Raw genomic sequence first — 56108 nt, 5'->3', positions numbered from 1 at the left:
ACCGCTTACCGGGTTAGCTGACGGGTTCGGGCGTGGAAGCTGCCCTACGGCATGGCATGCCGATTCACCCCAAGGGATGTGGGTCCCCGGTTCCGCGCAAGGCGGATTCAGCGGTCACAGGTCCGTCCTGTGATGCGTCTGGCGATGGTCGGGTAACGAACCGATAAGTCGGATGTATACCCCAAATACCCTGTCTGGGTACATATCTGACATTCAGGCTACAAACGGATAGATTCCTAGTCAAGGGCTGGAAACGGCGCTCTCCAACGTCCTCCACCTGCCTACAGCCAGCCGCGTTCCCTGGCCACCGCCGCGGCCTCGCTCCTGCTGCGGGTGCCGGTCTTTCCGATCGCCGCCGAAAGGTGGTTGCGCACGGTGCCCTCGGAGAGTCGCAGCAGCTTGGCGACCTCGGCGATGGCGTGGCCGGCGCCGACCGCGACCAGCACTTCCCGCTCGCGCGCCGTCAGCGGGTTGATCCCGTGGATCAACGACTCGGTGGCAAGGACCGGGTCGACGACCCGGATGCCTCGATAGACCTTGCGCACCGCGTCGGCGAGGTCTTCGGGGGGCGCGTCCTTGACGATGAAACCTGAGGCGCCCGCCGCCATGGCACGCGCGAGGTAGCCGGGGCAGCGCCACATCGGGCGAGGTCTCGCGGGCCGCGGCGACGGCCTCGTCGCCGGAGCCGACCTGCGCGACCACGGTGATAGACGCCACACCGGCCGCGGCCGATCGCGTTCGAGGCGGCGGGCAGCTTTGGTGGTGACGACGGCTGCCGCCTGCGGAAGGCTGAACGTATGCGTGTACCCCGCCTTGACCTGGAGCGCACTCCAGATGGCAGCGTGCTCCTCGAACCGTCTACGGCATGTCAGAAGGAGAGCCCGACATGACCCTTCCGTTCCGGCATCTAGGGCGCAGCGGCATCCAGGTGAGTGCGATCGGGTTCGGCGCCTGGGCCATCGGGGGTCCGTTCACGGCCCGCGGCAAGCCCGCGGGATGGGGGGAGGTGGACGACGACGTGTCGGTGGCGGCCGTGCATCGGGCGCTCGACCTCGGGATCACGTTCTTCGACACGGCCGACGTCTACGGCACTGGGCACAGCGAGGAAGTGCTCCGGCGGGCGCTGGCGGGACGGCGCGACGAGGTGGTCATCGCCACCAAGTTCGGCAACACCTTCGACGCCGCGAGCAGGAACGTCACTGGCCACGACGTCTCCCCCGCCTACATCCGGCAGGCGTGCCGGGCGTCGCTGGAACGGCTGGGCACCGATCACATCGACCTTTACCAGTTGCACGTCGGCGACGCTCCCCTGGAGCGGGCGGACGACATGATCGCCACACTCGAGGAACTCGTCGACGACGGGCTGATCCGCGCCTACGGGTGGAGCACCGACGACCCGGAACGGGCGGCGGCGTTCGCCAAGGGCCCCCACTGCGCCGCCGTACAGCACGAGCTCAGCGTCCTGCGCGACGCCCCGGCGATGCTGGCCGTGTGCGACACGCACGACCTCGCCTCGGTCAACCGGGGACCGCTGGCGATGGGGCTGTTGTCCGGCAAGTACGCTCCGCACTCCCGGCTGCCGATGAACGACGTCCGCGGCGACTCGCCAGCGTGGATGACCTTCTTCCGTGATGGCAGCCCTGCACCGGAGTTTCTCGCCATGCTGGAGGCGATCCGCGACATCCTGACCTCCGGCGGCCGCACCCTCGTCCAGGGCGCCCTGGGCTGGCTGCTGGCCCGCGGCGGTCGGACAGTGCCGATCCCCGGCATCAGGACGGCCGCCCAGACCGGGGAGAACGCCGGCGCGCTACGCCACGGGCCGCTGACCGCAGCGGAAATGGCCCAGATCGGCGAGCTGCTGGCGTCGGTCTCCGGCCCTGTGGCACCCGGATCTTAGCCCGGCTCCCTGATCCGTTTCATGAGCTGTCACAGGTTCCTGACGAAGGACTCCATGGCCGCCGTCACACGGGCGAGCACCTCCGCCGAGCCGACCGGGTTTCGCGTCTCCAGGCCGTGGTCGGCGCCCGGGACTTCCAGGTGCTCGACCGGGAGGGCACGGGCCACCTCAGACTTCCAAGCAGTGTCCGCGGTGCCGCCGACGAGCAGGGTGCGCGCCTTTGCGCGGCGCAATGCGCCGGTCACCTGAGGGTGGTGCAGGAGCGGCGTGAGCCAGATCGCCGGCAGGTCGCGGTCGGCCGCGACCGAGGCGGCGAAGCTGGCCAGGGACTTACCCACCAGGAGCACGCGCCGGGCGTCGACCTCCTGTTCGACGTACCGGGTGACCTGGTCGATCACCCACGTGGGATAGTCGTCGGGCGGGAGGTCCGGCGGCTGCTGCCACCAGACTTCCTGGGTGGTCCAGCCGTGTGCGGTCAAGACCGTCTTGGCATAGTGCAGCAGGGGCCGGGCCGGGACGTAGGCACGGCCGGGCAGCAGGAGGGCGACGCGGGCGGGGTCGTTGTCGGTCCTGGTCGGCCAGCCGAACATGGTTTCCGGATGCATACCCTCGAAGCTTAGGCTTCGGCCCACTCGGCCGTGTGCACGTCCGGAGCTCCGATGGCTCGATCGTCACGCCTGCCGCGCGGTAGGTCGCGACGGCCGCCGTCAGCCCGAGCACCCGCGTGCCACGCCGGATGCGGGGCATCAGCTCGACGCCGGTCAGGCGGAAAACACGCTCACCTGGCATCGGCGATGTTCCCCGGCTGGTGTGTGGGTAGGCGGGGCGGGAGGGCGAGACGGCAAGGTGACCGTGATGATGCAACTGGTCGAGGAGCGGCCGTACCGGTGGCGGATCGAGCCCGAGGGCGGCATGCGGGTGCCCGGCGTGGTCTTCGCGACCCGGGAGCTGCTGCCTGACCCGTCGGAGGATCAGGCGCTGGCCCAGGTCGCGGCGGTGGCGACCCTGCCCGGGATCGTGGAGGCCGCCTACGCGATGCCCGACATGCACTGGGGGTACGGGTTCCCGATCGGCGGCGTGGCGGCCACCGACGTGGCCGCGGGCGGGGTGGTCTCGCCGGGCGGGGTGGGGTTCGACATCTCCTGCGGCGTCCGGCTGCTGCTCGCCGACCTGCACGTGGACGACCTGCGGCCACGCCTGGACAAGCTGATGGACGCCCTCGACGTGTCGGTTCCGCGCGGCATGAGCAAGGGCGCGGTGTGGCGGCTGCACAGCCAGGCCGAGCTGGAGAACATCCTGGCCGGCGGCGCCCGGTACGCTGTCGAGCGCGGCCACGGCGAGCCCGGCGACCTGGAGCGCTGCGAGGACCGGGGCGCGGTGGCCGACGCCGATCCGGCCGGAGTCGGCCACCGGGCGCGGGAGCGCGGGCTGCAGCAGGTCGGCAGCCTCGGCTCGGGCAACCATTTCCTGGAGGTCGAGGCCGTCACCGACGTCTACGACGAGGAGGTCGCCGAGGCGTACGGGCTGTGGCAGGGCCGGGTGTGCGTGATGATCCACACGGGGTCGCGCGGGCTGGGCCACCAGATCTGCACCGACGCCGTGAAGACCATGCAGGCGGCGATGACCAGGTACGGCATCCGCGTGCCTGACCGGCAGCTGGCGTGCGCGCCGGTCGAGTCGCACGAGGGACGGGCCTACCTCGCGGCAATGGCGGCGGCCGCCAATTACGGCCGGGCCAACCGGCAACTGCTCGGCCAGGCCGCCCGCCGGGCCTTCGACCGCGTCACGGGCCACGGCGACCTGAGCCTGCTGTACGACGTGTCGCACAACCTCGCCAAGCTGGAGGCCCACCAGGTGGACGGCGGGACGCGGCAGCTGTGCGTGCACCGCAAGGGCGCGACGCTGGCGCTGCCACCCGACCACGCGGACCTGCCGCCCGATCTCCGGCCGTTGGGGCAGCCGGTGCTGGTGCCTGGGTCCATGGGGGTGGGCTCGTACGTGCTGGCCGGAGTGCCGGGCGGGCCGGCGTTCGCTTCGGCCTGCCATGGGGCCGGTCGCCGGCTGAGCCGCCACCAGGCGGTCAAGACCACCAGGGCGGCCACCTTGCGGGCCGAGCTGGAGCGTGCCGGGATCGCCGTACGCGGGGCGTCGCCGCGCGGGCTGACCGAGGAGACGCCGCAGGCGTACAAGGATCTGGACGCGGTGGTCGAGGTCTGCGTACAGGCTGGCCTGGCGCGCAAGGTGGCCAAGCTGGCGCCCGTCGGCGTCGTGAAGGGCTAGCTCACCGCGCAAGTCCCGTGGGGCTAGACGTCGACCACGACGTGTGCCCGCCATGTCCCGTCTGTCTCCCCGAAGCGCACGTCGTGCGCGGTCACCGCCTTCGGCATGGCGCCGACCTGCTCCACCGACTCCGCCGGGACGGTGGACAGCCGCAGCCCGGCCGCGCCGGGCGACACGTCCACGACCAGCCGGCCGTGCACCTCGATCTGGTAGATCACCTCTTGCAGCACCTCGACGAGCAGGTCCTCGTCAGTCTGTGCCGTCACCGTGAGGTCCACGCCGTGGCCCGGCGGCGCGTCCCGGATGTCGGCGAAGCTCTCGACCAGGCCCCGCACGGCCTCGGCGAGGCATTCCTCGCGGCTGTCCCCCCACGCCTCCACCGCGATGTCCGCGGTGTGCGGCATCGCGCGATGACCTCCGCTCATATCGCCACTCCAGCAGCATGCCGCTTTGTCGGGAATACTCTCGCCGTCAAGGATTCCCCTCTTTTCGGCCCGTAGGCGGCACGGGCGTTTGCCGGATCGGCGGCGGGTAGGCGGCAGGGCATGATGGACGTCGATGAGAAGCGCCGCCTGGTCCGGGGGCTGTTGCGCGAGGTGGGACGCGGTTTCGCCGAGCCGCATGGGTTCCCGGTGACCAACAATCCGGGACGGCTGTTCCAGCTGCTCTACCTGTCGATATTGCTGCGCCGCAGCAACGACTACCACGTGGCGGTGGAGGCGGCCCAGCGTCTGCGCGACCGGTGGGACACTGCGCAGAAGCTGGCGGCCTCGCCGTACGAGAAGCGGGTCGAGCTCCTCGGCAAGGGCGTGCGGCGGGGCACCGCCGAGGTTCTCGGCGAGCTGGCCCAGACCGTGGCCGGCCGCTATCGGGGCGACCTGCGCCGACTGCGTACCGAGGCGCGGCGGGACCCCGCCCGGGAGCGGGCGCTGCTGGAGGAGCTCCCAGGTGTGGACGGCAAGGTCGTGGACCTGTTCTTCCGCGAGGCCCAGATCCTGTGGAAGGAGGTGTCGCCGTTCGCCGATCCGCAGGCGTTGTCCGCGGCGCGCAAGCTCGGGCTGGGCCGCACCCCCGAAGACCTGGCCGAGCTGGCGGAGTATGAGGAGTCCGAGCAGTTCGGGTGGCTGGTCGGCGCGCTGGCCCAGATCGATCTGGACCACCGCCACGAGGAGATCCGCGCCCTCGCCGGTCGGTGAGTTACGCCGGGCTCCTGCCGTACGCGCATGACCACGCGCGGATTCACGATCGCCGCCGAGGGCCTGTTCGGTAACAGAAACGTGAGGATTTGCTCGCGTTCTGGGGCCGCCGCCCGGCGCTCTCCACCAGGCCGTGAACCGCGGGTGGATCCCGCTCGTGGTGCTGGTCGGCTACACCTTCGGGCCGATCGTGTGCCCGCCGCTCTTCACGGCCGGCCTGGGCTGGCTCACCCGCATCACCCTCGATCGGATGCTTCGGGCGCGGGCTTGATCCGCGCCGCACGGCCCGATATCAACAAACGGCTCATGATCGTGCCGGGGTGGGTCAGGAGGGCATCAAGGCCGCGCAAGGGGTCAAGGCCAACAGGAGCCCGGAAGCAGCGATGAGCTGGCCGGCTGAGGGCGCGATCGGTGGTAAGCCGCGCCCGAAGGGCCGCGAAGCGCGCACTGGGGCCAGCACTTGCCATATCGGGACACAATCCCGCATCATGCCTGGTGGGCTCGACGCCGTACCGAGACGGGCGGGCCCGAGGGGACCGGGGCTCCAGTGCCGAGAGGAAGGGAGCGGACCGCTACCCGGTGGCACTCCTCGAGGAGACAGCGATGTCGCATCGCCCCGAGTCCCGAGAAGCCGGTGTCGGTTCGGAGTCCCCGAACCTCGACTTCGCGGGCACAACCCCTTATGAGGACTACGTCCGCGCGGACGTCCTCACCCACCTCCAGCACCCCCTCTCCGACGACCCCGGAGAGATGGTGTTCCTGGTCACCACCCAGGTCATGGAGTTGTGGTTCACCGTGATCGTCCATGAATGGGAGACCGCCGGCCAAGCGCTGCGCGAGGACCAGCTGCCGGTCGCGATGGACGCGCTCAAGCGCAGCGTGCGCGAGCTCGAGGCGCTGAACGCCTCCTGGCGGCCGCTGTCACAGCTGACCCCTACCGAGTTCAACGCCTACCGAGCCGCGCTCGGCGAAGGCTCGGGCTTCCAGTCGGCGATGTACCGGCGGATGGAGTTCCTGCTCGGCGAGAAGTCGTCGTCCATGCTGGTGCCGCACCGGGGCGCGCCGCGCGTCCATGCGGAGCTGGAGAAAGCGCTGCACCAGCCGAGCCTGTACGACGAGGTGCTGGGATTCCTCGCGCGGCGCGGCCACGCCGTACCGCGGGCCGTACTCGAACGTGATCTCTCGCAGCGGTACGAACCCTCGGCGGAGGTCGAGGAGGTGTGGGCGGAGATCTACTCCGGCGATCGGGACGCCGACCTGGCACGGCTCGGCGAGGCGTTGACGGACGTCGGCGAGCTGGTGTGGCGGTGGCGCAACGACCACCTTGTGGCGACCCGGCGCGCGATGGGCGCCAAGACCGGAACCGGAGGCTCGGCGGGCGTGGCCTGGCTGGAGAAGCGGGCCGTGAAGTACGTGTTCCCCGAGCTGTGGACGGCGCGCAGCCGCGTCTGATCCCACGCATCCGCCGAACTCTCAGGAGCCGATGCGCTACACGTTCTTCGCCACTGCGAAGGCCGCTGAGGCGACGATGAGCAGGATGCCGATGAGGATGACAGCGCGCGTGGTGTAGACGTGACGCATCGGCGTTCTCCCGATCAGACGAAGACGAATCGTTCGGTGTGGATGTGCGCCGCCGGTACGCCGAGTTCGGCAAGGGTGGATTCCATGGCATCGAGCATGGGTGGCGGCCCACAGATGAAGAACTGCATCCGCGCGTAGCGTTCGGGGAGGTGCCGGTGGAGCAAGGCCTGGTCGATGCGACCCCGTTCACCCGTCCAGCCCTGCGGCGGGTCTTCCAGAACGTGCACCAGGGTGAGGTTGAGCCGTTGTCGCAGCTGCTGGATCTCTTCGAGAAATGGGGTGTCCTCGAGTGTGCGACCGGCATAGAACAGCTGGCAGGGCCGCTGGTCATCGCGGTCGGCAAAGGTGCGGAGCATGCTCATCATCGGGCCGATGCCGATCCCGCCGGCAATCAGTACGAAGCCTGGCCCCTCGTTACGGTCGGGAGTGAAGACGCCGTGGGGGCCATCTACATAGGCCCGGGTGCCGGGTCGCAGTCCCGCCACGCTGTTGGTGAAGTCGCCGATTGCCTTGATGCTCATCTGCACCCTGCCGTCGGCCTCCGCGCTTGAGGAGAACGAGAAGGGATGCTGGGTGAGGGCGAAGGGAGAGCGTCCCACCGTGATCCACCCGAACTGTCCAGGCTCGAATCTGAAGCCCTCGTGCCCGATGGGACGCAAGGTGATCGTCGTGGTCGCGCCTCGCCCGGCGGTGACACTCTCGACTTCCCATGGCCGCCGGAGGCGACGAAGCGGGCGGACGAGGCGCACCCAAACGATCAGGCTGACGAAGGCAGCCGTCATGACCACCCACAGCACCTGCTTCCACGGCGTATCGACGTAGTAGCCGACCAGTTCGATGTGCGTGAGAGCGAACAGCACGGACGCGATGGACAACAGCAGGTGCAGGCCATGCCACACCTCGTAGCGCAGGCGGAACTGCCGCCTCCAGACGGAGGTGAGCATGATGGCCAGCACGCACACGGTGGAGATGACCGCGAAGCGGGCCCGCCAGGGCGCCGTCACCGGATTGAACAGTGCGATCAGGCCGATGTCCTGGACCAGCAGCAGCGCCGGATGAGCCAGAATGAAGAGGGTCGCGACGTAGGATATTTGCCGGTGGAATTGCACCACCGCGTCTTCGCCGAATGGCGCGTTAGCGGATTGGAAACGCGCGACGAGGGCGAACTGCAGTCCCATCATCGACAGCCCGACAAAGCCCAGGGCCACCGAGAAGTCGATGAGGAATCCGCGCCCGGGCGGGCTGTCGCCAAGCAGCGCGAAGACCAGAGGGGCGACGGCCACGGCCACGTACGTTCCGGTCCAGAAAACTCCCCGGACAGCCAGCGACATCGCAACGGACTCCCCCCTGCCCGGCACGACCGTATGGCCAGGGGCCTACCCTTTGCTCACATGGCCAACGCTCCGTAAGCCTTAAAGGCGATACAAATCCTCACGAACCCCGGGATCCACCGATTCCCCAGCGGACGGCTGGAGGGGCGCCGCTCCCCTATCGCGCGGACTCCAGAACTGCCCCGACATCCGAACTCCCACGGAGACCTGTCTACATGGACCTCGCCACGCGCCGGCGCCGGCAAGCGCTGTTCCTGTTCTTCCTCCTCCCAGGAATCGCGATGTCGTCGTGGGTGACCCGCACCCCGGACATCCGCGACCGGCTGGAGGCGTCCACCGGCCAGATGGGCTGGGTGCTGTTCGGTCTGTCGCTCGGCTCCATGATCGGGATTCTGTGCTCCGGACGTCTCGTCTCCCGTTACGGGACCAGGCCTGTCATCGGCGTGGGAACCGCGCTGGTCATCGTGAGCATGGCCGTCATCAGTGTCGGCACTCTCCTCTCGTCCGCGCCGCTGGTCATGGCGGGGCTCTGCGGGTTCGGCGCGGGCATGGGGGCAGGTGACGTCGCCGTCAACGTCGACGGCGCCGACGTCGAACGGATCAGTGACACGACGACGCTGCCCACCCTGCACGGATGCTGGAGCCTGGGCACCGTCATCGGCGCCTGCGCGGGCATCGCCGCCACGGCCGCCCGCCTCCCGGTGCACTGGCATCTGGCAGCGGTCACCCTGATCGCGGCCGCGATCTTCTGCTACGCCATCCGCTCCATCCCCGCAGGCACCGGAGTCCTCGCACCAGACCATGCCGGCGCCGGCGCCGGCCACCCACGGCCGAAAGTCTGGAAGGACCGCAAACTCCTCCTGATCGGTGTGATCGTGCTGGCGATGGCCCTGGCGGAGGGTTCCGCCAACGATTGGCTGCCGCTGCTCATGGTGGACGGACACGGCCTGGACGCCGCGTCCGGATCTCTGGTCTTCACCGGGTTCGCCGCCGCCATGACCATCGGCCGCTTCGGCGGCACGTTCTTTCTCGACCGCTTCGGCCGGACCACTGTCGTGCGGGCCAGTGCCGTCTCGGGGGCGCTGGGCCTGATCCTGGTGATCTTCTCGGACAACGCCGTGCTGGCCGGAGCGGCCGTTCTGTTCTGGGGACTCGGCGCGTCACTGGGCTTCCCCGTCGCGCTGTCGGCCGCGGGAGAATCGGGCCCGGATCAGACGGCCCGTGTCAGCCTGGTGGCCGTGATCGGCTATATCGCCTTCCTCGTGGGCCCGCCCGGGCTCGGCTTCCTCGGCGAGCAGTGGGGCCTGCGCTCAGCCATGCTGGTGGTGCTCGCCTTCGTCGCCTCCGTCGCCTTCCTGGCACCTGCGGTCGACACACGCCGCCGTTCCGCTGCGGCAGCAGCCGTACACGCTGACGACATTCCCTGAACCACGCGTGGGCAGGTGAGCCATGCCCGGAAGCCGCCGTGAAGACAAGGGCTTGTCTGGGTCCGCCGCGCTGGTTACGCTCAAAACCTCTCAGCGGATCATATGGTCCACCTGGCGGACCTGGCCTCGAGGTGCACATGCGCAGCAAACTGTCGATCGCCGCCCAGACCGGTGCGTTATTCCTCGCGCTGATCACTACACCCGCCCTTCCCGCGAATGCCCACGTCGGCGAACCTGCCGCCATCCCCACCGTGACCGGCCCGATCCCGTCCACCGGCCAGCCCCGCGACCACCCCTTCTTCGCCACCGACCAGGATCTCGGCAAGGCCGGGTATATCGAGGAGGAGTACTTCATCGACGGCACGGCCAGCCGCTACACCACACCCGACCAGGCCACCGGCACGGTGGTCGACAGCGGCCACTCCTACAGGACCCGCATCGTGGTCCGCCGGTCGATCTCACCGGCGAAGTTCAACGGCACGGCCATCGTCGAGTGGTACAACGTGACCAACAACTTCGACTACGAGGTCATGTGGTCCCGTTCGTTCCGCCACATCCTGGACGAGGGGTATGCGTGGGTGGGCGTGAGCGCCCAGCGCAACGGCGTCCACTCCCCCACAGGCCTGAAGGCGTGGAACCCGGCCCGCTACGGCAGCCTCGACCTGACCGCCGGCGGCGCCGTCACCGACGACGGCCTCGCCTACGACGTCTTCAGCCAGGCCGCCAAGGCCTTGACCGAGCCACAGGGCGCGCGTCCCCTCGGCAACCTGAAGGTCAGGACGCTGATCGCGACGGGCCAGTCCCAATCGGCCTCGAGGCTGGCGGTCTACGCCAACTCGGTGCACCCGCTCGCGCCCGTCTACGACGTGATCACCGTCGTGGACGGCGGCACCCAGATCCGCACCGACCTGACCACGAAGGTCTTCAAAACGGCCAGTGAGTACGACGTCCTCGCCAACCAGGCCGCACGCCGCCAGACCGACAGAGACCGCTACACGTACTGGGAGATCGCCGGCGCCTCGCATTCCGACCGGCACGCCTACCTGGTCAACAACCCGATCCGGCGCCGGGACGCCGGCGTGTCCGGCCTGCTGGCCGGGCCCACCGCACCATGCGTGTCCCCGGCGCGCAGCAACGTCCCGTACGAGTACGTGCTGAACGCGATGTTCGACCACTCCGTACGCTGGGCGCGGGAGAACCGGCGGCCGCCCGCGGCCCCCAAGCTGGAAATCACCGACGTCACCACCAGCCCGGCCACCGTGAGCAGGGACGCCTACCAGATCGTCCGCGGCGGCATCAGGCTCGCGGCCGTCGACGCGCCGACCGAACGCAACACCGGCTGGAACCTCGGCCTGACCGACGCCACCGCCAGTGCCTGCCGCCAGGGCGGAACCTGGATCCCCTTCGACGAGACCACCCTCGGCGAGCTGTATCCGAGCCACCGCGACTACGTGGCCAAGGTGCGCCAGGTCACCGAGCGGAACCTCCGCGACGGCTTCATCACCAGGCGGGACGCCGACCGCACCATCCGCGACGCCGAACGCTCCCGCGTGGGGCGGTGACCACGTACCGAAAGGACGACCATGACCGGGAGCGCATCGGCCGCCGGCTCTCCCTTGACGATCGGGCGCCTGCGCCTGCGCAACCGGTTCGTCGCGGCACCGATGGAACGCAACTATTGCCAGATCGACGGCACCGTCACCGACCGCTACGTCGAGTACCTGGTCCGGCGGGCCCGTGGCGGCGCGGCCCTGGTATTCACCGAGGCGAGCTACGTCCGGGCGGACGGCAGGGGCAGGCTGCGGCAGATGGGGGTCGACGACGACGCTCGCATCCCCGGCATCGCCCGGCTGGCCGTCGCCGTGCGCGCCGCCGGCGCCCTGCTCGGTGTGGAGCTGAACCACGGCGGCCGCACCGCCCAGGCCGCCGTCAACGGCTATCAGCCGGTCGCCCCGTCCCCTGTCCCGTGTGGTCCGGCCGGCGGCGAGATGCCTCGGGAACTGGCCGCCGAGGAGGTGTACGACCTCGTCGAGGCGTATGGCCAGGCGGCCCGGCGGTGCCGTGAGGCGGGCGTGGACGTGATCTCCCTCCACGGGGCGCACGGCTACCTGGTGCACCAGTTTCTGTCCCCCGCCTTCAACCTGCGTACCGACGAGTTCGCCGACCCCGTCCGCTTCCTCAACCTGGTCGTCGAGACGGTCCGCAAGCAGGCGGGTCATGACCTGGCGGTCGGCCTGCGGCTGTCCGCCCATGAGGGGTTCGACGGCGGCCTGACCGCCGAGCGCACCTTCGAGCTGATCTCCCGCGCCCGCCTGGACCTGCTGGACTTCCTCGACGTCTCGGCGGGCTGCTACGAAGCCGGGCAGTGGATCGTCCAGCCCGGCGAGTGGGAGCGCGGCCTGCTCGCTCCCCACGCCGAGCGCTACCGCACGCTGGGACTCCCGGTCGGCGTCGCCGGCCGGATCAGCACCCCCGAGACCGCCGAGGCCATCGTGGCCGGCGGCAAGGCCGACTTCGTCTCCCTCGCCCGCACGCTCCACGCCGACCCCGACTTCCCGCGCCGGGCCCTCGCGAACGAGCCCTACCGGCCGTGCATCGCCTGCAACTCCTGCATCGACCAGCTCGGCACCGGCGAGCCCATCCCTTGCTCGGTCAACCCCGAAGCCGGCCTGGAGTATCTCGGGATGCCGAGCGCCCCCGCCGTCAAGGCGTCGTTGCTGGTGATCGGCGCCGGCCCGGCCGGTCTGGAGACGGCGCGACGCCTGGCCGAGCACGGCCACCGCGTGCAGGTGCTGGAGCGCGGGCACCAGGTCGGCGGGCAGTTCGCTCTCGCCTCCCGCCTCCACGCATTCCCGGAATACCACGGCATCCTGCAGTGGTGCGCCGCCGAGCTGACCCGGCTCGGCGTCCCGGTCCGCACCGGCATCCTCGTCACCGAGGAGGAGCTCGCGCGGTATGACCCGGACGCCATCGTGCTGGCCACCGGAGGCACCGGCCACCGGCCCGAGATCCCCGGCATACGGCTGCCCCACGTGATCGACATCCGGGACTGGCTCGCCCTCGGTCAGGACACACCCGGCAGGTGCGTCGTCTGGGGCGCCGACCGCGAAGGCGTGGCCGTCGCCGACCATCTCGCCGCCGATGGATCACACGTGCTGTTGGTCGGCCCGCAGCCGTCTCTCGCGCCCGGCGTGGGTCGTCGCGCCAAGATGCTCACGGTGTCGCGGCTGACCGGCAACGCGAGCGTACGCATCCTGCTCGAGTCCACGATCCTGGCGATCGAACCGGACCGGCTGCTGATCCGTACCCATGGGCGCGAGACATGGCTGGCGGCATCCGGTCCGCTGCTGGTCTCCCACGGCGTCACCCCGCGAACCGACCTGCTCGCCGCCTGCCAGGCCCGGCGGCCCCCGCTCGGCGTGTACGCCGTCGGAGACGCCGACGGCAGCGGCGGCTCGATCCATCGGTGCTTCCTGTCGGCGGAGGAGGCGGCCCGCTCCATCGCCGAGGCCCTCAGCTCGTGATCCGTTCACGGCTCTCGAGCTGAACCGCGTCCCTATGCGTGCGTTATCCGGCAGCAGCAGTTCCCGCCCTCCAGGCAGGCGGTGCCGCGGGCGTGCCATCGTGAGGCGGCTCTGGTGGACGCGGCGGCGGAGGCCTTGCGCCGGTACACCACCTCCCCACCCAGCACGGTCGCGTCGATGGGCAGGTTGATCAGCTCGTGCGGGTCGACGCCCAGGATGTCACCGCCGACCACGCAGATGTCGGCGGCCTTGCCGACGTCGAGCGTGCCCTTCCAGCGGTCCGCATGGTCCTGCCAGGCGGGCGTGCGCGTGTACGTCGCCAGCGCCTCGCGGACCGTGATGCGCTCCGCCTCGCCCGCCACGCCGCCGAAGCGCCCCTCGCGCAGCACCGCGCTCTGGACGCCCTGCAGCCAGGTCGGGAACGTCACAGGCGCGTCCGAGGCGCTGGTCACGTTGACGCCGAGGTCGAGCGCGGTGCGGTAGGGCCACTGGTAGTCGGTGCGGGCGGTGCCGAGGACGGGATCGAGCGTGCGGCCCAGCAGATACTTGATCGTCGCGTTCATGTTCACGCCGATGCCGCGCCCGGCCATCGTCCGCAGCGTCGCCTCGGGGGTGAGGTCACCGTGGATGACGTAGTGGCGCGGGTCCCCGCCACGCCGTCCCATCGCCTTCAGGTATCCCGCGACGACCGCGTCGATGGTGGCGTCCCCGGTGGCGTGCGTACCGATCTGGAGCCCCTTGGCGTGGGCGATGGCGATGAGCTCATGCAGGTTCGCCACCTGTTCCTGCACAGTGGAGCCGGCGATGACCAGGCTCCCGTTGCTGCCGTCGAGGTAGGGCTCGTGCAACCAGGCGGTCTTGGCCGCGGTCGGGATGCCGTCGGCGAAGATCTTGACGCCCGCGACCCGTAGCCGGCGCGGGTCCACGCCTTGCAGCGGCCGGTAGGCGGCGAGCGTCTCGCGGAGCAGCCGCGGCTCCACACCGGCCGAGAGCAGGGCCGTGAGGCGGACGCCGAGGGCTCCTTCGCGGGCTTTCTTCTCGTACAGCGCCAGCCTGTCGAGTCCGATGCCGGGCTCGGTGATACTGGTGATGCCCAGGCTGTGCAGGATGCGGATTCCGGTGTCGATGCCCTGCGAGATCTCCTCGTCGGTGAACGGCGGGATCAGCCGGCTCACCAGGCCCTGCGCGGTCTCACGGAGCACACCCGTGGGCTCGCCGTCCGCGTCCTTCTCGATGACGCCGCCGGCGGGCGGCACCGTGTCCCGCGTGATCCCGGCCAGTCTCAGGACGACCGAGTTGACCGCCATCGCGTGCCCGGAGAAATCGGTCAGGACCACCGGGTGGTTCCCGGACACCGGGTCGAGGTCGGCTCGGCGCGGTGGACGGGGCAGGCGGTTGTCGTTCCAGCCTTGCCCCCGGATCCACGAGTCGGGGGTGGTCGCCGCCTGGGCGGCGACGCGCACCACCTCGACGAGCTCCTCGACGGTCGCGGTGTCGACCTCGTAGGTGAAGGGCGGGAAGTCCAGGCCGAAGCCGCCGAGGTGCAGGTGGGAGTCGTTGATGCCGGGCAGCACCGTCCCTCCGCCCGCGTCGATCACCTCGGTACGCCTGTCGGCGAGCCGGAGCACCTCCCTGCCTTGCCCGAGCGCCTGCACGACGCCGTTCTTCACGGCGACCGCCTGGGCGATGCGGAATCGCTTGTCCAGGACGAGGACGCGCGCGTTGTGGATCACCAGGTCGGCGCCCCCTCGGGAGGCGTTCGCCTGCGCCGCCGGGGCGGGCAGCAGCCCCGCGGCGGCGAGGGCGGCTCCACCTTGCAAGAACCGCCGGCGGTCGAATCGGTTGTGCATGTCCATCACCCTTTGGGGAGTTCGAGGCAGGGAGGGGCCAGCGTCGGGATGTCGTGCGCGTCCATCGCGAGCCGGCCGCGTTCGTCGATCAAGGTGGCCGTCCAGGACGCAGGGGCCGCCTGCCGTCGTCACCGACCTGGACCACGACGCCGCCCTTGATCGCGATGGCCTGGGCGACGGCGCCGTCCGCGGTCATGGTCGTGATCCGGCCGCCGCCACCCGCATCACTTGCCGCCGACTGAGTGCATTGCTTGCCATGCGGACTCCTCACGAGCGGACGGCCGAAGCAGCAGGGCTCGTTTCGCCCACGTCGTCCGCTATGGGAACCATAGAATGTTCGGGTCCAAACGATAAGTCAAGACTTGCGCATCACCGATCGGCGGCATATCGTACGGACCCAAACGACGCCTCAATGCCCGGCATGAGGCCCTTCAGCCTGCCGTTCGCGATTTAGTCTCTCGACGGGGATCTCGCACGTATACTTTGGATCCGAACGACTTTCGTTTTCATGGCGTAGGGAGGGCCGCGTGCCCGGGCAACGGTCCATCACCGAGGCGGAGAAGCTGGTCGAGGCGAAGCTCGGCGGCACGCCGATCAGCCACGAGCGCATGGCGGTGGTGGCCAACATCTACCGAGCCGCCGCCGCGGTCCGCCAGCATCTGGAGAACGCGGTCCTGAGGAGTAGCGACCTGACCTGGACCGCGTTCGTCGTGCTCTGGGTGATCTGGATCTGGGGCGAGTCGGAGAGCCGTCACGTGGCCGAGGAGGCCGGCATCTCCAAGGGCACGCTGACCGGGGTCATCCGCACGCTGGAGTCGCGGGGCCTGGTCAAGCGCGCCGAGCATCCCTCCGACGGCAGGCTGCTGCTGCTCAGCCTCACCGACGCGGGCGAGGAGCTCATGCGGCGCGTCTTCCCCGACTTCAACGCCGAGGAGAGCTTCGTCACCGCCCGGCTCGACGACGACGCCTGCCGGGCCCTGGCCAATGGGCTGCGCCAGGTCGTGCTGCAGGTGGAGGAGCAGGGTGAGGAGCGCAGGATCGCGCTGCTCGACGGCGCCGAGCCGGCTCCCCGGCGCAGCGGACGCCGCCGCCAGCAGCCCGAGAAGAGATGACGGTCAGGATCGGGCCGCACCGACGAAGGCGTCGAAGATCGACTGCTGGGCGCTCTCCTCGTGCGCGTTGTCCTCGGGATGCCACTGCACGGCGACGAACCAGGAGGCCAGGCCAGGGGCTTCGAGCGCTTCGATCGTCCCGTCGGCCGCCTCGGCCGTGACGACCAGCCCTTCGCCGACCTGCGACACGCGCTGGTGGTGGTAGCAGGACGCGTTCACCTTCTGCGCTCCGGTCGTCCCCTCCAGGAGCGATCCCGGCAGCACCGCGACGGGGTGCACCACATGGCGGTGCTCCAGGTCCGTACCGCCCATGTCCTGCTCCAAGGTCCCGCCCAGCACCGTGTTGACCACTTGGAGGCCGCGGCAGACGGCCAGGACCGGCACACCGGCGGCCAGGGCCTGGCGGGCCACCTCCAGGTCGAAGCCGTCCTGCTCGTCGTCCACGTCGTAGACGCTCTCGTGCGCGGTACGGTCGCCGTACCGGTGCGGGGCGAGGTCGCCGCCGCCGGGCAGCAGGACGGCGTCGAAGCGGGCCAGGCGGCCGGCGACCTCCACCGGATCGGCGACGCCTGCGGGGGCGTACGGGTGCAGTGAGACGGGTTCGCCTCCTGCGCGCCATACGGCCTCGACCAGCGCACGGGCGCTCACCTCCGCGCGGTGGCGCAGCGCCGAGGCCGATGCGGAGAAGCGGGCGGGAATGGCGATCAGCGGTCTCACAGCTGGATCCAGGTGGTCTTCAGCTCGGTGTACTTCTCCAAGGCGTGGGCTGATTTGTCCCGGCCGTTGCCCGACTGCTTCATGCCGCCGAACGGCACGGTCAGGTCGCCCTCCTCGTAGCAGTTCACCCAGACCGTTCCGGCGCGCAGGGCGCGGGACACCTTGTGGGCGGTGGACAGGTCGGCGGTCCACAGACCCGCCGCCAAGCCGTAGTCGGTGGCGTTGGCGAGCTCGACCGCCTCCTCCACATCGTCAAAGGTCAGCACGGACAGGACAGGCCCGAAGATCTCCTCGCGGGCCAGTCGCATGCCGGGGGTGACCCGGTCGAACACGGTGGGCTCCAGGTAGCTGCCGCCGGTGCCGGTCAGGGTGCGTGATCCGCCGGTCAGCAGCCTTGCGCCCGCCGCGACTCCGGACTGTACGTGGTCAAGCACCCGTTCCACATGGGCCTCGCGGACGAGGGGGCCCATCTCGGTCACGGGGTCGAGCGGGTCGCCGATGCGCAGGTCGCGGGCCCGGGCGACGATGGCCTCGGTCACGCGTTCGGCGACGGAGGAGTGGACGAGCAGGCGGGAGGGCGCGGTGCACATCTCGCCCTGGTTGAAGAAGATCCCCCAGGCGGCGGTGGCCGCGGCCCGGTCGAGGTCGGGGGCGTCGGGCAGGATGATGTTCGGCGATTTCCCGCCGAGCTCCAGCCAGACCCGCTTGAGGTTGGAGTCGGCGGAGTAGCGCAGGAAGTGGCGGCCGACGGCGGTGGAGCCGGTGAAGGCGAGGACGTCCACGTCCGGATGCAGCCCGAGAGCCCGTCCGGCGGCCGGGCCGTCGCCGGTGACGACGTTGAGCACGCCGGGCGGAAGGCCGGCCTCGGTGGTCAGCCGCGCCAGCGCGAGCGCTGACAGCGGCGAGTGCTCCGAGGGTTTGAGCACGACCGTGCAGCCGGCCGCCAGGGCGGGGGCGAGCTTCCATGAGGCGATGGTGAGGGGGAAGTTCCACGGCACGACCGCGCCCACCACACCGGCGGGCTCGCGGGTGACCAGCGCCAGGGCGTCGGGCGCGGTGTGCGGGGATTCGTCGGTGAGCTTGCCTGCGAGCTGGCCGTACCAGCGGAAGGTGGAGATGGCGGCACGCAACTCGATCTCGTACGCGTCCTTGATGGGTTTGCCCATCTCCAGGCTGATGGTCAGCGCCAGGTCCGCGCGGTGCTCCTCGATCAGGTCGGCGAACCGGAGCAGCGCGCGGCCGCGTTCGGCCGGCGCCAGGCGGGGCCACGGGCCGTGGTCGAAGGCGTGGCGCGCGGCGGCGACGGCGCGGTCCACCTCGGCCTGCCCGGCGTCGGCGACCTCGCCCAGGATCCGCCCGTCCCGGGGGGACACGACCTTGAAGGTCGCGCCCCCGCCGGGCTCGCCGGCGCCGTCGATGTGGTGGTGGGAGGGCAGGGTCAATCGCTCGGCGCGAGCGGCCCAGTCCTCGCGCCCGGCATCGGGGATCAATGAGCTTCCTTTCGTACGCGTCCGGCGGCAAGCAACCCGAGGAGGAAGACGACCGGTACGGCACCGGCCAGCCACACCGCCGTGGTCGTCGAGCCGCCGATGAGGGTGGGGAAGTTGGCGAGGATGAGCCAGATGGCGGCCGCGATGCCGAGCGCCCCGAGGACCGGTGCGACCAGCGTGTTCCACGGCCGCGGGTCCAGCCGTTCCCGGCGGAAGAACGCCACCACCGAGACGGAGGTGAGCAGGTACATCAGCATCATGGCCAGCACCGCCACGCCGCTGAACCAGGAGAAGAGGGTGAGCACCGGATCCTGCCCGGCGGAGGCGAACGGCAGGACGAGGAGCACCGCGATCGTGGTCTGCACCCAGCCCGCCACGGACGGCGAGTGGCGCCGGTTGAGAGATCCGAGCCTGCGCGGGAGCACCGCTTCGCGGCCGAGCGAGTACAGGTAGCGGTTGGCGGAGTTGTGGAAGGCGAGCAGGCCCGCGAACAACGACGTGGCCAGGAGAATCGGCAACACCTCGCCGGCCCAGCCGCCGAATGCCGCCACCACGGGAGCGAAGACGAAACCGGCCGAGTCGCCGGACTCCAGGGCCTTGCCCGCCGCTTCGACCGCCTTCGAGGGGCCGTACGAACTGATCAGCATCCAGGAGGTGAGCACGAAGAAGGCGCTGACCACGGCCACCGCCAGGTAGGTGGCCCTCGGGACGGTGCGCTTGGCGTCGCGCGCCTCCTCGCCGTAGATGGCGGTGGCCTCGAAGCCGAACAGCGACGCCACGGCGAACATCAGCGCCACGCCCGGCGCGCCCGCGAGGACGGCGGCCGGCGAGAACGTCTCGACGACGCCGAGCCCTTCGGCACCGCCTCCCTTGACCAAGCTGACCAGGGCGAAGGCGAGCAGGATGCTGAACTCCGCGAGCACCAGCACCGCCAGCACCCTGGCGCCGATCTCGATGCCGGCCTGCCCGAGCGCCTGCACCACGGCGATCGTGACCAGGGACCAGACCCACCAGGGGGCGTTCAGGCCGGTGTACTGGGCGACGAGGCCGGAGACGATGGCGCCGTACAGGCCGTACATGGCGGCCTGAATGGTGCAGTAGGCGAACAGCGCGACCGCGGCGCTGGCGGTGCCCGCCGTCCGGCCGAGTCCCTTGCCGATGTAGACGTAGAAGGCCCCGGCGCCGACGACGTGCCGGCCCATGGCCACGAAGCCGACCGAGAACAGCAGGATGATCAGTCCCGCTCCGAGGTACGCGGCGGGAGCGGCGGGGCCGTTGCCCAGCGCCACCGCGATGGGCAACGCACCGGCGATGCCGGTCAGCGGGGCCTGCGCGGAGAGGACGAAGAACAAGATGCCGAGCACGCCGAGCGCGTTGGGCTTGAGCCTGCCCGCTGCGGGTGGGTCCTGGGCCACGCTGCTCGCGGCCGTCGTTGAAGAGTCCACTGAAGTCACCTGCCGGTGCAGAGAGAAAAAGGGGGGTTTCGTTTGTACTCAAACGAGTTGCGCCTCATCATGAAGCGTGAGTCGTCGTCTGGCAAGAGGGTCAGCGTCGCGGTGGGCGGATGCCGCGGAACTCCCAGTCGCCGCCGAGGGCGGTGGAGAGGACCTCCTCCGACTCGCTGGGCTGCGCGCCGACGTCGGTGCGGATCGGAGCCGGGCCGGTGACGACGCGGTTGGCGAGCCGTCCCAGGCCCTCCACCTCGACCTCCACCAGGTCGCCCGGCTGGACGGGACGGGAGTTGGCGGGGGTGCCGGACAGCAGCACGTCGCCGGGGCAGAGGGTGATGGTGCGGGCGATGTCGGCGACGAGGTAGTGCATGTCCCACGTCATCTCGTCGGTGGAGCCGTCCTGGGCGAGTGCGCCGTTGACGTACGTGCGCAGGTGCTTGCCGTGGAAGTCCCAGTCGGTGACCAGGCCCGGGCCGAGCGGGCAGAGGGTGTCGGAGCCCTTGACCCGCAGCATGGAGCCGGCGTCGGTGTCGCGGAAGTCGTGCAGGCCGAAGTCGTTGGCGATGGTGTAGCCGGCGATGTACTCCCCCGCGTCGGCGGGAGCGATGTTGCGGCAGGTCCGGCCGATGACGATGGCCACCTCGCCCTCGTAGTTGAGCCACTTGCAGCCCTCGGGCCGCACGACCTCGCCCCGGTGGGCGTTGAGCGATGAGGTCGGCTTGTGGAAGTACGTCGGCGTGGCCGAGAGCTTGATCTGGAACTCCTCGACCCGGCTGCGGTGGTTGAGGTGCACCGCGATGATCTTCGAGGGGACGACCGGCGGCAGATGGACCGCGTCGTCGATCTTCACACGGCGGCCGTCGCCGGCCATGAGCTCGTCCCCCTCGCGAACGGTCTCGACGACGGCGCCGTTGAGCAGGATCCGGCGGTACTCAGGCATGGGCGTGCTCCTGTCGGGGGACGGTCCAGCCGCCGGCGGGGCGATCGAACCAGAGGTGGACCTGGCCGGTGCCGACGGAGTTCTCGTACTCCCCGTACTGGCGGGCGGGCGCGGTGCAGGCCGCCTCCCCGAGAGCGCCGGACATCATGAGGTAGTGGGAGAAGCGAGCTTCGGGCTTGAACCGCCAGAACTCCGGCATCGTCTCCAGGACCCGGTCGTGGCGGCCCTGCTTGAACCAGGCGATGCGCTGCTCATCGGCCGCACGCGCTTCGGGGGTGAAGATGTGGCGCGGGTCGCTGGCCTCGTGGTCGCGTAGCTCGCGCAGCGGCCAGAACGTGTGCGACAGCGCGCCGGAGGCGATGAGCAGCACCTTGCGGCCGGGGGTAGCCGCGATGCCATCCGCCAGGGCGCGGCCCAGGCGCAGGTGGTCCTCCATGTCGCCGGTCTGGCACACCCCGATCGTGACCCACCGCTTGTCCGGCAGGCCCTCGCCGAGGAACTTCCACAGGTTGATGGTGGCGTAGTAGATCGGCAGGTACGTGTCGTCGATCGGGGTGATCCAGGTGCCGTGCTTGTCGGCGAAGGAGGCTACGTTGTGAGCCAGCTCGGGGTCGCCCGGGAAGTCGTACGGCATCCGGCACATGCCGCGCGGCAGCTCTTCGGAGGTGAACAGCCCCGCGCGGCGGTCGTGCGCGGTGACCACGAACTCCACGGTGGTGGCCCAGTGCGAGTCCAGCACCACGACGGTGTCGTAGTCGAGGGTCTCGAAGACCTCCCGGCGCAGCTCGCGCAGGCCGGTGACGAGGGTGATCTCCTTGCCCTCGTTCAGCTCCCTGCGTTCCTCCTCGGGCAGCACGATGGTGGGGACGTGCGCCAGCAGGCCCGCCCCGACGATCTCACCCATGGCCGTTCCATCCTTTCGGAGCGGTGACGGTGTTCTTCAGGTCGCAGTAGAAGTCGAAGCTCCAGGTGCCGCCCTCGCGGCCGACGCCGGATTCGCGGGAGCCGCCGAAGGGCGCCTGCAGGTCGCGGACGAAGAAGCAGTTCACCCAGACCGTCCCGGCGACGAGCCGGGCGGTGACCCGGTCGGCGCGGGCGCGGTCTCCCGTGGCGAGGGTGGCGGCCAGGCCGAAGCGGGTGTCGTTGGCCAGCCGGACCGCTTCCTCCTCGGTGTCGAAGGTCTGCAGGGTCAGCACCGGGCCGAACACCTCCTCCTGGACGATCTCGCTGTCCTGGGCCACATCGGCGAGCAGCGTCGGCCGGTAGTACAGGCCGCCGAGGCCGGTGTTCGGGCCGCCACCGATGACGGCTCGCGCTCCCGCGGCCAGCGCCCGCCGCACGAACCCGTCGATCTTGTCGAGCTGGCGGGCGTGGATGTTGGGCCCGATGTCGGTGGCCTCATCCCGCGGGTCGCCCTGGCGCAGTTCCGCCGCCTTGGCGGTGAAGCGGCGGGTGAACTCCTCGGCGATCGAGGACTCGACGAGCAGCCGGGTCGCGGCCAGGCACACTTGCCCGGCATTGTCGTACTGCTCGACCGCCAGCTCCACGGCAAGGTCGAGGTCGGCGTCGGCGAAGACCAGCAGCGGCGACTTCCCGCCCAGCTCGAAGCTGGTGGGGACGAGGTTGGCGGCGGCGGCTCGAGCGATGTGCTTGGCGGTGGGCACCGAGCCGGTGAAGCTGATACGACGGACGCCCGGATGGGCCACCAGGGCGGCGCCTGCCTCCGCGCCGTATCCCTGGACGACGTTGAGCACCCCCGCCGGCAGCCCGGCCTCGGCAGCGATGTCGGCCAGCAGCGAGGCGGTGAGCGGCGACCACTCGGCGGGCTTGAGCACCACGGTGTTCCCGGCGGCCAGCGCGGGGGCGACCTTCCAGGTGGACAGCATCAGCGGCGCGTTCCACGGCGTGATCAGGACGCACGGGCCCGCCGGGTCCCAGGAGACGTGGTTGGTGTGGCCGCGGGTGTCGAAGTCCTCGTGCCCGAGGCGTTCCAGCCAGTCGGCGAAGAAGCGGAAGTTGTGCGCGACCCGCGGCATCACGCCGCGCCGGTGCGAGCGCAGCAGCGCGCCGTTGTCCGTGGTCTCGACGATCGCGAGGTCTTCCAGGCGCTTGTCCACGCCGTCGGCGATCGCGCGCAGGAGGCGGGCGCGCTCGGCGGGCGGCGTGGCCGCCCAGGCGGGGAAGGCGGCCTGCGCCGCGGCGACAGCCGCTTCGGCCTCGGCCTGCCCGCCGCGGGCGATCTCGGCGAGGACGTGGCCCTCGATGGGTGACTCGTCGGTGAAGGTCGTGGCGGAGGCGACGCGGGCGCCGCCGATCCAGTGCCGGGTGTCGACGGCGATCCCGGCGACGGTCGCGGTGTGCGCGGTCATCAGCGTTCCTTTCCTTCGAGTACCGTGCCGCCGTCCCACACGACGCCGACCTGGCGGTAGTAGGCGCCGATCGGCTCGTGGATCTCCAACCGGGCCAGTTCCTCGGTAGGCGCCTCGAACAGCTCCAGGTCGGCCTCTCCCCGCCAGGGCGTCCCGCCTTCGAAGGAGGCCGCGCCGGACTCGATGAGCTCGTCGAGCGCGAGCCCGCCGCCCTTCTCGACGGAGGGCAGCCGGCGGTGGTGCGCCATGGGATGGCCGTTGACGAACCCGTTGCTCTCCGCGGGCTCACGCAGCGTCACCACGACCTGGGCGAGCCTCCGGTCGGCGGCGGCGAGCGTCGCGCCGAAACGGGCGCCCGGTTCGATCCGTGGGGCGGGCCCGTACGGGTGGGGGCGGGTCAGGTGGATGGAGCCGAGCTTCTTGGGATAGCCCTGATGGAGCCCGCGGGCGACAGCGAAGTCCTTGTCTACCCAGATGTAGACGCAGCGCGAGTACGTGCGCCCCCGGTAGGAGCAGCGCACGACCGCGAACGCCTCCTTGTACTGGGCGCGTACCGGGTCGAGCAGCTCCTCCCCCGAAGCCGAGCAGGACTGCCAGTCGGCCCAGATGAGCGCGACCGCGCCGGGGTCCTCGGGGGCGAGCTCCAGCGGCTCGGGCAGCAGCTCCCGGACTCGGGCCGGGTCGGTACGGTACTCGACGGTGAGCAGGTCGCCGGAGTAGTGCCACGGCGGTGCGGGGATCAAGGAGGACCAGCCGGTGGCCGTGTGCGGATACCAGAAGGTCATGCGTTTCCTCTAGGCGGTGAGAGCGGGCGGCTTGAGCAGGCCGGAGCGGTGACGGGCGGCCGCGGCGGTGGCGGCGGGGCCGCCCAGGGCGACGACGCCGACCAGCCGTCCGGCCGAGTGGTAGCCGGCGACGACGTCATCGCCGGGCTCGCCCTCGAGGACGCGGACGTCGTCCAGGCCGAACGCCGGGGCGCCGAAGCACTGCAGGTGGAAGTCGTGCTGGTCGCTCCAGAAGGTGGGCAGCGGCGCGAACGGCTCAGGGTCGGGCTCGGCGCCGGCGAGATGCGCGGCCAGGGTTCTCGCGGCGCGCTTGGCGGTGTCGGCGGGCATCGACCAATGCTCGATGCGGCGCGGCACGCCGTCGTAGCGGGCGTTGGGGAAGCGGGCGATGTCGCCGACGGCCACCACGTGCGGCAGACCGCCCACGCGCAGCAGCTCGTCGGTGCGCACGCCGTCGGCAAGGTCGAGACCGTTGCCCGCCAGCCACTCGGTGTTGGGAATCGAGCCCACCGCCTCGATCACCACGTCCGCGGCCAGCCGCCGCCCGTCCCCCAGCACCACACCGGTCACCCGGTCCTCGCCCTCGAAGCCAGAGACGGCCGTGCCGAGCGCGAAGCGCACGCCCCGTTGCTCGTGGCGGCGCAGCAGGTCGCGGGCCAGCAGCTCGCCGAGCGGACGGAGCATCGGCAGCGGCTCGGGATCGGCCACGATCACCTCGGCGGCGCCGAGCGCGACGGCGGTGGCGGCCACCTCGCAGCCGATGAACCCGGCGCCGACCACGACGACCCGCGCGCCCGGGCGGGCCAGCTCGGTCCGCAGGGCGCGGGCGTCGGCCACGGTGCGAACGGTGTGGCGGCCTCGGAGCGGGCCCGGGCAGCCCAGCCGCCGCGGGCGCACGCCGGTGGCGACGACCAGGCCGTCGAAGGTCAGCTCGGCGCCATGGGCCAGGCCGAGCACACGACGGCCCAGGTCCGCGGAGGTCACGGCGGCGCCGAGCACCCACTCCACGTCGGCGACGCTCGCCCGGGGCCGGAAGGCCAGCGACTCGAAGGAACCCTTGCCGACGAGCACCTCCTTCGACAGGGGCGGCCGGTTATAGGGCATCACCGGCTCGTCACCGACCACGGTGATCGCCCCGGTCCAGCCGGCCGCGCGCAGCTGCTCGGCGGCACGCAGGCCACCCAGCGAGGCGCCGGCCACGACGACACGACCTGTCACGTCAGTCCTCGATCGTGATGGCCTGCAGCGGGCACACGTCCGCGGCGTCCTCGACGTCGGCGCGCAGCGACTCGTCCGGCTCGGCGACGTACGCCAGATGCCCGGCGTCGTCGAGCTGGAAGACGTCGGGAGCGGCGAACACGCACTGCCCGTGATCCTGACACTTGTTCATGTCGACGACGACCTTCAAGGCCACACCCCCTAATTCGTTTGGGTCCAAACAACATAAGGAGACGTAGACGGCCAGGTCAAGAGCCGGGACCAGGCAAAATAAGAGGGTCACCCTCTTGCGAGGCTGCCTACCAGCACATATCGTTTGGCTTCAAACGAACCTGCGGTCACGCCGTAGTGCCTCCCCCTCCCCGCCCGAGGAGACGCCGATGAGCGCTCACGACATCGCACGCATCCACGAGCACCTGGACCGCCTGGCCGCTCAGGACGTGGACGTGGTCCGCGTGGTCTACCCCGACCTCATCGGCACTGACCGGGCGCGGGATGTCCTGGTCGACCACCTGGCCGGCGCCTGCGAGCACGGGCTGGCCTTCTGCCGCGCCGTCTACCACACCAGCCCCCAGGGCGACGTGGTGCCGGTCGCGGGCGGTCTGGACGCCGGGCTGCCCGACATCGTGGTGCGACCGGACCTCGGCACGCTCAAGCCGCTGCCCTGGGAACCCGGCGTCGCCTGGTGTCTCGGCGAGGTCGTCGATCCCGCCACCGGGGACGCCGTGCCCGAGTCGCCGCGCGACCTGCTGAGGGCCGTCCTCGACCGCTGCTCCGAGCAGGGGCTGAGCCCGGTGGTGGGCCCCGAGCTGGAGTACTTCCTGTGCGAGCCCGCCCCCGGCACGCCAGGCGGGTGGCGGCGCTACGCCGAGGCGCCCGGCAACGTCTACGTCGCCGGGCGCCGCGGCGACCCCGACGGCCACCTCCTGCGTACGCTGCGCCACCTGCGGGACCTGGGCGTGGGCGCGAGCATGGGCAACCACGAGTTCAGCAGCGGCCAGTTCGAGATCAACCTCGTGCATTCCGCCGCCCTGGACGCCGCCGACCGCACGTTCCTGTTCAAGGCGGCGATCAAAGAGCTGGCCCGCGCCGAGGGCCGCCTGGCCACCTTCATGGCCAAGCCGTTCAACGACGAAGGCGGCTCCGGCTTCCACCTCCACCTGTCCTGCACCTCCGGTGACACGAACGCCTTCGACGACCCGTCGGCGCCGTACGGGCTGTCGGACAGCGCCCGGCACGCCATCGCCGGCGTCCTGGCCCACGCCCCGGCGCTCGCGGCGCTGGCCAACCCCACCATCAACTCCTACAAACGGTTCGGACCCGACACGCTCGCGCCCTGGCTGATCGACTGGGGCCTCGACAACCGCAGCGCCATGGTGCGCGTCCCGCCCGAGCGCGGCTCCGGCGCCCGCTTCGAGCTGCGCCTCGGCGACGCGAGCGCGAACCCGTACCTGCTGATCGCCGGCGCGATCGCCGCCGCGCTGCTGGGGGTACGCGCCGGTCTGGAGCCGCCGCCCCCGCTGGAGGGGTACGGCTACGACACCGCCCGGGCCGCGGTGCTGCCGATGACGCTCGCCGACGCGCTGGACGCCTTCGAAGCCGACGGTGAGCTGACCGACCTGCTCGGCAAGGACTTCGCCGCCTCCTACCTCGCCTACAAGCGCAACGAGATCGAACGCTTCCATCGGCACGTCACCGACTGGGAGTTCACCGAGTACGCCTACCACCTGTGAGAGCACAGTGATCCCCGAGCCCCTCCCCCTCGACGAGATCGACCTCGCCGACCCCGGCAACTTCACCGACGGCGTCACGCCATGGCGGATGTTCCGCACCCTGCACCAGGAGGACCCCGTCCACTGGCAGCCGGAGCCCGCGCCCAACGCCGGCTTCTGGGCCGTCACCCGCCACGAGGACATCACCCGTGTCGACCGCGACGCCGAGACGTTCACCTCCACCAAGTTCGTCAACCTGGAAGAGGTCGACGACGACCAGATCAAGCGCCGCGCGTCCATCCTGGAGCTGGACGGGGTGCGCCACCGCGCCCTGCGCAGCCTGCTCCAGCGCCAGTTCGGCGCCGCGGTCATCAGCCAGTACGCCGACTTCCTGCGCGGCCTGACCGCCACCACCCTCGACGCCGCCCTCGCCAAGGGCGCCTTCGACTTCGTCGCCGACATCTCCGCCGACTTCCCCATCAACGTGCTGGCCCGCCTGCTCGACGTCCCCGACGGCGACACCAAGAAGCTCATCGACTGGGGCAACCGCATCATCGGCAACACCGACCCCGACTACGCCGACGTGCTCCTGGACAGCGAGGAGAGCGAGCAATACCGCCACCTGCCCTTCCGCTCCCCCGCCTCACTGGAGGTCTTCGAGTACGGCCGCGAACTGGCCAGGCAGCGCCGCGGCGGCGATGGCACCGACCTGGTCTCCCGCCTGGTCAACCAGACCCCGCGCGACGGCATCCCCCTGTCGGAGCAGGACTTCGACAACTACTTCCTGCTGCTCGTCGTCGCCGGCAACGAGACCACCCGGCACGCCATCTCCCACACCATGCTGGCCCTGATCCAGCACCCGGACCAGCTCGACCTGCTGCGCCGGGACCCCTCGCTCATCCCGGACGCCGTCGAGGAATTCCTGCGCTGGGCATCCCCCGTCTACCACTTCCGCCGCACCGCGACCCGTGACGTCGACCTGGGCGGCAAGCAGATCAAGGAGGGCGACAAGGTCGTCATGTGGTACGCCGCGGGCAACCGCGACGAGGCCGTCTTCCCCGACCCGTACGCCTTCGACGTCACCCGCACCAAGAACGACCACGTCACCTTCGGCAAGGGCAGCCCTCACCTCTGCCTGGGCAACCTCCTCGCGCGCACCGAGATCCGCATCATGTTCGAGGAGCTCATCCCCCGCCTCGCCGACATCCGCCTCACCGGCGAGGTGCCCCGTGTGCGCTCAAACTTCGTCAACGGCATCAAGAAGCTCCCCGTGGAGATCACCCTCGCCTAGAACCTGGCCGTCGAGGGGAGCGCTTACGGCGATACGCGTCCTTTAGCGCACATTGAGGCTATGGGGGCATCCCAGGGGCACGAGCCGGGGCGTCCACAGCACGCACAGTCTCACGGGGGCGACGATGTCCTATGCCGGCCGATCCACCAGTGCACGCCGCGGTTTCACCGAGGAGGACGACGGAAGTTACGTCACGGCCGTACGCGGGCTCGGCGTGCTCCAGGAGCCGCTGCTGAACAAGGGGACCGCCTTCACCCGGCAGGAACGCGCCGAACTCGACCTCGACGGTCTCATCCCGCCCGCGGTGGAGACGATCGAGGAGCAGGCGCAGCGGGCCTACGCCCAGTACCGCGCCCAGCCCACGGACCTGCTCAAGAACGTCTTCCTGGAAGGGCTGCGGGATCGCAACGAGGTCCTGTACTACCGGCTGCTCAGCGACCACCTCCGCGAGATGCTCCCCATCGTGTACGACCCCACGGTGGCCGAGGCGATCAAGGGCTACAGCCACGAGTACCGCCGGCCGCGCGGGCTCTACCTGTCCGTGAACGACCCTGACGGGATCGCCAAGGCGTTCGACGACCTCGGCATGGGGGCGGATGACGTCGACCTGATCGTCGCGTCCGACGCCGAAGAGATCCTCGGCATCGGCGACTGGGGCGTCGGCGGCGGGGCGGGCATCGCCACCGGCAAACTGGCCGTCTACACCGCCGCCGCGGGCATCGACCCGGCCCGCGTCATCCCGGTCGCCCTGGACGTCGGCACCGACAACGAGGCCCTGCTCAACGACCCCGCCTATGTCGGCAACCGGCACACCCGCGTACGCGGTGACCGCTACGACGCCTTCATCGACGCCTACGTCACCACGGCCACCCGCATGTTCCCCGGCGCCATGCTGCACTGGGAGGACTTCGGCCCCTCCAACGCACGCCGGATCCTGGAGCGGTACAGGAACAAGATCCCCACGTTCAACGACGACATGCAGGGCACCGGCGCGATCGTCCTGGCCGCCATGCTCAGCGCGGTCAAGGTGTCCGAGACGGCCATGCGGGACCAGCGGATCGTCGTGTTCGGTGCGGGCACGGCCGGCTGCGGCATCGCCGACCAGCTGCGGGACGCCATGGTCCGCGACGGCCTCGATCGCGGCACCGCCACCCGGCGCATCTGGACGATCGACAAGCAGGGCCTGCTCACCGACGACATGGCGGACCTGCGCGACTTCCAGCGGCCCTACGCGCGCCCGGCCGCCGAAGTGGACGGCTGGAGCCGCGGGGAGCACGGGATCGGGCTGCGCGAGGTCGTCGAGCGGGTCAAGCCCACCATGCTGCTGGGCACTTCGACCGTGCACGGCGCCTTCACCGAGGACGTCGTCCGCGCGATGGCCTCCGGCGGGGGCCGGCCGATCATCTTCCCGATCTCCAACCCCACCGAGCGGATCGAGGCGATGCCGGCCGACCTGCTCCGCTGGACCGACGGCCGCGCCCTGATCGCCACCGGCATCCCGGTCGACCCGATCACGTACAACGGTGTCACCTACACCATCGGCCAGGCCAACAACGCCATGTTGTACCCGGGCATCGGGCTGGGCGTGGTCGTGTCCAAGGCGCGCCAGGTCAGCGACGGCATGTTGGAGGCGGCCGCCAACGCCGTCGCCGGGCTCGTGGACCCGTCGCTGCCGGGCGCGTCGCTGTTGCCGCAGGTGGACAACCTCAGGGAGGTCTCGGCGACCGTCGCCGTGGCCGTCGCCGAGCAGGCCGCCACCGAGGGCCTGGCCCGCAATGAGATCCACAACGCCGTGGAGCAGGTCCGCCAGGCCATGTGGCAGCCCGTCTACCACCCGATCAAGGCCGTGGAGCAGCCATGACCAAGACCGAAGCCCCGGCGCGGCCGACTCCGCCTCCGGCACGCCCGCCGCACGGCGAAAAATGACGGAGCCGCCGTCGGCGTCTGCCGCCGCGCATGATCAGGCGGACGCCGATGATCCAGAGGGCAGCAGGGATGAGGCAGGTGGGCGGATTTCTCCGCTGCCGCGCGGCACCAGTGTGGGCCGGATGACGCGGCGAGCCGGCGGCCCGGCCCACCCGTCGATCCTGGCGAACAGGGACTGCGCGGCAACCGTGCCCAGGTTGACCGGATCCCCGGCGACGACGGTCAGCGGGACGGGAAGCATGTCGGCCAGCGGGAAGTCGTCGAAGCCGGTGACCGCGACGTCGCGACGCGGCCCCAGCGCACGCAGCAGGCCCTGGGTCATGAAGCCGGTGGTGGTGAAGACGGCGGTCGGAGGGTCCGGCATCGCCAGCAGTTCGCGGCCCGCCCGTTCGGCCTCGGCCACCGAACCGGTGGACAGGCGCCGGATCAGGGCGGGGTCGGCCGAACCGACCTCGGTGCGCATGGCATCCCTGAAGCCGCGCAGGCGCTGCGTCGTCGTCCAGCGGCTCGGCGCGACGATGGCGCCGATCCGGGAGTGCCCGTAGGAGACGAGGTGGCGTACGGCCATCCGCGCCCCGGCGGCGTTGTCCAGCACGACCTCGTCGGCCTCCACCCCGGCGCCGGGGCGGTCCACGAAGACGACCGGGGTGCCGCGCGCGATCTCCGGCTGCAGGTAGCTGTAGTCCCGGCCGCCGGGAACGACGAGGAGCCCGGCCACCTGGCGGCCCAGCAGGCCGTCGATGGCCGCGCGCTCGGCCTGCGGATCCTCATCCGCGCTGGCCAGCACGACGGCGTAGCCGCGCGCCCGGGCCACGCCGATCACTGAGGAGGCCACGGCCGCGAAGAACGGGTTGGTGAGGTCTCCGAGCAGCAGGCCGATGTCTCCGGTGCTCTGCCCGGATCGCATGCCTCGCATGCTCCTGGCCACCTCGTTGCGCCGGTAGCCGGTCGCGGCGATGGCCGCTTCCACCTTTGACCGTGTCGCACGGCTGACCCGCCCCTCCCCGTTCACCACCCGGGACACCGTCTTCATGCCCACCCCGGCGAGTTCGGCGACCTGCTTCATCGTCGGCCGAGTCACGAGCCGTTCCCCTTCCTGCGGCTTGTCGATCACTACAAGGCCGCGGACGCCCCGGCGGGGCCGGTCATCCCTCCGTCCCGGAGATTCCGCTGACATCACCGGGTCCGTCCACCCGGCCGCTGCCGTCCGTCCTGGCGTTGATCGTGGTACCGATCATCGTAGCCGGGCCGGTGCCGGCGGCGGCCTCGGCAAGATCGCCAGGCGGCGCCTCGGCCAGCATGCCGGTCATCGCCCCGAGCACGCGTTCCGCCGTGGCCTCCGCCCGCGTGAACACGGCCACACGCCGGCCCAGCCGCAGCACCTCGATCCGATCCGCCACTTCGAAGACGAAGGGCAGATTGTGGCTGACCAGCACCACGGATACGCCCTGCTCCCGTACGGACTCGATCAATGCCCGGACGCGGCCGGTCTGGACGACGCCCAGGGCGGCCGTCGGCTCGTCCATCAGCACCAGCCGGCTGGCCCACAGCACCGCTCGCGCCACCGCGATCCCCTGCCGCTGACCACCGGACATGGTGCCCACCATGCTGCGGGTGTCCTGCAGACCGACGCTGAGACGGGCGAACGCGTCGTCGGCCTGGCGCCGCATCTCCGGCTTGTCCAGCATGCCCAGCCTGCCGAGCAGACCGCCGCGCAGCACCTCACGTCCGAGGAAGAGGTTCGCAGCGGGATCCAGGTCGGGGGCGAGCGCGAGGTCCTGATAGACGGTCTCGATGCCATGGCTTCGCGGATCGAGCGGACTGGCGAAGGTGGCCGGCCGGCCGTCGACGACGATCTCGCCCTCGTCCGGCTGGATCACCCCGGAGATCACCTTGATCATGGTGCTCTTGCCCGCGCCGTTGTCTCCGACCAGTGCGACGACCTCGTTCGGGTAAACGGTGAGCGAGGCGTCTTGGAGGGCCCGGACCGTCCCGTAGTGCTTGACGATTCCGGACAACTGCAGGAGCGGGGTGTCAGGGCTGCTGCTCATCTGCGCCTCCTCGGATCCCGTCCGGCCGAGGGGAGCCGGAGGGAGTGACAACGCTGTCGCATCGGACAGTACTAGGGTAGCGTGCGCCGGCATAGACGTCCGCGGTGCGGAGATCCCGCCGTGACCCGCGGCACCGAGCAGGTTCCGCCTGTCAGTTGAGGGGTGCGTTCTTCTTGTCAGCCGACATCCACGCAGCACACTGGGCAGTTCTCGCCGGGAGCCTGGCCTCCGTGTCCTCCCGGGCGGCGGCTCGGTTGGAGGCGGAATTCGGCGCCGGTGAGATGTTCCTGCGCTGTTTCGCCAACGCCTGGACGACCACGCTGCGCGGGAACCCGGACGAGCCCTTCGTCATCACCGGCGACATCGAAGCCATGTGGCACCGGGACACGATCGGCCAGCTCCGGCCCTACTTGATCGGCCTGCCCGACCCGGCCGTGCGGCGCGTCCTGACCGGGGTCGTCCGGCGGATGGCCCGCGCGGTCCTGACCGATCCCTACGCGAACGCGGTGAACGACGGGCCCACCGGCGGCCACGCGGACGAGCACGACCGGCCGGCGCCGCCCCCGGACGTCTGGGAGCGCAAGTACGAGGTGGACTCGCTGTGCTCGTTGCTGTCCTTCGGCTATGAGCTCTGGGCGGCCGGTGGATCGGCGGCGCATCTGGACGGCGACTTCGCGGCGGCGGCCGACCTCGTCATGCGGGTCTGGCGGGTCGAGCAGGACCACGAACGGGCCTCGGCGTACCGGTTCGAGCGCGTGGCCGGCCCCTTCCAGGGCGACACACTGGACCGCGGCGGCCTCGGGTCGCCTGTCGGCCGCACGGGGATGACCTGGTCGGGATTCCGGCCCAGCGACGACCGGTGCGAGTACGGCTACCTGATCCCGGCCAACGCGGCGGCCGTGGTCGCGCTCAACGGCGTCGTGCGGCTGTGTAAGGAGGGACTGCTGGAGCCCGCGCTCGGCACCCGGGCGCTCGAGCTGGCCGTCGACATCGCGGGCGGCATCGCCCGCCATGGAGTGGCGCACACCGGCTCCGGCCCCGTCTATGCGTACGAGGTGGACGGCCTCGGCGGGGTGAACCTGATGGACGACGCCAATGTGCCAAGTCTGCTCTCCTTGCCCTATCTGGGCTGGTGCGACCACGATGATCCGCTCTACCGGCGGACCCGCGATCTCGTGCTGAGCGAACGGAACCCGTACTTCTACCGGGGCGGGGCGGCGGAAGGCGTCGGCAGCCCGCACACACCCGCGCGGCACATCTGGCCGATGGCGTTGTGCATGCAGGCCCTGACCGCCGGGTCACGGCACGAGTCGGCCGACACGTATCGGGTGCTCGTGGCCACCGACGCCGGCACCGGACTGATGCACGAAAGCTTCCACGCCGACGATCCCGCCACCTTCACCAGGCCGTGGTTCGCCTGGGCGAATTCCCTGTTCGCCGAACTGTCGCTCTCCCTGGCGGGGCTCCCGGTGCCGCGTCCGGTACCTCCTGTGCCGGCCGAGGTGGACGACGCCGTGCGAGCGGCGGATTCGCCCGTGACCCTCGCTCGGCAACAATTGGGCCACCGGCGTTGACGGCCCCCGGCGGCCGGGGTTACCGTGCCTCATCCGATGTGACAACGTTGTCACCAATGGCGCACCCTACAGAGGTGAGCGATGTCAGAGCTTGAGACAGCGCCGACGAGCACCGACGCCGCACGTCCCGTGGCCACCGCGGACGGCGCCCGGCCGGGTTCGCAGACGTCCGGCCGGCTCCGTAACGTGCACCGGACGCAACGCAGCTGGTCGGTGCTCGTCCTGCTGGCCCTGATCACCATCTTCTCGGTGATGCGCCCAGAGCAGTTCGTGTCCTGGTTCAACGCCAAGAGCATCGCCGTCGACGCCTCGAGCTACCTGCTCATCGCGGTCGGAATGACCTTCGTCATCACGATCGCGGGCATCGATCTCTCGGTCGGCTCGGTGCTCGTGTTCTCGGGCGTCGTCAGCCTCAAGGTGATGCTCGCGATCGGCGGCGACGGGCCACTCGTCCTGCTGGCCGGGCTCGCCGCCGCGCTGCTGTCCGGGGTGGCATGGGGGCTGGTCAACGGGCTCGTCACCACCCGTGGCGGCGTCTCTCCGCTGATCACCACGCTCGGCAGCTTCGCCGCCGCCACCGGCCTCGCCTACCTCCTGGCCGGTGGGCAGGACATGCACGGCGTGCCGCGCACGCTGGCCGACACCCTCGGCTTCGGCGAATTCCTCGGCGTGCCGTACACCGTGCTGGTGGCGCTGGCGGTCGCCGCCGCCGGCGCCTTCGTGATGTCGCAGACGCGGTTCGGCCGCTACACGGCTGCGATCGGATCCAACGAGGAGGCGGTCCGCCGGGCTGCGGTCAACGTCAACAACCACATCGTCAAGGTCTACGTGCTCTCCGGCGCCCTGGCCGGGCTGTCCGGATTCGTGAGCCTGGCCCGGTTCCAGACAACGACGCTCAACGGACACCAGACCGACATGCTGCAGGCGATTCTCGCGGTCGTCATCGGGGGGACGAGCCTGATCGGCGGCGTGGGCACCGTGCTCGGTACCGTCGTCGGCGTCATGATCCCTTCGGTGCTCACGGACGGCTTCGTCATCCTCGGCTTGGAGCCCTTCTGGCAGCAGGTCGCACTCGGCGCCGCCCTGGTCATCGTGGTGATGGTCGACCAGCGGCGCCGACGGCGCGACGCACGAACGTAGCGCGGCAGGACCCTCACGGCATCCATCCCGCTCATCCCCCCGCATCTCCTCACCCCCGCGCCGCCCCACGAGGCTTCCTCCTGCGACGACGCACGTTTCACTCCATCGCCCGCACGCACCGACAGTGTGCGGCCGCATCAATCAGGAGAGTCGACGATGCAGAGAACACCCATGGCATGGCTGGCCGTCGTCGCCGGTCTCGTGACCACGCTCGCCGCCTGCGGTTCCTCCGCTTCCAGCGGCACGGACACCGCCTCGAACGCCGGCGCCTCGGCCACAACGACCGAAGCGGGGGCCAAGAAGGTCAAAGTGACCTTCATCGAAGGGGTCGCAGGTGACCCCTTCTACGAGACCATGGCCTGCGGCGCCAAGGAGGCGGCGGCGCAGCACAACGTGGACCTGAACGTCCAGGGCGCCAAGAACTGGGACGTAAGCCTGCAGATCCCCATGGTCAACTCGGTCATCGCCGCCCGGCCGGACGCGCTGTTCATCGCCCCCAACGACTCTCAGGCCCTGATCCAGCCGCTCAAGCAGGCGACCGAGGCCGGCATCAAGGTGGTGCTGGTGGACACCACCTTGTCGGACACCAGCTTCGTCGCTTCAGCGATCGCCAGCGACAACGTCAAGGGCGGGCAGGTCGCCGCCGACGCGCTGGCGAAGCTCATCGGCGAGAAGGGCAGCGTCCTCCTGGTCGGCGGCCAGCCCGGAGTCAGCACGGCCGAGGCCCGGCAGAAGGGCTTCGAGGAAGGGCTCAAGAAGTACCCCAACATCAAATATCTCGGCAACGTGTTCACCTCCAACGGCGTCGCGAAGATCTCCCAGCTGGTCTCCGCCCAGCTCGCGGCCCATCCCGACCTGGCCGGCATCTTCGCGCTCAGCACGGACCAGAGCCAGGGCGCCAACAACGCCGTGAAGGCGGCGGGCAAGGCCGGCACGATCAAGCTGGTCGGCTTCGACGCGGGACCCGCGCAGGTCGAGCAGTTGCGCGACGACGTGGTCCAGGCCCTGGTCGCTCAGCAGCCGGCGCAGATCGGCGCCGACGGCGTCGCCCAGGCCGCCGCGGCGGCGCGCGGCGAGCAGGTGCAGAAGCGGATCGGCACGGACTCCACCGTCATCACCAAGGAGAACGTCGACGACCCCGAGGTGTCGAAGTACCTCTACACCACCACCTGCAACTGACACGGCTCAGCCGCCGGCCTCGCTACGGCCGGAAACCCCCACGGGTTTCCGGCCGTTGCGATGCTCAGCGTATGGGGCCGGTCGTCAGTCGCCTCCGCCTCCGCCTCCGCCTCCGTCACCGCCCGAGAAGCCGCCGCCGTCGCAGCCACTGTCACCAAACCCGCCCGAACCGCCGCCGAACGGGATGCCGGGGTTGCCGGATCCCCTCCGCATGGAGGGCCCTCCGCCGATCAGTGACGCGATCATCCCCACGACGACGCACACGAACATGATCACGAACCCGGCCGCCACGACTGTTGACACCGTCACAAGATCATCCCCCCGAGTGCCAGAGATCGGTAGCGCTCACGGTAGATGCGGCACCTGTGGCCGGGAGGGTTCTGATCCTTTTGATCGCATGCGGGCGACGGCCGGTGATCCGGATCTGTCGGAGCCGATCTCTACGGTGTGCGGCATGACGACTCAACCCCCCAAGAGCCGGGCCTGGCCGGGTGTGCGGGCGGCCATCACCGCCGGCGACCCGGCCCTGGTCGCGGACGCGGTGCTGGCCCTCGACGAGGCCGGGTGCCGCGAGGTGGCCCGCGAGCTGCCCGGCCACATCGGTGTCGCCAGGAAGGCGGTCGCGGAACGCGACCGGCGCCGGGGCGTCTGGAGCGACGGCGAGGAATGGATCGAGCCCATGCGGGTCGCCGGCGCGGGCGTGCTCGGCGGGGCGGCGGCCGTCGCGACCTGGCTCTACCGTCGCGACTTCACCCGCTGGCGGCGGCCGCTCGACTCCGGGCCGCTGCTGCGGGTGATCGCCGCGCGGCCGCCGGAGTGGCAGGCCGACCTCGCCGTGCGGCTGGCCCTGCGGTTGCGCGGCAGCCGGGCCCAGGCCAGGGACGACAGTGTCCCGCTGGCCCTGGAGCTGCTGCGCCGCACCGGTGCCGTCCCGCCTGACCACGACCCGCTCACGACCGCCTGGGTGTCCCAGCCGCCGCCGGCCCTGGAGCACGACCCACTGGCCGAGCACCTGGTGCCCCGCCTGTTCGAGGCCGAGGGCGTGGGCCGGCAGCTGCGGCAGGACAACGTCGAGCCGCCCTCATGGGACTCCGGCCGCCGCACCTGGCTGGGGGCGCTGCGCGAGGCGGTCGCGGCCGGCCGGTTCGCTCCCGAGCCGCTGGTCGACGGCTGCATACGCCGATTCCTGCGTGGCGGCAGCGCCACCGACCTGCGCTTCTTCGCCCGCCTGCACGAGATGCTGGCCCCGGCACCGAGCCAGGAGCGCAACCGCGACTACCTGCGGCTGCTGCCCGCCGCGCCGGGTCCGGTGGCCGAGCTGGCGCTGCGGCACCTGCGCGGCGCGGGCGGGCTGAGCGGCGAGGAGGTCAATGACGCGGTGTCGGCACTGCTGTTCCGCCCTGAGGGAAAGCTCGTGCGCGCCGGGCTGAGCCTGCTGGACCAGGCCGCCCGCGACGCGGCCGGCGACCTCGACGACCTGGCCCCTGCGCTCGCCTCGGCATTCCTGTGCGAGTCCTACGAGGTGCGCGAGCGCACGGTGCGCCTGGCCGTCAAGCATGCCGGACGCTTCACACCCGCCGGGGCCGGGGCCGTGCGCGAGGCGGCGAGCGTCCTGCCCGCCGAGCTGGCGGCGCGGCTGTCGGAGGCGTACGGCGTGGTGGCGACCGAGCCTGAGGCGCCTGACGACTTCGAGTCCGCGCCGCTGCCGCCGTTCGAGCCGCTCGCCCGCGAGCCGTTCCCGCCGGCGCTTGACGACCTGACCGCCGCCTACAACCGGGTCGGCGACGGCATCACCTTCGAACGGTGGCTCGACGGCTTCGTCCGTGACCCGTCCAAGCGGCCGCGCCCGGGCCGGGGCCGGATCTACGAGCGCCGCCAGTGGTCCGACCTCAGCGAGTGGACGGAGGCGCTGCTGCGCGAGGCCGCCAACCCCGGCGAGGAGCCACCCATTCCGGAGCCCGAACGAGCTCCCGAGTACGCCAGGCACATCATCGGCGTGCGCACCGCCGAGGGCGACATGGAGGCGGACTTCGGCCGGCTGCCCGCCGAACTGCGGGAAAGCATCGCCGCCGGCCTCACGGAACAAGGCATTCCGCTGGGCAACCTGGAGCGCTTCAAGGAAGGCCCGCCGCTCGAAGCGGAGATCCTCGGGGTGTCGATCATGTCGTCGGGTCACTGGAGACGCCGCGACGAGGAGGAGGACACGCCGCGGGACCGGCTGCCGGACCCGCGCCACGTCTCGCCGCCGCACTACGCCATGCTGTTACGCTGCGCCGAGGTCCACGCCGCGCTGAAGGCCGGGACGCTGCCGCCCTACCTGCTGGCCACGCCGACCCTCACCTCCGGCCACCTTGACCCCGCCGAGCTGGTGGCCCGCCTGGAGGGATACGAGCGGGCCGGTGTCCAGGCCCTCCCCGCCGATCTGGGGCAGGCGCTGCTGCGGCTGCCGCGCGAGGTGGACCCGGAGGTGGCCGACCGCGCCGGGAAGCTGACCTCGCAAGCGGGCGCCACGCTGGCGCGCTGGCTGGCCGACCGGCCGGAGGCGGAGCTGCGCGTGGACTGGTCGCACGCCGGCGGCGACTACACGCACGACCGGCAGCAGGGCGGGCACAGCCCCCGGCTGCACCCCCGCATCCGGATCGAGCCGACGGGGCTGGCGCTGATCGACGCGCTGCTGTCCGATCCGCGTCCCTGGCCGAACGAAGACGACGGCCGATACATGGACTCCTGGCGGCTGACGCTGCCCTCGGACCGGGAGGCGGTGGCCATGCACTTCCTGCCGCATCTGCTCAACACCTGGGACCGGCCGGGCTACTTCTACGAGTACGTGGCCGCGCTGTTCTCCCAGGACGGGCCGGCGGGCGAGGCGATGGCGCTGCTGATCGCCGTCCAGCTGACCGAGCAGGGCATGTTCGCCTGGCCCGAGCGCGGCCGGGGGCTGCTCATGGGCGCGGCCGCCGCCGGCTGCCTGTCCGCGGTGGAGTGCGGGCGGCAGCTCGGGCTGTCCCTGCGCAGGGACGTGACCAAGATGAGCCGCATACGGCCGGCGCTGGAGGAATGCGCGAGACAAGGCGCGCACCGGCACGTGTGGGAGATCATGACCGGGCTGCTGCCCGTCTACCTGCCGGGACCGGACGAGCGGCCGTATTCCGGGCACACCCAGGCGCTCACCTTCGCGATCGACGCCGCCCGCTGGGCAGGAGCGCACGGCCCAGTCCCGGCGGTCGCCGAGGTGGCGGCCCGCAAGGGGTCGAGCGGCTTCGTACGCACCGCCCGCGCCCTGCACGAGCAACTACTCGGCGGACAGGGACAGGCCGCGACGGAGGCGCGCGCCTAGACGAGAGGGCGACCGACGAATCGCCCCGTACACGCAGGCCGAACACGGTGCCACGCCCAGTGAGGTCGCGATCAGGGCGGTGGGGCGGCATTACGGCTCTACGGGGCCGGTGGTGGAGCGAGGAACTCGATGCCGTGTTCGCGCATGCCTTCCAGCAACCGGTCCAGGTCGTGCTGCTCGGGTGGGGGGAGGGTGAGGGATCCGGCCGGTCGTCCAGTGGTGTGGAAGAACGCTTCGCAGGTGCCGGGGATGAGCAGCGTGGCGAGCCGGGCGGTTTCCGACTCGACGCGGTGTGTATGGGCTAGCCCGCGCGGTCCGAAGACGTAGGCGCCGGGTCCGGCGGTACGTTGCTCGTCGTCGAGAAAGAAGGTGACCTCCCCATCAAGCACGATCCAGGCTTCGTCCTCGCGGGTGTGGCGGTGCACGGGCGGCGCCGCGCCCTTGGGGAGCAGTTGTTCGGCGAGGCTGAACGCGCCGCCGGTGACTGCCGCCGGGATCTTGAACGTCCACAGCGCGTCGAGATGCCACAGCCCCTCACCGTGACCGGGTGGCAGCAGCAGCGTGTCCAGTGGCGGTCGGGGCATCGGGTCTTCCCTTCCTGGGGCAGCTCGGCGGCCTATTACCCGAGCTCGGCGTTGGTTACCCACCCCGACGTGAGCACGCACGTCCTCCGCCCGTGTCGTCACCGATCAGCACACCCTCGTTGCCGATCCGTGCACAGGGCGGGCGCGCGGACGGTCCAGGGTCCATGCCGGCCTACCTCTCGTTGCCCGCCGGCATCACCGAATGCGTCCGAAACTGTGCCGGCGAGACCCCGTACGCGTCGCGGAACGCGCGGCTGAAGTGCGCCGCGCTCAGGAATCCCCAGTGCGTGCCGATCGCGGCGACCGGCCGGTTGCGCTGCGCGGGATCACGCAGGTCCTGACGACACCGCTCCAGCCGACGCCGGCGAACCCAAGCGCCGACGGTCATCTGCTCGGCTTCGAAGAGCTTGTACAAGTAGCGCAGCGAGATATGGTGCGCGGCGGCGATGCTGCGCGGTGAGAGCTCGGGGTCGGTGAGCTGCTGCTCCACGTACGCGTAGATGCGGTGCAGCAGCGTGCGTTCCCGCGTCTGGGGCACCGCTGAGGTCCTGTCGAGGCGACTGGCCAGCGCCACGGTCAGCACCTCGACGACCGCGGCGCCCAGCCGTGCCGTCTCCGGAGCCGGCAGCTCATCGACGCTGTGTGCGAGCTGCCGGGTCAGTGCCGAGGCCAGCGCCCCCGCTCCCCGGTCGCCGGGAATGCGCACGCCGGTCAGCTCGCCGAGTTCGCGATCGCGCAACGGGATCATCGCCTTCGGGACGCTCACCCTGATGTTGCGCATAGCGGTGAAGGATTGTTCGAACGGCCGCGCCGGGTCGATGAACGACAGATCGCCGGGACGCAGGACGGCCTGCCGACCGTCCTGCTCCACGCGCACCTCGCCTTCGACGAGCACCCCGACCAGGCACACATCCGGATCCGAGCTACGGATGAGGCGAGGCGTCCGGCCCGTCCGAAACGACGACCCAGGCCCGGTGACCGACTCGGTGAACCGAATCGGCCCGATCTCTGTGGTGCGCAGCTCGGCAGGCGTCTTCGGACCGATCTCACCGCGGAGGTCGAGCGGCAGGAAAACGTCGCTGATGATCTCTCGCCAGTAGTCGACGCGCGACGCCGGCGGGAGCCCGTCGGCCCTGAACACGACACCCATACAAACCCAAGCTATGCCTGGGCTGGTCCCCCACTCAAACAGTTTGGCGGGACGCAGTTGGCGACGGTCACTGCCACCCGCCGCAGACCGTGCCGTCCGGGCGACAGGTTCTGAAGAAGGTGCTGTGCCCCTGGAGCCGGCTCTTTATCGTCCCCGTTCCGCCTCTCACGAAATACGTGCGGACGGTCGTTCCGTCGTTCCGAACCTGAACCTGCCTGGGGCCGCCCCGACCTTTGATCTTGTAGAAGACCTGGAATTTCCCCCCACCGATGGCCTTGAAGGCCTTGCAGACGGCAACGGCTGGGTTGCTCCCGTACAGGTGGAGGTGACGGACGGTGTGGCCCGGGTAGGTCCTGCTGTTACACCCCGGAGCAGGGTGGGCTGACGCGATCTCGGCCGTCCCCCCAAGAATGCTGAACGCAGCGAGGGACGCGACGGCGACGGTGAGGCCGCGGCGCATGATCATCGTCGCGGTCATGAGGATCTCCTTTCGTGGAGCCTTCCTTTCTGACGACTCCGACGCTAGGAGGCCGCCTGGCGGAACACATTGGCAGAGGCGGCACGGCTCTTGCCCTTGAGTGCACTGTGGTGATGGCTGCACGTGGCGGCCCGCTGGCTGCTGCCCTGGCTGATCTGGATGCCGATCACGCTCGCCATCAAGATCGCGGTTATCACCGGAATCTTCTCCGCGTAGCCGTCCTGTAGTCCGATCAGGTCCCCGGAGGGGCGGTCCAAGGCCGTTGCTCGGCTGGTGGATACTGCATGCCGGCCGAATTCGGTTGCGCAGGTCGCCGGGTCAGGAGCAGCACGAATCCGCTGACGGCAGCGGCAATCAGCCCCACGACCAAAGGAAGCACCGTGATGAGGTATCCCCACCTCCACCCCAACGCGCTCGACAGCCCGTGATTGATGAACGGGCCAAGAATCAAGGCGAGGACACCAAGACCCGCCAGTATCGCGACCACCGCGCCCCAGTGACGGCCCACCCGTCGCGCGAATGCTACCGTCGCCCCCACCACGCCACCGGCACCGAGCCCGCTCAGCACCCGGCCGGTCAGATAGATTCCGGCGTCGGGGGTGAGCGCGTTCAGCAGCACACCGATGATCATGAAGGCGATGGCCGCCGTGCCCACTGTCGTCAGCAAACGCGCACCAAGGCCAACGCCCAGCGCCCCACCTGCTGCCGCGCTGACCAGGTACGCAACGAAAGTCGTGAGCAGGGCCGTCTGGCTGGACAAAGCCAGATCCAGCTGCAGAGAAAGCCGCGCTGCGGGCCCGAAGGGCATCGTCAGCAGATACAAACCGGTAAGCGCGGCGATTCCTGGGCCGATCAACGCCCATGCCGGTCGCTCCCCGCCCGGCGGAGCGGCCTTCCCTTGCTGTTGATGATCGTGCATGGAGATCAGTTTGCATCGGACTTGACTGCCTCGTCCATCCCGCTGCAAGGAGGACTACCGCACGCCCACGAAGCGAAGAAGAAGTCCAGCAGTACCGCGATGATCGCCAAGACGAGGCCCTGATGCGTCCACGGTGCTCGTCCGCCGACGCGGTGAGTGCATGGGCGCGAGCGGCGGGATCCAGATGGCGAGTGGGCCGGCTCGCCGGTTGCCCGCCGCGGCTATGCGGGCGGCCGCGACGGCGCGTACGGGTTCAAAGGGCGATGGGGCCGAGGTCGCGGGCGGTCTCGGCGAAGTCCCGGATCAGGGCGGTCTCGGTGGCGGTGCGCCAGATGAGCGCCCAGCGGGCGAGCGGGGCGTCACGGATGGGCACGTAGATGTGGTCGGGCCGGGCGTAGTAGCGGATGGAGTGCGCGAAACACGGTGAAACGGCCTCGCCGTTCGAGACGAGGGGGATCATCTCGGCGGAGGTGGTCACGATGGGGCCGACCCGAATCAGACGTCCGCTGGGGGTGTGTGTGGGGACAAGCCAGTTGCGCCAATAGTCCGGCCGGGCTCCGCCGAAGACGACCTCGTCCCCGAGGTCTTCGTACGACACCGATTCCCGGCCGGCCAGCCGATGGCCGGGGCCGACCACGAGCACGACCGGTTCGGTGCAGACGACGGGGCCCACGGTGAGGTCGCTCTCCCTGACGGGTAACCAGGCGATCAGAAAGTCGATGTCTCCGGAGCGCAGCAGTCTGAAGGGGTCAGCGAAGCCGGCGTAGCGGAGCTGGAGGTCACATTCGGGGTGGCGGCTCTTGAAGGCGTCGAACAGCGGGCGCAGGTCCTGGGGATTTTCGTTGACCATGCCCAGGCACAGCACATTCGTCTTCCCGCGGGCGGTCAGGGCGGCGCGTTCGATGCCGTCGAGCAGCCCGCGGTACATCGGCTTGAGGTCGTCCAAGAGCTGCTGCCCGATGGGGGTCAGCGCCACGCGGCGGTTGTCGCGTTCGAACAGGGCGGCACCGATGCGGCGTTCCTGCTTCTTGATCGCCTGGCTCACGCGAGCCGGTGTCACATGCAGCCGTTCCGCCGTGCGGCCGAAGTGCAGCTCTTCGGCGAGAGTCAGGAAGATCTCGATGTCGCGAAGTTCCACGCAACCCCGTTCGTCGTTTAGTGAGAGGTTAAGGCACGGTACCGAATCCGGCATTGTCGTCTCGGATGGCCTGGCGGCACGCTGATGGCATGAACCTCATCGCTCCGCGGTGACACTGAACGCACGCTGAGTACAGTGTGCGCACAGCAAGAACAATATACGCGAAAGGATGTTGAGCCATGTCGAAGGTCGCCGGCTGGGATATGAAGGGCACTTGGGACAGCAAGGGCGCCTGGGAGACTCAGGGACGCTGGGAGGGACACCAGCGCATCCAGCTGTCCGAGGCGGGGGTGCAGCGGATGCGTGACGTGCTGAGCAGCCATGTCGCGTCCGGCGCGGTCCCCGGCCTGGTCGCGCTGGTCAGCCTCGGAGACGACACGCACGTCGAGGCGATGGGCACGATGCACGCGGGCGGCGCCGAGCCGATGCGGCGGGACACTATCTTCCGGATGGCGTCGCTGACCAAGCCGGTCACGGCCACGGCGGTGATGATCCTTGTCGAGGAATGCCGGCTGCGGCTGGACGACCCGGTCGACGAGTGGCTGCCCGAGCTCGCGAACCGCCGGGTGCTCGCCCGGATCGACGCCCCGTTGGACGAGACGGTGCCCGCGGCCCGGCCGATCAGCGTGCGTGACCTGCTGACCTTCACCTTCGGCTTCGGGGCCGTGCTGGCGCCGCCGGACACGTACCCGATCCAGAGCGCGATCCGCGAGCTCGGCCTGGACACCACCTCGCCGGACTTCGGGCCGGAGGAGTGGATCCGGCGGCTCGGGACGCTACCGCTGATGCGTCAGCCGGGCGAGCTGTGGCAATACCACGTCGGGTCCGACGTGCTCGGCGTGCTCGTCGGCAGGGTGAGCGGGCAGTCGCTGGAGGAGTTCCTGGGCGAGCGGTTGTTCTCCCCGCTCGGCATGAAGGACACCGCCTTCCACGTGCCCGCCGACCGGATCCACCGGCTGCCCACCAGCTACGCGCACAATCCCGAGACCGGCGAACTGGTCGTGTGGGACGAGGCCGCCAGCGGGAAGTACAGCCACCCGCCGGTGTTCCAGGCCGGCGGCGACGGGCTGGTGTCGACCGTCGACGACTACCACGCGTTCTACCGGATGCTGCTGAACAAGGGGACCCTGGGCGGCGAGCGGGTCCTGTCCCGGGCCTCGGTCGAGCTCATGACGATGGACCACCTGACGCCGGAGCAGAAGGCCGAGAAGGACGCCTTCGGTGACCACTTCGGCCGAAACGGCGGCTTCGGCTTCGGCATGGCGGTCCGCACCCACCGCCGCGACCTGGCCTCGCCGGGCCAGTTCGGCTGGGACGGCGGCCTCGGCACCACCGCGTACGCCGACCCGGCCGCGGACCTCGTCGGCATCCTGATGACACAGAGCGCGATGGACTCCGTCCACACCCCCCGCCTCCACCGCGACTTCTGGACCACCGCCTACCAGACAACCGGGTGAACGCGACACCTCAAGCAACCCGGCCGAGGCCTGGCCTGGCCTGACCGCAGCGCTGGCCGCATCCTTGTCCCTGCCTCAGAGGAAGGCGGTGACGCCCTCGTATTCGCCTCGGGACGCTCGGCCTGTCGTCTCGTATTCGAGGAGCAGCAGGCCGGTCGGCGTCGCCTCATGATGCACCAGGCGGAGACCGGACGTGGTTCCCGGACCGCCCAGCAGGCGGCGGCCGGCGCGGAGCACTGTGGGCGCGACCACGAGGCGAAGCGTGTCGATCAGTCCCGCCGCCAGCAGCGTGTCCGCCAGGCGGGCGCTGCCGTGGATCTGGAGTTCCCGTCCCGATCGCGTCTTGAGCTCGGTGACCGCCTGGATCGGGTCGCCTCCGAGCATGGTCGTGGGATGCCAGGTTCCCTCGGTGAGGGTGCTCGACACGACGTACTTCGGCAGGGTGTTCATCCGTTCGGCGAATGGATCGGCCGGGTCGGTGATCTTCGGCCAGTCGCGCGCGAACGCCTCGTACGTGCGCCGGCCGAGCAGCAGGCCGTCGGCGAGGTCGAGCCAGCCGGAGGCGCGCTGGACGAACGTCCCGTCCATGTGGGGCACGAGCCAGCCGCCGAGGGCGAAGCCGTCACTGGTGTCCTCGTCCGGAGAGCCAGGTCCCTGGCTGACCCCGTCCAGCGTGACGAACTCGGTGAGGGTGACCCTCATCGCGGGACCGTGCTCTCAGCGAAGGTGGCCAGCTGGCCGGCGACCGTGCCCCAGCCTTCGGCGAAGCCGAGCTTCTCGTGGTGGGCACGGGATTCCGGATCGCCGTGCCGTACGAGAATGCGGTAGTCCGTGCCGTCCGGGTGATCGTTCAGCATGATCGTGGCGGTCATCGCGACCGGGGCGGGCTTCGCGGGACGCCACGTGCTGGTGATCGCATTGGTGAACACGATCCGCTCGAGTTCATCGACGGCAAGGAAGCACGCGTCCAGATGCGGGACGAACTCGGCCCCGCCGTCACTCATGCGCGTCATGAACGCTCCCCCGGGTCGCAGCTCCAGCCGGTCCACCCGGCAGCGGTACGGAGCCGGGACCCACCACTGCTCGAGCCGGGACGGGTCGGCCCAAGCCCGCCACACGGTCGCGCGCGGGGCGCGGATGATCCGCTCCAGGGCAAGGTCGAGATCGGGATTCACTGCCTGTTCTCCTTCGGGTCGGTGACGAACCGCTCCAGGCGGTCGGTGCGTTCCTCCCAGATGCGGCGCTGCTCCGCCAGCCAGTCGTCGATGAGGGCGAGCCGCTCGCGGTTGAGCACGCACGTGCGCACCCGGCCGGACTTGACCGTGCGGATGAGCCCGTTCGATTCGAGCGTCCGCACGTGCTTCATGAACGACGGGAGGGTCATCGGGAACTCGCGGGCGAGGTCGCCGACGCTCGTGGGCCCGTGACCCAGGCGCCGCACGACGGCGCGCCGGGTCGGGTCGGCGAGGGCGACGAACACGCCGTCCAGGTGCGCCGAATACTGTGCCATGAGGCTAAGTATTACGACCGGCCATAGTTAGCGCAAGGGCTAAGTATCAGCCACTGAGCCGGATGATCCCCCGCGTGGCGGCCACGGTCACGGCGGCGGTGCGGTCATCGACGCCGAGCTTGGCGAAGACGTGCAGCAGGTGAGTTTTGACCGTGGCCTCGCTGATGCACAGGTGGGCCGCGATGGCCTTGTTGCTCATTCCCTGGGCGACCGCGCCGAGGACCTCGATCTCCCGGCCGCTGAGGGCGCCGGGCGTTTCGGCACGCGCCCACGACAACACCCGGCTCGCTATCGCGGGCGAGAGGGCGCTCTCCCCTCGGGCCGCCGCCCTGATGGCGTCGAACAGCTGCTCACGGCGGGTGTCCTTGAGCAGGTAGCCGATGGCTCCTGCGTCGATGGCACGCGAGATGTCGCCGTCGGTGTCATAAGTGGTCAAGACGATCACCCTGGCACCGGGGTCGTGCCGGCGGATCAGGCTGATTGCCGTGGCGCCGTCGACCTCGGGCATCTGCAGGTCCATCAGGGTGACGTCGGGCCGCAGATCGCACGCCAGCCGTACGGCGTCCGTGCCTGAGACCGCCTCGCCGACCACCTCCAGATCGTCCTGAGTGCCGAGCATCGCCCGGATGCCGTCGCGGACCACCGGGTGATCGTCGGCGATCAGGACGCGGACGATCATCGTGCCACCGCCGGGAGGCCGGCCACGACCGTGGTGCCCTCCCCCGCTGTGCTCTCCACGAGTAACGTGCCGCCGAGCTGCTCCATCCGCTCCAGCATGATCGACAGGCCGTGGCCGGAGGCGGCCCGCTCGGGATCGAAGCCGTCGCCGTCGTCGTGAACATCCAGCACGACCAGGTCCTCCATGTACGACAGGGTCAGCGTAACCTGCTCGGCGCGGGCATGGCGGCGGACGTTGGCGACCGCCTCCTGCGCCACGCGCAGCAGCTCCACCTGGACGTGCGCGTCCAGGGGCCGCAGCGTCCCGGTGATCACGGTGTGCGCCTCGATGCCGGTCTCGTCGGCCAGGCGGCCGGACAGCCGCCGCAGGGCCTCCGGCAGGCCGCCGTCGTCGAGTTCGCCGGGTCGCAACGCCCGTACCACCCGGCGGCTTTCCGTAAGGTTCTCCCTGGCCGCCCTTAACGCCTGGGTCAGGTGCTTGTTGTCCGGCAGCGTCTCTTGCGCCGCTTCCAGCAACATCACCACGCTGGCGAACCCCTGGGTCAGGCTGTCGTGGATGTCGCGGGCCAACCGCTGCCGCTCGGCTGCCACGCCCGCCTGCCGCTCGGCCGCCGCCCGCGCCTCCTGCGCGGCCTGCAACTGGTCGATGAGCCGCTGGCGCTCGGCGCTCTGCCGGGCCACCGAATAGAAGTAGCCGACCGCGGTGGCCGCGCTGATCGCGATCAGCGCGGTGATGGCGATCTCGGTCCAGGTGATCGACCCGCTCTCGTGGTAGCGATGCCACAGCCAGCCTCCGGCGCACGACACCACCGCGACCAGCCCGACGCGCACGGCGTCCATGCAGTACGGCACGAGCACGCTCAGGCAGACCACCAGGAAGGAGGAGTCGACGGCGAACAGCCCCAGCCAGAGCAACCCGCCGCCGAGCACATACGGCAGGGGCACCTCGCCCGTGGGCGGCGCCCACAGCACGAACCACGCCGCGTACCACGCGGCCAGGCCGCCCACCAACAGGACCGGGAGGACCCGACCCACCTCCATCAGAGGCCCGGCCGAGGTCAGCACCAGCCAGGAGGCGAAGAAGGCGTGCTGCCACCGGCGCTGCGACCGCTCCCAGGACTCCACGGCACCGACGATAATCAGCCGTCCGTCGGCTCGGCATCAACCAGTCGACTGACCTTGCGATCGGTGTCCCGCTCGATGTGCGCGCAGCCGTACTGGCACCAGACTCGACGGCGTGACAGCCATCCCCAGCCCGTCCCAAGCCGTCTGGCACCTCGGCCCGCTCCCTATCCGCGCTTACTCCCTGCTGATGGTGCTCGCCATCGCCGTCGGCATCTGGGTGACCCAGCGCCGCTGGTCCGCCCGCGGCGGCGAGCACGGCGCGGTCGGGGACATCGCCACCTGGGCCGTGCCGTTCGGCATCGTCGGCGCCCGGCTCTACCACCTGGCCACCGATTGGCAGCAGTATTTCGGTCCCGGCAAGGACCCCCTGCGTGCCTTCGCGATCTGGGAGGGCGGAATCAGCATCTGGGGCGCCGTCGCCGGTGGCGCGGTGGGCGCATGGCTGGCCTGCCGCCGGCGCGGCATCGCGCTGCGCGACTTCGCCGACGCCGCCGCACCCGGAATCGCGCTCGGGCAGGCGATCGCCCGCTGGGGTAACTGGTTCAACCAGGAGCTGTACGGCGGGCCGACCACACTGCCATGGGCGCTGGAGATCGACCCCGCGCACCGGCCGCCGGGCCTGGAATCCACGGCCACCTACCATCCGGCCTTCCTCTACGAGTCGCTGTGGAACCTGGGAGTGGCCGGCGTCGTCGTCTGGGCCGAGCGGCGCTTCCAGCTCGGGCGTGGCCGGACGTTCGCGCTGTACGTCGCGGCCTACACCGCCGGTCGCGCCTGGATCGAGTGGTTGCGCATCGATCCCGCCCCCCACATCCTCGGCCTGCGCTTCAACGTCTGGACCGCGCTGCTGGTCTTCGGGGCGGCGGCCGCCTACCTGATGGCCGCTCGCAAGGTGCGCACTCCCTGATCCCGGGCGTGTAGGACGAGGGTGACCCGGCGCCGCGCCGGGGTAGGCGGGTGGTCGTGCGCACTACATGAGCCAGGCGTTGTTCTGAACGATCGGCAGCTTGCCCAGGCCGAGCGTGGGAAGGAAGGGACTTTGGTCCCTGTTCGGCGGGGGCCGGGAACGTCCCGGCACGATCCTCAACACCCACGTGGCGCCGTCGGAAACCGTGGTGGCTTTCGAGGCCGACGAGCTGGACGGGCACGAGCGCCTGGGCTGGAGCGTGATCGTCACTGGAGTGGCCCGCCTCGTCACCGATCCGCAGGAGACGACCCGGCTCAAGGCCATGCTCCTCCCATGGGTGGCGGGCGATATGGACCAGGTGATTCGTATCCGGCCCGAGATCGTCACCGGGTTCATGCTGGTTCCCGCCGCTGCGGTGCCTGGCGCGGCGTCGGGCTAGCCGCATGAAGGCGCGAAGCTCGCGCCGCCGCCGCGTCAAGGTGCTCCTTGCACGCATCGGGACCGGGACAAGGGACCAAAGCCCCTTGTCGCGGTCCCGATGGATCCGTCAACCGGCGGCCAGCCAGAGGTCTGGGCCGAAGACCTCGTAGTGGATGTCGCGGGCTGCCACGCCCGCCTTCAGCAGTCGGCCACGCACGTCACGCATGAACGGCACCGGGCCGCACAGGTAGGCTTTCGCGCCTGCCGGGATCTCGACGCCGTCCAGGTCCATCAGGCCATCGCGGTCGGAGGCGGCGGCGTCCTTCTCGTACCAGAAGATCCTCTCGTCGGCGAGCTGCCGCATGTCCTCGTGCAGCGCATGATCGGCCGGGGAGCGGTCGGCATGCAGGAGCAGGACGCGGCGACGCGAGCCGGTGGCGGCCAAGTGCTGGAGCATCGCGACGATCGGTGTGCAGCCGATGCCCGCGGACGCCAGGACCAGCGGCGCGTCGCCGTCGTCCAGCGACACCTCGCCGAACGGCGCTGACAAGGTCAGCTCGTCACCCGGCCGCACGCCGTCGTGCAGCAGGGTCGACACCTCTCCGTCGGGGACGCCGTGCACACGCTTGACCGTGATCCGGCGGAGCGTGTCGTCTCCCGCGCTCGACAGCGTGTACTGGCGCAGCTGGTGCACTCCGTCGGGCATGCGGACCCGGACGCTGACGTACTGTCCGGGGCGGGCAGGAGGCACCGGGGCGTCGTCGGCCGGGCGAAGGAGGAAAGAGATCACGTCCGGTGTCTCGACGTGCCGGGCAGTGACGCGCCACTGCCGCCACGTGGCGCCATTGCGCGCGCCGGCCTCGGCGTAGATCCGCGCCTCCCGGGCGATCAGCGCGCCGGCCATCAGCCAGTACACCTCATCCCATGCCGCGGCCACCTCCGGAGTGAGGGCGTCGCCCAGCACCTCGGCGATCGCGCCGAACAGGTACTTGTGCACGATCACGTACTGGTCGTCGGTGACGCCGACGGCGGTGTGCTTGTGCGCGATACGCGCCAGCAGGTGGTCGGGGCGCTCGCCGGGACGCTCCAGCAGCATGCCGGCGAACGCGGCGATGGAGCCGGCCAGAGCCTGACGCTGCTCGCCGTTGGCCTGGTTGCCGCGGTTGAACAGGCCGTCGAGCAGCTCCGGCCGCTCGCTGAACATCGTCTCGTAGAACCGCGCGGTGATGGCGTCCAGCGAGGACCCGACAACCGGCAGGGTGGTGCGGACGATCGCGGCTGATTCCGCGGACAGCATGGAACCTCCAGGACAATTCGAATCAAGGCACGTGACTGCGGGCCGCCGACCACGCTATGGCTCCAGGAAGATCGTTTATCGGGGCGAACGTCAGCGCTTTCAGGGACGAAAGTCCTTAATGAGACACACGATCTTTTTCGGCCGCGAGCAGGGCGGCGAATTCACGTGCGGCCAGGTGCGCCCGCTGCCGGTCGCCGCACTGCTCGGCGCGCTGCTGGTCAGCCTGGCCGGCACCCTCGGGCGCACGGTCATCGCCCCGGCTAAAGGGGGATGTGCCAGCGCAGCCGCGTCCCGCCCTCCTCCGGAGCCTCCAGCTCCGCGGTGCCGCCCAGCCGGCCGGCCCGTTCCTCGATGTTGCGCAGGCCGCTACGACGTCCGTTCTCACCGACGCCGACGCCGTTGTCGGTGACCACGAGGGCAAGCCGCTGGTCGGCGACCTCGACCGACACCTCCGCCCGGGTCGCGCGGGAGTGGCGCACCACATTCGACAAGGCCTCGCGCAGCACGGCGAGCAGGTGCTCGGCCACGGCGTCGGGCACCAGGGTGTCGATCTGGCCCTCCATGCGCAGCCCCGGCATGAAGCCCAGATGCCCGCCCGCCCCCTCCACCAGATCGACGATCTGCGTACGCAGGCTCGCAGCGGCCTGCTCGCGCGGAGTCTGCAGGGCGAAGATCGACGAGCGGATCTGCCGGATCGTCTCGTCCAGCTCGTCGATCGCGTGCTGCACCCGCTTGCCCGCCTCCGGCCGCTCCACCAGCCGCACCGTGCTCATCAACGTCATCGCGGTCGCGAACAACCGCTGGATGACCACGTCATGCAGATCCTTGGCGATGCGATCCCGATCCTCCAGCAGACCCAGCCGCTCGGCATCACGCCGAGCCTCGGCCAACTCCAGCGCGACCGCGGCCTGACCCGCGAACGACTCCAGCATCTGCTGATCCGCCCCGCTGAACGGCAACCGCCCGCTCCGCCTGGCCAGCGCCAGCACCCCCCGCACCCGCGGCGTCGCCCCCAGCGGCACCATCAGCCCAGGCCCATAACCCAGCCGCCGCAACGGCGAGTCAGGATACGGCTCGCCCGGCAGATCCCGCTCCGACACCGGCACACCCTGGGCATACGCCTCGCCGACCGGCGTGGCCGCCACCTCGAACGTCATCCCCAGCAGCTCGCCGGCGCCCTCACCCTCCGCCACATCCACGACCAGCGTCTCACCCGACGCCTCGGGCAACAGCACCTGCACCAGGTCCGCATCACACATCTGCCGGGCCCGCGCCGCCATCGTGGTCAACACCTCATGAAGGTCGGCACCGGACAGCAGACTCGTGGTGATCTCCGACGACGCCTGCAACCAGGCCTCACGCCGCCGCGACTCCTCATACAACCGGGCATTCTCCACCGCCACACCCGCAGCGGTCGCCAGCGCGACCACGACGGCCTCGTCCTCCTCGTCGAAGTCACCACCGCCCCGCTTCTCGGTCAAATACAGGTTGCCGAACACCTCATCCCGCACCCGTACCGGCACCCCGAGGAAGGTGCCCATCGGCGGGTGCCCCGGCGGGAAGCCGTACGACTCCGGATGATCCGAGATACGGCTCAACCGCAACGGCCGAGCCTCCTTGATCAACAAGCCGAGCAGGCCGAGCCCGTGCGGCCAGTGCTCGATCTTGGCGATCTCCTCCTCGCTCAACCCCACCGGAATGAACTGGACGAGCGTGCGCTCCTCCCCCACCACGCCCAACGCCCCGTAACTGGCGTCCACCAGCCTGGTCGCCGTCTCCACGATCCGCCGCAGCACGGTCTCCAGATCCAGGTCACTGCCCACCGACACCACGGCCTCGAGCAGCGCGTGCACCCGATCACGCGTGGCCAGCACGGCATTGAGCCTCATCTGCAGCTCGGCCAGCAGCTCATCGAGCCGCATCTGCGGCAACAAGGGCCGATGCTCGCTCTCCGACATACCGATCAGTGTCGCACCCAGCCATGGTGCCGCCCACTCCGGTGCCGGGATGGGCGCCACGCTCAGCGGCGCGTCCCGCAAGGCCGCAGGGCGCCGAGGACAGCGCCGAACGGCCTCAAGAAAGGGGACCTTCGGCCCTGCACATGCAGGACTTCGGTTAGTTTCGGTCATGCCGACGGTCCTATAGCGTCACAAGCATGATTCGTGTGTTTCTCGTCGACGATCACGAGGTCGTACGCCGGGGTGTGGCGGCCCTGCTGGAGTCCGAGGACGACATCGAGGTCATCGGCGAGGCCGGCACCGCGGAGTCCGCGATCGCCCGCATCCCCGCGCTCCAGCCGGACGTGGCGGTGCTGGACGTGCGGCTGCCCGACGGCAACGGCGTGGACGTGTGCCGTGAGGTGCGCTCCCGGCTGCCCGGGCTGGCCTGCCTGATGCTGACGTCGTTCGCCGACGACGACGCGTTGTTCGACGCGGTGATGGCCGGGGCTTCCGGCTATGTGCTCAAGCAGATCCACGGCTCCGATCTGGTGGGCGCGGTCCGCACGGTCGCGTCCGGCCAGTCTCTGCTCGACCCGCAGACCACCGCCGCCATGCTGCAGCGCCTGCGCGACCAGGCCTCCAGGAAGGACCCGCTCGCCGCGCTGACGGCGCAGGAGCGGCACATCCTCGAGCTGATCGGTGAAGGGCTGACCAACAGGCAGATCGGCGAACGCCTGTTCCTGGCCGAGAAGACCGTCAAGAACTACGTCTCCAACCTGCTGTCCAAGCTCAACATGCAGCGCCGCACCCAGGCCGCCGCACTGGCCGCCCGGCTCCGCGACGACCGGCGCGGATAGCCGGCTCACCTCGTCCACCACGTCGATCACGCCCTCCACGGCGCGCACCGCTTCGACGAGGGCGATGGCCTGGGACCTCCGCCGCACCCGGCCGCTGATCGTCACCACACCCGAGTCGACCGTGACGGACAACGCCGCAGGATCCGTGAGCACGGCTCTGATGTCGGCCTCCAGCTCATCGGGGGGACGGGTGAAGCCCCGCAGCACGTCACGCTGATGCAGCGTGCCGATCATCCGCCCGGTGGCCACATCGATCACCGGCAGCTGCTTGACGCGCTTGGCATGCATCAGCCGCGCCGCGTCACGCACGCCGGTGCCCGGCGTGACGGTGATCGCCGGAGAGGTCATCAGCTGAGCCGCCGTCACCCCCGCGGCCTTCTCGTGATCGCGACGCTGCGCGGTCCATCGACTCGGCCGACAGTGGCGGACGTCCTGGATACCGGGTGACCAAAGTCGCTGACCAGGCAGGTCCTATGCGCGAACCACCGCCACGGGGCAGCGGGCGTGATGCAGGACACCCCGGCTGACCGAGCCCATCAGCATCGAGCCCAGGGCGCCACGCCCGTGCGAGCCCACCACGAGCAGGTCCGCCCGCTCGGACGCGTCAGTGAGCGCGTCCACCGGATGCGCGGACAGCGCCTCCTCGATGACCCTGACCTCGGGGTAGTCCTTGCTCAGCGCTGCCACCCGGTCCCTGACGAGCTGGTGCTGCGCCGTACGAACCTCGTCCATGTCGACGGCGGCCTCCGGCGCGAACGCGTGCACCGGCAGCTGCCAGGCGTGCACCACCCGCAGCGCGCTGCCCCGGAGTTTGGCCTGCTCGAAGGCGTAGGCCAGCGCGGGCTCGCACTCGGCCGAGTCATCCACCCCCGCCACGACCTCCCCATGCACCCGCCGCAGGTCGCCGTGCACCACGACGACCGGGCAGTGCACGTGACCGGCGACGTGCATGCTGACCGATCCCAGGAGCGCGTCGGCGAACCCACCCAGCCCGCGGCTGCCGACGACCAGCTCGGTGGCGTCCTTGGCCTGCTCGCGCAGGACCACGGCAGGCCTGCCTTCGATGTTGTGCGTCTCGACCTCGACCGTGGGCTGGCGCTCGCGGGCGAGCGCCTCGGCCTCGCCCAGGACCCTGTCCCCATCACGCAGCAGCCGATCAGACGCATCCGGAAGGGGATATCTGCCGATCTGGTACGAGTCTCGGTCCACCGCGTGCACGATCCGCAGCGGCAGGCGCATGCGGAAAGCGTCGTTGACGGCCCACTCCACGGCGGCTCGCGCGCTCGCCGAGCCGTCCACTCCGACGATGATCATGATCTGTCCTCCTTCGTCCCGGTTCACATCGCACCGTGTCCTCTCCTACCCGGCGCAGGGCCGGAAGTCAGTTCCTCAAGGGCCGAAGGGCCCTGTCTGCCGCAGGCATCCCCTAAGTAGCTTCATGAGCGACAGACCAGGGAGGAAACATGGAAGTCCTCGACCGCGAGGAGTGCCATCGTCTTCCGCACCGCCTACGGCGGCCCCATGGACAAGGACCCCGCACATGCTGAACATCACCGACACGCTGTACCGCTGGTGTCGTGACGACCGCCTCTTCGCCCTGGCCACTGTCGTGAGCGTCAGCGGCAGCGCGCCCCTGCCACCCGGCACCGGCCTCGCCGTGGACACCGACGGCAACGCGATCGGCAGCGTCTCCGGCGGCTGTGTGGAGGGCGCCGTCTACGAGCTGTGCCGGCAGGCGCTGGCCGACGGCGGCCCACCCGCACGGGCCCGCTTCGGCTACTCCGACGACGACGCCTTCGCCGTGGGCCTCACCTGCGGCGGCGAGATCGAGGTGCTGGTGCAGCGGATCGAGCCGGCCGCAGCGCCGCACCTGGCCGCGGCGCTCGACGAGGTGCTGTGCGACCGCCCTGTGGCCATCGCCCACGTGGTGGACGGTCCGGAGGCGTTGCTCGGCCGCATGGTCCATGTCCCCGGCCGCGGGACGCCGTACGGGAGTCTGGGCGGCGGTGAGGACGCGGACCGGGTGGCCACGGCCCGGGCACGCGGGCTGCTCGCGGCCGGCCGCACCGGCCGGGTCGAGATCGGAGGCGACGCCGATACCTGCCCCGAGCGGCTGTCCCTGCTGATCCACACCAACGCGCGCCTTCCCCGGATGCTGATCTTCGGCGCCGTCGACTTCGCGGGCGCGCTGAGCGAGGCCGGACGCTTCCTCGGCTACCACGTCACCGTGTGCGACGCCCGCCCGGTCTTCGCCACCACCGCACGCTTCC

At 70.4% G+C, this 56108-nt stretch carries 52 protein-coding genes, 1 pseudogene and 1 riboswitch (1 of these 54 running past the window's edge); of the genes and pseudogenes, 21 read left to right on the top strand and 32 right to left on the bottom strand.

Annotated features, from left to right (window positions below):
• A riboswitch (cyclic di-AMP (ydaO/yuaA leader) is annotated at positions 1-123 on the bottom strand (it extends 13 nt beyond the left edge of the window).
• Between the two features lie 158 nt (positions 124-281).
• Entirely contained in the window at positions 282-641 is a 360-nt protein-coding gene (locus ACTWQA_RS02655) for a response regulator transcription factor (RefSeq protein WP_443157701.1), read from the bottom strand.
• Between the two features lie 245 nt (positions 642-886).
• Between ACTWQA_RS02655 and ACTWQA_RS02650 the strand changes: the two genes are divergently transcribed.
• On the top strand, positions 887-1897 hold the full coding sequence (locus tag ACTWQA_RS02650; protein WP_443157700.1) for an aldo/keto reductase: 1011 nt from the start codon (positions 887-889) through the stop codon (positions 1895-1897).
• Positions 1898-1926: 29 nt separating this feature from the next.
• Here ACTWQA_RS02650 and ACTWQA_RS02645 read toward each other — a convergent pair whose 3' ends face one another.
• Complete coding sequence (locus ACTWQA_RS02645) at positions 1927-2502, bottom strand: hypothetical protein (RefSeq protein WP_443157699.1); 576 nt, start codon at positions 2500-2502, stop codon at positions 1927-1929.
• Positions 2503-2752: 250 nt separating this feature from the next.
• Here ACTWQA_RS02645 and ACTWQA_RS02640 point away from each other — a divergent pair, with 250 nt between their 5' ends.
• A complete protein-coding gene (locus tag ACTWQA_RS02640; RefSeq protein ID WP_443157698.1) occupies positions 2753-4177 on the top strand; it encodes an RtcB family protein in 1425 nt (474 codons plus the stop codon).
• Positions 4178-4200: 23 nt separating this feature from the next.
• Here ACTWQA_RS02640 and ACTWQA_RS02635 read toward each other — a convergent pair whose 3' ends face one another.
• Positions 4201-4581, bottom strand: a complete 381-nt coding sequence (locus ACTWQA_RS02635; protein ID WP_443157697.1) for an archease — start codon at positions 4579-4581, stop codon at positions 4201-4203.
• Between the two features lie 141 nt (positions 4582-4722).
• Here ACTWQA_RS02635 and ACTWQA_RS02630 point away from each other — a divergent pair, with 141 nt between their 5' ends.
• The 3 genes from ACTWQA_RS02630 (at position 4723) to ACTWQA_RS02620 (ending at position 6825) form a co-directional block, all read left to right on the top strand.
• Entirely contained in the window at positions 4723-5373 is a 651-nt protein-coding gene (locus ACTWQA_RS02630; RefSeq protein WP_443157696.1) for a hypothetical protein, read from the top strand.
• A gap of 133 nt (positions 5374-5506) precedes the next feature.
• On the top strand, positions 5507-5644 hold the full coding sequence (locus ACTWQA_RS02625) for a hypothetical protein (protein ID WP_443157695.1): 138 nt from the start codon (positions 5507-5509) through the stop codon (positions 5642-5644).
• A gap of 332 nt (positions 5645-5976) precedes the next feature.
• Positions 5977-6825 (top strand): tryptophan 2,3-dioxygenase family protein, encoded by an 849-nt coding sequence (locus tag ACTWQA_RS02620; RefSeq protein ID WP_443157694.1) that lies wholly within the window; start codon positions 5977-5979, stop codon positions 6823-6825.
• A 143-nt stretch (positions 6826-6968) separates the two neighbouring features.
• Here ACTWQA_RS02620 and ACTWQA_RS02615 read toward each other — a convergent pair whose 3' ends face one another.
• Complete coding sequence (locus ACTWQA_RS02615) at positions 6969-8285, bottom strand: ferredoxin reductase family protein (RefSeq protein ID WP_443157693.1); 1317 nt, start codon at positions 8283-8285, stop codon at positions 6969-6971.
• A gap of 215 nt (positions 8286-8500) precedes the next feature.
• Between ACTWQA_RS02615 and ACTWQA_RS02610 the strand changes: the two genes are divergently transcribed.
• From ACTWQA_RS02610 to ACTWQA_RS02600, 3 genes are all read left to right on the top strand, one after another.
• Positions 8501-9712: an MFS transporter gene (locus ACTWQA_RS02610; RefSeq protein WP_443157692.1), complete on the top strand. Its 1212-nt coding sequence runs from the start codon at positions 8501-8503 to the stop codon at positions 9710-9712.
• Positions 9713-9849: 137 nt separating this feature from the next.
• On the top strand, positions 9850-11274 hold the full coding sequence (locus ACTWQA_RS02605) for an alpha/beta hydrolase domain-containing protein (protein WP_443157691.1): 1425 nt from the start codon (positions 9850-9852) through the stop codon (positions 11272-11274).
• Positions 11275-11295: 21 nt separating this feature from the next.
• Positions 11296-13236, top strand: a complete 1941-nt coding sequence (locus tag ACTWQA_RS02600) for an oxidoreductase (RefSeq protein WP_443157690.1) — start codon at positions 11296-11298, stop codon at positions 13234-13236.
• Positions 13237-13268: 32 nt separating this feature from the next.
• Here ACTWQA_RS02600 and ACTWQA_RS02595 read toward each other — a convergent pair whose 3' ends face one another.
• On the bottom strand, positions 13269-15086 hold the full coding sequence (locus tag ACTWQA_RS02595) for an amidohydrolase (RefSeq protein WP_443157689.1): 1818 nt from the start codon (positions 15084-15086) through the stop codon (positions 13269-13271).
• Positions 15087-15613: 527 nt separating this feature from the next.
• Between ACTWQA_RS02595 and ACTWQA_RS02590 the strand changes: the two genes are divergently transcribed.
• Positions 15614-16198 carry a MarR family winged helix-turn-helix transcriptional regulator gene (locus ACTWQA_RS02590; RefSeq protein ID WP_443157688.1) on the top strand — a complete coding sequence of 195 codons (585 nt, stop codon included), beginning with the start codon at positions 15614-15616 and terminating at the stop codon, positions 16196-16198.
• 3 nt (positions 16199-16201) lie between these two features.
• Here the strand turns inward: ACTWQA_RS02590 and ACTWQA_RS02585 are convergent, their stop codons facing one another.
• From ACTWQA_RS02585 to ACTWQA_RS02545, 9 genes are all read right to left on the bottom strand, one after another.
• Positions 16202-16915 (bottom strand): gamma-glutamyl-gamma-aminobutyrate hydrolase family protein, encoded by a 714-nt coding sequence (locus tag ACTWQA_RS02585; protein WP_443157687.1) that lies wholly within the window; start codon positions 16913-16915, stop codon positions 16202-16204.
• Positions 16912-18405, bottom strand: a complete 1494-nt coding sequence (locus tag ACTWQA_RS02580; protein ID WP_443157686.1) for an aldehyde dehydrogenase — start codon at positions 18403-18405, stop codon at positions 16912-16914. The genes ACTWQA_RS02585 and ACTWQA_RS02580 overlap by 4 nt, the downstream gene beginning before the upstream one ends.
• Positions 18402-19850, bottom strand: coding sequence for an APC family permease (locus tag ACTWQA_RS02575; RefSeq protein ID WP_443157685.1), 1449 nt, complete (start codon positions 19848-19850; stop codon positions 18402-18404). The genes ACTWQA_RS02580 and ACTWQA_RS02575 overlap by 4 nt, the downstream gene beginning before the upstream one ends.
• 100 nt (positions 19851-19950) lie before the next feature.
• Entirely contained in the window at positions 19951-20796 is an 846-nt protein-coding gene (locus ACTWQA_RS02570) for a fumarylacetoacetate hydrolase family protein (protein WP_443157684.1), read from the bottom strand.
• Complete coding sequence (locus tag ACTWQA_RS02565) at positions 20789-21700, bottom strand: 3,4-dihydroxyphenylacetate 2,3-dioxygenase (RefSeq protein WP_327582861.1); 912 nt, start codon at positions 21698-21700, stop codon at positions 20789-20791. The genes ACTWQA_RS02570 and ACTWQA_RS02565 overlap by 8 nt, the downstream gene beginning before the upstream one ends.
• Positions 21693-23165, bottom strand: coding sequence for an aldehyde dehydrogenase (locus ACTWQA_RS02560; RefSeq protein ID WP_443157683.1), 1473 nt, complete (start codon positions 23163-23165; stop codon positions 21693-21695). The genes ACTWQA_RS02565 and ACTWQA_RS02560 overlap by 8 nt, the downstream gene beginning before the upstream one ends.
• Positions 23165-23950, bottom strand: coding sequence for an acetoacetate decarboxylase family protein (locus ACTWQA_RS02555; RefSeq protein WP_443157682.1), 786 nt, complete (start codon positions 23948-23950; stop codon positions 23165-23167). Before ACTWQA_RS02555 ends, ACTWQA_RS02560 begins: the two co-directional genes overlap by 1 nt.
• Before the next feature lie 9 nt (positions 23951-23959).
• Positions 23960-25168, bottom strand: coding sequence for an NAD(P)/FAD-dependent oxidoreductase (locus ACTWQA_RS02550; RefSeq protein WP_443157681.1), 1209 nt, complete (start codon positions 25166-25168; stop codon positions 23960-23962).
• 1 nt (position 25169) lies between these two features.
• Positions 25170-25358, bottom strand: a complete 189-nt coding sequence (locus ACTWQA_RS02545) for a ferredoxin (protein WP_305918148.1) — start codon at positions 25356-25358, stop codon at positions 25170-25172.
• 190 nt (positions 25359-25548) lie between these two features.
• On the opposite strand from ACTWQA_RS02545, the gene ACTWQA_RS02540 reads away from it, so the two are divergent.
• The 3 genes from ACTWQA_RS02540 to ACTWQA_RS02530 all read left to right on the top strand — a co-directional run bounded on the left by ACTWQA_RS02540 (position 25549) and on the right by ACTWQA_RS02530 (position 30032).
• On the top strand, positions 25549-26901 hold the full coding sequence (locus ACTWQA_RS02540) for a glutamine synthetase family protein (RefSeq protein ID WP_443157680.1): 1353 nt from the start codon (positions 25549-25551) through the stop codon (positions 26899-26901).
• A gap of 7 nt (positions 26902-26908) precedes the next feature.
• Complete coding sequence (locus ACTWQA_RS02535) at positions 26909-28171, top strand: cytochrome P450 (RefSeq protein WP_443157679.1); 1263 nt, start codon at positions 26909-26911, stop codon at positions 28169-28171.
• Between the two features lie 124 nt (positions 28172-28295).
• Positions 28296-30032 carry an NAD-dependent malic enzyme gene (locus ACTWQA_RS02530; RefSeq protein ID WP_443157678.1) on the top strand — a complete coding sequence of 579 codons (1737 nt, stop codon included), beginning with the start codon at positions 28296-28298 and terminating at the stop codon, positions 30030-30032.
• Positions 30033-30131: 99 nt separating this feature from the next.
• Here the strand turns inward: ACTWQA_RS02530 and ACTWQA_RS02525 are convergent, their stop codons facing one another.
• Entirely contained in the window at positions 30132-31178 is a 1047-nt protein-coding gene (locus ACTWQA_RS02525; RefSeq protein ID WP_443157677.1) for a LacI family DNA-binding transcriptional regulator, read from the bottom strand.
• 64 nt (positions 31179-31242) lie between these two features.
• Positions 31243-32148 (bottom strand): ATP-binding cassette domain-containing protein, encoded by a 906-nt coding sequence (locus ACTWQA_RS02520; RefSeq protein ID WP_443157676.1) that lies wholly within the window; start codon positions 32146-32148, stop codon positions 31243-31245.
• 230 nt (positions 32149-32378) lie between these two features.
• Here ACTWQA_RS02520 and ACTWQA_RS02515 point away from each other — a divergent pair, with 230 nt between their 5' ends.
• The 3 genes from ACTWQA_RS02515 to ACTWQA_RS02505 all read left to right on the top strand — a co-directional run bounded on the left by ACTWQA_RS02515 (position 32379) and on the right by ACTWQA_RS02505 (position 36041).
• Positions 32379-33722, top strand: coding sequence for a glycoside hydrolase family 125 protein (locus ACTWQA_RS02515; RefSeq protein ID WP_443157675.1), 1344 nt, complete (start codon positions 32379-32381; stop codon positions 33720-33722).
• Between the two features lie 81 nt (positions 33723-33803).
• Positions 33804-34862, top strand: coding sequence for an ABC transporter permease (locus ACTWQA_RS02510; RefSeq protein WP_443157674.1), 1059 nt, complete (start codon positions 33804-33806; stop codon positions 34860-34862).
• Between the two features lie 156 nt (positions 34863-35018).
• The gene (locus ACTWQA_RS02505) at positions 35019-36041 is read left to right on the top strand and encodes a substrate-binding domain-containing protein (protein ID WP_443157673.1); all 1023 of its coding nucleotides are present in this window, start codon (positions 35019-35021) and stop codon (positions 36039-36041) included.
• Positions 36042-36125: 84 nt separating this feature from the next.
• On the opposite strand, the gene ACTWQA_RS02500 is transcribed toward ACTWQA_RS02505, so the two are convergent.
• Positions 36126-36344: a hypothetical protein gene (locus ACTWQA_RS02500; RefSeq protein WP_443157672.1), complete on the bottom strand. Its 219-nt coding sequence runs from the start codon at positions 36342-36344 to the stop codon at positions 36126-36128.
• Positions 36345-36495: 151 nt separating this feature from the next.
• Here ACTWQA_RS02500 and ACTWQA_RS02495 point away from each other — a divergent pair, with 151 nt between their 5' ends.
• A complete protein-coding gene (locus ACTWQA_RS02495; protein ID WP_443157671.1) occupies positions 36496-39378 on the top strand; it encodes a DUF7824 domain-containing protein in 2883 nt (960 codons plus the stop codon).
• Between the two features lie 98 nt (positions 39379-39476).
• Here ACTWQA_RS02495 and ACTWQA_RS02490 read toward each other — a convergent pair whose 3' ends face one another.
• The 6 genes from ACTWQA_RS02490 to ACTWQA_RS02465 all read right to left on the bottom strand — a co-directional run bounded on the left by ACTWQA_RS02490 (position 39477) and on the right by ACTWQA_RS02465 (position 43647).
• Positions 39477-39962, bottom strand: a complete 486-nt coding sequence (locus ACTWQA_RS02490) for a quercetin 2,3-dioxygenase (RefSeq protein ID WP_443157670.1) — start codon at positions 39960-39962, stop codon at positions 39477-39479.
• Positions 39963-40134: 172 nt separating this feature from the next.
• Positions 40135-41112 (bottom strand): AraC-like ligand-binding domain-containing protein, encoded by a 978-nt coding sequence (locus ACTWQA_RS02485; RefSeq protein ID WP_443157669.1) that lies wholly within the window; start codon positions 41110-41112, stop codon positions 40135-40137.
• Positions 41113-41179: 67 nt separating this feature from the next.
• A complete protein-coding gene (locus ACTWQA_RS02480) occupies positions 41180-41590 on the bottom strand; it encodes a hypothetical protein (protein WP_443157668.1) in 411 nt (136 codons plus the stop codon).
• 44 nt (positions 41591-41634) lie between these two features.
• Entirely contained in the window at positions 41635-41847 is a 213-nt protein-coding gene (locus tag ACTWQA_RS02475) for a hypothetical protein (RefSeq protein ID WP_443157667.1), read from the bottom strand.
• On the bottom strand, positions 41823-42509 hold the full coding sequence (locus ACTWQA_RS02470; protein WP_443157666.1) for an MFS transporter: 687 nt from the start codon (positions 42507-42509) through the stop codon (positions 41823-41825). Before ACTWQA_RS02470 ends, ACTWQA_RS02475 begins: the two co-directional genes overlap by 25 nt.
• 253 nt (positions 42510-42762) lie before the next feature.
• Entirely contained in the window at positions 42763-43647 is an 885-nt protein-coding gene (locus ACTWQA_RS02465; RefSeq protein WP_443157665.1) for a LysR family transcriptional regulator, read from the bottom strand.
• 179 nt (positions 43648-43826) lie between these two features.
• Between ACTWQA_RS02465 and ACTWQA_RS02460 the strand changes: the two genes are divergently transcribed.
• Entirely contained in the window at positions 43827-45104 is a 1278-nt protein-coding gene (locus ACTWQA_RS02460) for a serine hydrolase domain-containing protein (RefSeq protein ID WP_443157664.1), read from the top strand.
• Between the two features lie 75 nt (positions 45105-45179).
• Here the strand turns inward: ACTWQA_RS02460 and ACTWQA_RS02455 are convergent, their stop codons facing one another.
• From ACTWQA_RS02455 to ACTWQA_RS02435, 5 genes are read right to left on the bottom strand one after another with little or no spacing between them, the layout of a single operon-like run.
• Positions 45180-45806 carry a dihydrofolate reductase family protein gene (locus tag ACTWQA_RS02455; RefSeq protein ID WP_443157663.1) on the bottom strand — a complete coding sequence of 209 codons (627 nt, stop codon included), beginning with the start codon at positions 45804-45806 and terminating at the stop codon, positions 45180-45182.
• Positions 45803-46279, bottom strand: coding sequence for an SRPBCC domain-containing protein (locus ACTWQA_RS02450; protein WP_443157662.1), 477 nt, complete (start codon positions 46277-46279; stop codon positions 45803-45805). Before ACTWQA_RS02450 ends, ACTWQA_RS02455 begins: the two co-directional genes overlap by 4 nt.
• A complete protein-coding gene (locus tag ACTWQA_RS02445) occupies positions 46276-46614 on the bottom strand; it encodes an ArsR/SmtB family transcription factor (protein WP_327582881.1) in 339 nt (112 codons plus the stop codon). The genes ACTWQA_RS02450 and ACTWQA_RS02445 overlap by 4 nt, the downstream gene beginning before the upstream one ends.
• Positions 46615-46660: 46 nt before the next feature.
• The gene (locus tag ACTWQA_RS02440; RefSeq protein WP_443157661.1) at positions 46661-47293 is read right to left on the bottom strand and encodes a response regulator; all 633 of its coding nucleotides are present in this window, start codon (positions 47291-47293) and stop codon (positions 46661-46663) included.
• Positions 47290-48417 carry a sensor histidine kinase gene (locus ACTWQA_RS02435; protein WP_443157660.1) on the bottom strand — a complete coding sequence of 376 codons (1128 nt, stop codon included), beginning with the start codon at positions 48415-48417 and terminating at the stop codon, positions 47290-47292. The genes ACTWQA_RS02440 and ACTWQA_RS02435 overlap by 4 nt, the downstream gene beginning before the upstream one ends.
• A 112-nt stretch (positions 48418-48529) precedes the next feature.
• Between ACTWQA_RS02435 and lgt the strand changes: the two genes are divergently transcribed.
• A complete protein-coding gene (gene lgt, locus ACTWQA_RS02430; RefSeq protein ID WP_327582884.1) occupies positions 48530-49324 on the top strand; it encodes a prolipoprotein diacylglyceryl transferase in 795 nt (264 codons plus the stop codon).
• Between the two features lie 100 nt (positions 49325-49424).
• Positions 49425-49763 (top strand): pyridoxamine 5'-phosphate oxidase family protein, encoded by a 339-nt coding sequence (locus ACTWQA_RS02425; RefSeq protein WP_443157659.1) that lies wholly within the window; start codon positions 49425-49427, stop codon positions 49761-49763.
• Positions 49764-49871: 108 nt separating this feature from the next.
• On the opposite strand, the gene ACTWQA_RS02420 is transcribed toward ACTWQA_RS02425, so the two are convergent.
• Both ACTWQA_RS02420 and ACTWQA_RS02415 read right to left on the bottom strand, forming a co-directional pair.
• Positions 49872-51041, bottom strand: a complete 1170-nt coding sequence (locus ACTWQA_RS02420; RefSeq protein ID WP_443157658.1) for a globin domain-containing protein — start codon at positions 51039-51041, stop codon at positions 49872-49874.
• Between the two features lie 260 nt (positions 51042-51301).
• Positions 51302-52999, bottom strand: coding sequence for a sensor histidine kinase (locus ACTWQA_RS02415; protein ID WP_443157657.1), 1698 nt, complete (start codon positions 52997-52999; stop codon positions 51302-51304).
• A 197-nt stretch (positions 53000-53196) separates the two neighbouring features.
• Here ACTWQA_RS02415 and ACTWQA_RS02410 point away from each other — a divergent pair, with 197 nt between their 5' ends.
• Positions 53197-53838, top strand: a complete 642-nt coding sequence (locus ACTWQA_RS02410) for a response regulator transcription factor (RefSeq protein WP_443157656.1) — start codon at positions 53197-53199, stop codon at positions 53836-53838.
• An 18-nt stretch (positions 53839-53856) separates the two neighbouring features.
• Here the strand turns inward: ACTWQA_RS02410 and ACTWQA_RS02405 are convergent.
• A pseudogene (locus tag ACTWQA_RS02405) lies at positions 53857-54186 on the bottom strand (CBS domain-containing protein); the annotation flags it as partial.
• Between the two features lie 123 nt (positions 54187-54309).
• On the bottom strand, positions 54310-55152 hold the full coding sequence (locus ACTWQA_RS02400; RefSeq protein ID WP_443157655.1) for a universal stress protein: 843 nt from the start codon (positions 55150-55152) through the stop codon (positions 54310-54312).
• A gap of 226 nt (positions 55153-55378) precedes the next feature.
• On the opposite strand from ACTWQA_RS02400, the gene ACTWQA_RS02395 reads away from it, so the two are divergent.
• Positions 55379-56108 (top strand): XdhC family protein (locus ACTWQA_RS02395; RefSeq protein WP_443157654.1); only part of this gene is annotated, 730 nt, incomplete at its 3' end.

It is taken from the genome of Nonomuraea sp. 10N515B, assembly GCF_052245915.1.
Classification (GTDB): domain Bacteria; phylum Actinomycetota; class Actinomycetes; order Streptosporangiales; family Streptosporangiaceae; genus Nonomuraea.
Note: the sequence above shows the minus strand (reverse complement) of the source record. Positions and strands in the feature narration are given on the sequence as shown.

Excerpts from the sequence above, each read along its gene's own strand:
- ACTWQA_RS02530 (WP_443157678.1), top strand. The coding sequence starts at position 28,296 with ATGTCCTATGCCGGCCGATCCACCAGTGCACGCCGCGGTTTCACCGAG.
- ACTWQA_RS02610 (WP_443157692.1), top strand. The coding sequence starts at position 8,501 with ATGGACCTCGCCACGCGCCGGCGCCGGCAAGCGCTGTTCCTGTTCTTC.
- ACTWQA_RS02410 (WP_443157656.1), top strand. The coding sequence starts at position 53,197 with ATGATTCGTGTGTTTCTCGTCGACGATCACGAGGTCGTACGCCGGGGT.
- ACTWQA_RS02595 (WP_443157689.1), bottom strand. The coding sequence starts at position 15,086 with ATGCACAACCGATTCGACCGCCGGCGGTTCTTGCAAGGTGGAGCCGCC.
- ACTWQA_RS02620 (WP_443157694.1), top strand. The coding sequence starts at position 5,977 with ATGTCGCATCGCCCCGAGTCCCGAGAAGCCGGTGTCGGTTCGGAGTCC.
- ACTWQA_RS02630 (WP_443157696.1), top strand. The coding sequence starts at position 4,723 with ATGATGGACGTCGATGAGAAGCGCCGCCTGGTCCGGGGGCTGTTGCGC.
- ACTWQA_RS02415 (WP_443157657.1), bottom strand. The coding sequence starts at position 52,999 with ATGTCGGAGAGCGAGCATCGGCCCTTGTTGCCGCAGATGCGGCTCGAT.
- ACTWQA_RS02540 (WP_443157680.1), top strand. The coding sequence starts at position 25,549 with ATGAGCGCTCACGACATCGCACGCATCCACGAGCACCTGGACCGCCTG.
- ACTWQA_RS02520 (WP_443157676.1), bottom strand. The coding sequence starts at position 32,148 with ATGAGCAGCAGCCCTGACACCCCGCTCCTGCAGTTGTCCGGAATCGTC.
- ACTWQA_RS02480 (WP_443157668.1), bottom strand. The coding sequence starts at position 41,590 with ATGACCGCGACGATGATCATGCGCCGCGGCCTCACCGTCGCCGTCGCG.
- ACTWQA_RS02650 (WP_443157700.1), top strand. The coding sequence starts at position 887 with ATGACCCTTCCGTTCCGGCATCTAGGGCGCAGCGGCATCCAGGTGAGT.
- ACTWQA_RS02510 (WP_443157674.1), top strand. The coding sequence starts at position 33,804 with ATGTCAGAGCTTGAGACAGCGCCGACGAGCACCGACGCCGCACGTCCC.
- ACTWQA_RS02655 (WP_443157701.1), bottom strand. The coding sequence starts at position 641 with ATGTGGCGCTGCCCCGGCTACCTCGCGCGTGCCATGGCGGCGGGCGCC.
- ACTWQA_RS02445 (WP_327582881.1), bottom strand. The coding sequence starts at position 46,614 with ATGGCACAGTATTCGGCGCACCTGGACGGCGTGTTCGTCGCCCTCGCC.
- ACTWQA_RS02570 (WP_443157684.1), bottom strand. The coding sequence starts at position 20,796 with ATGCCTGAGTACCGCCGGATCCTGCTCAACGGCGCCGTCGTCGAGACC.
- ACTWQA_RS02440 (WP_443157661.1), bottom strand. The coding sequence starts at position 47,293 with ATGATCGTCCGCGTCCTGATCGCCGACGATCACCCGGTGGTCCGCGAC.
- ACTWQA_RS02400 (WP_443157655.1), bottom strand. The coding sequence starts at position 55,152 with ATGATCATCGTCGGAGTGGACGGCTCGGCGAGCGCGCGAGCCGCCGTG.
- ACTWQA_RS02490 (WP_443157670.1), bottom strand. The coding sequence starts at position 39,962 with ATGCCCCGACCGCCACTGGACACGCTGCTGCTGCCACCCGGTCACGGT.
- ACTWQA_RS02555 (WP_443157682.1), bottom strand. The coding sequence starts at position 23,950 with ATGACCTTCTGGTATCCGCACACGGCCACCGGCTGGTCCTCCTTGATC.
- ACTWQA_RS02485 (WP_443157669.1), bottom strand. The coding sequence starts at position 41,112 with ATGGGTGTCGTGTTCAGGGCCGACGGGCTCCCGCCGGCGTCGCGCGTC.
- ACTWQA_RS02635 (WP_443157697.1), bottom strand. The coding sequence starts at position 4,581 with ATGCCGCACACCGCGGACATCGCGGTGGAGGCGTGGGGGGACAGCCGC.
- ACTWQA_RS02605 (WP_443157691.1), top strand. The coding sequence starts at position 9,850 with ATGCGCAGCAAACTGTCGATCGCCGCCCAGACCGGTGCGTTATTCCTC.
- ACTWQA_RS02460 (WP_443157664.1), top strand. The coding sequence starts at position 43,827 with ATGTCGAAGGTCGCCGGCTGGGATATGAAGGGCACTTGGGACAGCAAG.
- ACTWQA_RS02470 (WP_443157666.1), bottom strand. The coding sequence starts at position 42,509 with ATGCACGATCATCAACAGCAAGGGAAGGCCGCTCCGCCGGGCGGGGAG.
- ACTWQA_RS02505 (WP_443157673.1), top strand. The coding sequence starts at position 35,019 with ATGCAGAGAACACCCATGGCATGGCTGGCCGTCGTCGCCGGTCTCGTG.
- ACTWQA_RS02565 (WP_327582861.1), bottom strand. The coding sequence starts at position 21,700 with ATGGGTGAGATCGTCGGGGCGGGCCTGCTGGCGCACGTCCCCACCATC.
- ACTWQA_RS02420 (WP_443157658.1), bottom strand. The coding sequence starts at position 51,041 with ATGCTGTCCGCGGAATCAGCCGCGATCGTCCGCACCACCCTGCCGGTT.
- ACTWQA_RS02600 (WP_443157690.1), top strand. The coding sequence starts at position 11,296 with ATGACCGGGAGCGCATCGGCCGCCGGCTCTCCCTTGACGATCGGGCGC.
- ACTWQA_RS02615 (WP_443157693.1), bottom strand. The coding sequence starts at position 8,285 with ATGTCGCTGGCTGTCCGGGGAGTTTTCTGGACCGGAACGTACGTGGCC.
- ACTWQA_RS02455 (WP_443157663.1), bottom strand. The coding sequence starts at position 45,806 with ATGAGGGTCACCCTCACCGAGTTCGTCACGCTGGACGGGGTCAGCCAG.
- ACTWQA_RS02640 (WP_443157698.1), top strand. The coding sequence starts at position 2,753 with ATGATGCAACTGGTCGAGGAGCGGCCGTACCGGTGGCGGATCGAGCCC.
- ACTWQA_RS02645 (WP_443157699.1), bottom strand. The coding sequence starts at position 2,502 with ATGCATCCGGAAACCATGTTCGGCTGGCCGACCAGGACCGACAACGAC.
- ACTWQA_RS02495 (WP_443157671.1), top strand. The coding sequence starts at position 36,496 with ATGACGACTCAACCCCCCAAGAGCCGGGCCTGGCCGGGTGTGCGGGCG.
- ACTWQA_RS02560 (WP_443157683.1), bottom strand. The coding sequence starts at position 23,165 with ATGACCGCGCACACCGCGACCGTCGCCGGGATCGCCGTCGACACCCGG.